The following is a 53,005-nucleotide window of genomic DNA, read 5'->3' as shown; positions in this document are numbered from 1 at the left end:
TCGTCGTCAAGTACTTCGGTGTCGGACGCGGCGTCGTGCGCTCGGGCGCGGGAGATCAGATCGTCGTCGTCATCGACGAAGTCATAGCGTGCGGTGCCGACCGGCGGCAGGGCGGGCTCCGGGGTGGTGACCGCGTCGTCGGCGGTCTGCACGCGCGCAGGGCCGGGCTGTTTGGCGAACTGCACGGTCTCGAAGTCGTCATCGGACGGTGCACCCGTTCCGGCGGCAGGCCCCGCGGTCGTCGCGGCCGGTCGCGTCGGCGCCGGACCGGACCGAGGAGTCGCGGGCGGACCAGCGGCGACCGAACGGGTCTCGACGTCGCCGGGATCGAGGTCGTCGAGATCGTCCACCCGGGAGTAAGGGGCCGGCGACCGCCGGGCGTGCCGGTTGTAGAAGTCGTCGCGGTCGGTCACCGCGGGTGGCGTCGGCGAGCCGGCGTCGGGACGCGAACTGCCCGCCCCGGGTCCCGTGCCGGGTGCGCCGGTCGCGCCGCCCGGGACCGGGATCTGTCCGGTCGGTTCGTCGTAGGGGCTCGTCGCCGGTGTGTCGCGCTCGCTGGTGCCCGACGTGTCGCGTTCGCTCACACGCCCGACTCTAGAGGCTCGCGGACTGCGGTCACCGGACCCCGACGGGGTGAGTCGGGGCACCACGCTCGGGGCACTGTCACCCGGAGCACCATTACTGTGGACGCCATGTGGAAGGGGCGCCCGACGGGCACGCGCGACGATGCCCGGACGAGTTCAGCCGCGACGGCGGACCGCCGGGTGTGGGCCCGGTGGCGAGTGCTGGTGACGGTGCTGACGGCGGTCGTGGTGCTGGTCGGCGGCTGCGCGGACTTCAGCGCCCAGGACAATCAACGCGAGGCGGGTGCGTTCAGCCCCAACAACCGGCCGAGCGGCCAGCCCGAGCCGACGCCACCGCCGGAGACCCCGCGCGAGACGCAACCGCCACCGACCGGCCCGTGCGTCGACCCCGACCCCGCGGTGATCGCGACGTGCCTCGCGTCCACCGGCGGTGTGATGCCCGGCGACGAGCAGGGCGAGGTCACCGTCGTCGCCGAACGCACGACCGGCAAGATCATCACGACCAAACGCTACGGGCCTGCCCGAACGCTGGGAGAGACGCCGGTCGATGCGTCCGGTGACGGCGGTCTGATCGATTTCGCTTACTCCCCCACCTATTCTCAAGACCGGTTGATCTACGCCTACATCACGACCCCGTCGGACAACCGCATCGTCCGCCTGGCACCGGGAGACGTGCCCAAGCCGATCCTGACCGGCATCCCCAAGGGCGCCACCGGGAACATGGGCGCGATGTACTTCCGGTCCCCGACCGAACTCGTCGTCGCCACCGGCAACGCCGGGAATCCCGCGGCCGCGGACGATCCGTCGTCCCTCGCCGGCAAGGTACTGCTGGTGACCTCGTTCACCTCTGGCGACGGCCCTCGCCCGGCGATCCTCGCATCCGGCTTCGGGTCGTCGGTGGCGTTGTGTCCCAACGCTTCCACCGGGACGGTCTACGTCGCCGACCAGACGGCCACCGAGGATCGCGTGCAGGTGCTCGAAGAAGGCGGACCCAAGGTGCTGTGGACCTGGCCGGACCGGCCGCAGATCGCGGGTTGCGGGGTCGCCGGCGGCAGCATCTTCGTCTCGACGACGCGCACCCAACGGATCGAGGCCATCAACGAGCCCACTCGCGAGGAGCCGACGATCACCGCTCCGGCCGTCGTGCTCGACCGGCGGTACGGTGCCCTCGGCCGGATGGCCGCGCTCCCCAACGGGCTGCTGCAGGTGGCGACCGTCAACAAGGAGGTGGGTTCAGCGAAGCCCACCGACGATCGCGTGTTCCGCTTCCTGCCCTCCGGCGGTGGCAACGACCGGACGTGACCGGGACGCCTCGCGCCGTCGTGCACAACGAAAGAACCTCCGCTCCCTGAGGAGGCCGGAGCTTGCGGATGGCGCGGCCAACCCCCGCTCCCTGAGGAGCGCCCGGAGCTTGCGGAGGGCGCGTCACGAAGGGTCCTGGCGAGGTGCGTCGCGAACCCTTCGTGGCTCGTCGCTAACGCTCCTCGCACCTCAGGGAGCAAAGGGAGGGCATCGCTTGCACCCCTCAGACCAACGGATTGGTCGTTCTTTCGGATCAGGGGGCAGAGGGGATCGCCCCTCGCTCCTCAGGGAGCAGAGGGGCGGAGCCGCCTCAGGAACAGGCCGCGATGACGAGTTCTTTGACGCGGGCCGGGTCTGCTTGTCCGCGAGTCGCTTTCATGACGTCTCCGACGATCTTGCCGGCGGCCTGGACCTTCCCGCCGCGGATCTTGTCGGCGATGTCGGGGTTGGCGGCGAGCGCGTCGTCGACGGCCTTCTGGAGCGCGGAATCGTCCCGAACCACCTCGAGGCCGCGGTCGGCGACGATCTGAGCGGGCTCACCCTCACCGTCGAGGACGGCGGTCGCGACCTGCTGCGCCAGCTTGGTCGTGAGTCTGCCCTCGTCGACCAGCCCGATGATCTCGGCGACCTGCGCCGGCGTGATGGACAGGTCGGCGAGTTCGACTCCGCGAGAATTGGCCTGTTGCGCAAGGAAGGACACCCACCAGCCGCGCGCCGCCTCGGGTGCTGCTCCGGCGTCGACGGTGGCGATGATGAGATCGACCGCGCCGACGTTGACGAGGTCACGCATGACCTCGTCGGAGACTCCCCAGTCCTCCTGGATGCGGGCGCGACGTAGCCACGGCAGCTCGGGCAGGTTCGCCCGCAACTCCTCGATCCACGCCGAATCCGGCTGCACCGGAGGCAGATCCGGCTCCGGGAAGTAGCGGTAGTCCTCGGCGGTCTCCTTGCGGCGCCCGGCCGACGTGGTGCCGTCGGTCTCGTGGAAGTGCCGCGTCTCCTGGACGATCTCGCCGCCGGCCTCCAGGATGGCGGCCTGACGGCGCATCTCGTAGCGAACCGCCACCTCGACGCTCTTGAGCGAGTTGACGTTCTTGGTCTCGGTGCGCGTACCGAATTCGGTGGCGTCCTTCGTCTTCAGCGACAGGTTCACATCGCAGCGCATCGACCCCTGGTCCATGCGCACGTCCGACACGTCCAGCGACTTGAGCAGATCACGCAGTGCCGACACGTACGCCCGGGCCACCTCGGGCGCGCGTTCCCCCGCGCCCTCGATGGGCCGCGTCACGATCTCGACGAGCGGCACGCCCGCGCGGTTGTAGTCGAGCAGCGAATGACTCGCGCCGTGGATTCGACCCGTCGAGCCGCCGATGTGCAGCGACTTGCCGGTGTCCTCCTCCATGTGGGCGCGCTCGATCTCGACCCGCCAGGTGGTGCCGTCGCCGAGCACGACGTCGAGGAAACCGTCGTAGGCGATCGGCTCGTCGTACTGCGAGATCTGGTAGTTCTTCGGCTGATCCGGGTAGAAGTAGTTCTTCCGCGCGAAGACGCTCGACGGCCGGATGGAGCAGTTCAGCGCGAGGCCGATGCGGATCGCGGACTCGATGGCCTTGGCGTTGGCGACCGGGAGCGAACCCGGCAGTCCGATACACACCGGGCACACCTGGGTGTTCGGGTCGGCGCCGAACTCGGTGGGGCACCCGCAGAACATCTTGGTCGCGGTGCCCAGCTCGACGTGCACCTCGAGACCCATCACCGGATCGAATGCGGCAAGCACCTCGTCGTAGTCCAACAGGTCGACGGCTGCGGAAGTCATAGCGGCCAGTTTATGCGGCGATATCCCAGGGGCACGTTCAGGGTGATCACCGATGCCGGGAGCCGGACCCGCTCGTAGCGTGGATGTCACCGGCGAACGACGCCGGACCACAATCCACACAGGAGGACGAGATGACCACCCCGCAACCCGCCTACAGCGGCCCCCGCCTGATGCGTTCGCGCAGCAACTCGTGGCTGGGCGGTGTCTGCGGTGGTATCGCGCAACGTTGGGGCTGGGATCCGACGCTCATCCGCGTGCTGTTCATCCTGTCGATGCTGCTGCCCGGACCCCAGGTCCTGATCTACCTGGCGCTCTGGATCATCATCCCGCGCGAGCCGGCCGCGACGGTCACCCCGGTGGCCTGACGGCCCGGAGTCGCTCAGCCGAAGATGACCCGGATCTCCTTGTACTGATCCAACGGCACCGTCTTCAGTTCACCGAGTGCCTCGTCGAAGGTGATCCGGGCGATGTCGGTGCCGTGAAGCGCGACCATCTGCCCCCAGCCCTTCTCGGCGACGAGGTCGGCGGTCGCCATCCCCATGCGGGTCGCGAGCACCCGGTCGTAGGCCGACGGCACGCCGCCGCGCTGGATGTGGCCGAGGATGGTGGCCCGGGTCTCGATCCCGGTCCGCTCCTCGATGAGCGGGGCGAGCACCTCGGCCACACCACCGAGTCGGGGGCGGTTGAAACCGTCGAGGCCTTTGGTGGAGTACGCCTCCTTCATCTCCGGGAGCTTGAACCCCTCGGCGACGACGACCATCGGCGAACGCCCGCGCGACTTGACGCTGGTGACCCAGGCACAGATCTGGTCGAGACTCTCGGGGTTCTCCGGGATCAGGATGACGTGGGCGCCGCCGGCGATCCCGGAGTGCAGGGCGATCCAGCCGGCATGGCGACCCATGACCTCGAGGACCATGCACCGTTTGTGCGAGTTGCCGGTGGTGCGGAGGCGGTCGATGGCCTCGGTCGCGATCTCCACCGCGGTGTTGAACCCGAAGGTGTAGTCGGTGGCGGCGATGTCGTTGTCGATGGTCTTGGGAACCCCGACGATGTTGATGCCGTCGTCGAACAGCCGCTTCGACGCCGCCGCCGTGCCCTCGCCGCCGATCGCGATCACGCCGTCGATCTCGAGGTTCTTCAGCACCTTCTTGATGTTCTCGGGACCGCCGTCGGGTTCGGAGTAGGGACCGAATCGGCTCGTGCCGAGAATGGTGCCGCCCTGGTTCGACAGGCCGCGGACCGTCGACCGGCTCAATTCGACGATGTCGCCGTAGACCAGTCCGGCCCAGCCGTCCCGGAAGCCGACGAACTCGTGGCCGTACACGGTCTCACCCTTGAGCACTGCGCCGCGGATGACCGCGTTCAGTCCGGGGCAGTCTCCCCCGGACGTCAGAATGCCGAACCTCTTGGCCACTGGTGAGACCACCCTCCCTGTCGTCATCGGTCAACCTGCCCGAGCAACCCCAATCTAGTGCCCCGGCGAGCCCGGCGCTGGTCGCGAAATCACTTGATGCCGTTCTCGTAGGCGAACACGACGGCCTGCGCCCGATCCCGGAGCCGGAGTTTGTTCAGGAGACTGCTCACATGGGTCTTCACCGTCTGCTCGGTCACGAACAGGTCCGCGCCGATCTCGGCGTTGGACTTGCCGTCGGCCACAAGGTCGAGCACCTCGCGCTCCCGCGGGGTGAGCGTGTCGAGCTTCTGATCCCGCGCCGGCCGCCGGCGCCTGGCGGTGACCTCGGTGATCAGCCGCCGCGTGATCGACGGTGCCAGCAACGCCTCACCCGCGGCCACGACGCGGACCGCTCTCACCAGCTCATCGGCGGGCGCATCCTTCAGCAAGAATCCCGATGCCCCTATGCGCAGCGCCTCGTACACGTAGTCGTCGATGTCGAAGGTCGTCAGCATCAACACGCGCGTGGGCGGTTCGGCAGACGACGCGAGGATCTGCTCCGCGGCCCACAGTCCGTCCTTGCGCGGCATCCGCACATCCATCAGCACGACGTCGGGACGCACCCGACGACACACCTCGACGGCCTCGACCCCGTCGGCGGCATCGCCGAGGACCGAGAGGTCGGGTTGCGCGGCAAGCAGCGCCGAAAAGCCCTGACGCACCATGGCCTGGTCATCTGCGATGACTACGGTGATCGGCACGCCGTCACGCTACCGTCGTCGCGACGACGGTTCACCGGAACCCGTGGAGGTCACGATCGGCTCGGGCACGACGACGTCCCGGCGCGGCGTCGCCGGGATGCGAGCGCGTACCGCGAACCCGCCGGTCGATGTGGGGGTGGCGACCAGCGAACCACCCACCGCCTGAGCGCGATCGATCATCCCGGGGATACCCACTCCGCTCCCGCCGATCTGCAACGGTTCAGCGGTCGCGGCCGTGTTGACCACGGCGACGTCGACGAGGTCATCGTCCCCGCGCCTCACCTCGACGTCCACGCGCCCGCCGGGGGCGTGCCGGGTGGCATTGGCCAGCGACTCCTGCACGATCCGATAGATCACCAGCGCGGCCGATTCACCGACGTCGTCGGCGTCGATGGCCAGGTTCAGCACGACCTCGGCACCCGCGCGGCGTGTCTCGGTGACCAGCGAATCGAGTTCGGCCAAACCGGGATTGGGTGCCGCCGAAGCATCCGCACCCTCGACGCGCAGGACCCCGAGCAACTGCCGGACCTCGTCGAGGGACGTACGTGCCGCCTCCGCAATGGCGTCGAATTCCGCTGCGGCAGAAGGGCTCACATCCGGCAGGCGATATCTGGCGGTCTGTGACATCACCACCACCATCGACATCCGGTGCGCGACCACATCGTGCAGGTCCCGGGCGATGCGCGCCCGCTCCTGGAGTACGGCCGCCTCGGCTTCGGCGGCCTCGGTCTGCTCGGTGCGCACCGCCAACTGCCGGCGCGAAGCCATCAGTCCGCGCAGCAACGCGACCACGACCGCGAGCACCGAGATCCCGAAGACCCACCCGACGCGCGCGGTCGGTTGCACGGCGAAGGCGATGACGATCGACGTCGAGACCCAGACCACCGGAATCCATCGCAGCGGGCACTTGAGGAAGGCCATGAACGTGAGGACCAGCAGTTCGATCAGGTGGGTGACCTGGATCGTCAGCTCCCACCCGCCCCGGGTCGGGACGACGATGCCGATGAGTTGGGCGGAGACCACCGAGATCGCCCACCCCAGCAACGGGGCCGACCACGCGAGGGCGATCGGCAGGGCCGCGAAGGCAGCGACCACGGGTAGCACGAACACCGGCATCGAGTGGGTGATCGGCAGCGTCGGCCAGGCGACCGAGTACATGACCAGCGCCACGAACAGGAAGAACCAGTTGAGGCGCGACGAGAAGTAGTGGCGCACCGCGGGGTCCTGGGCCACCGGGGCGGTCGAGGCCCATTCGAGTGAGGACGCCCCCACCGCGCGGAGCTTCTTGCGGTATCCGAACATGCCCTCACCCTAGGCTCGCCGACCGCTCGAAGACCTCATACTTCCGAGGGAGACGACCCGCTACCGTCGTAGCGTTTCGGCGCCGACGAACCGGCCTGGGGACGACCGCGGCCGGTCCCGCGGAGCGATGTGCCGGCCGAATCCGGACTCATAGCGTCGATGCTCATGACCGGATCAGAGAACATCCGAAAGCTTCCGTCGGACAACGTCTTACACCAGCACCGCGATCTCTCCGCAACCACTCGCCGACGACGGTCGCGGTGGTGGGCGGCGATGCTCACCCTGGCCGTACTCGTCACCGGCCAGTGGGTCTCGACCGCACACGCCGTCGCAGGCCCGCTCCTCGCAGCACCGAGCCCGGCGGTGACGGCGCCGGCGGCCGATGCGACCAATCCCTACGCGGCCGTGGTCGTCGCCCTCGTGGGACCGCACCCGGCCACCGCACTGGCGTCCCTTCCGCCGTCCTTCGTCGTGGCGCAGGGGTACTCCCCGCGGATCGTCGACGGATACCCGATCGACCCGGATGGGGACTGCTCGTCGCCGGTTCCGTTGCCACCGCACTTCACCCCGCTGTGCCGCACCCACGATCTCGGCTACGACCTGTTGCGGGCGGCGCAGCGAAACGGCAAACCGCTCGGCGCCTGGGCCCGGATCGCGCTGGACCGCATGCTGATCGACCGGATGTACGCCTCCTGCCGGACAGCTGCCTGCACGACTGCCACGCATGGCGCTCGGATCGGGTTGGCGTGGAACACGTGGCGGCAGTACGGCGGTCCCCCGGCCCGGGGCGAGTCGTTGTCGGCCTTGGTCCGCACGACCGTCGAGCGCGCCCTGGTCGATCCCGACGAGCGCGAGGTGCGGCGATGACGAAGTACCGAGACGCCCGTTGGCTGCGTGACGGCCCGTTCCGATCGTGGCCGCATCCCGCGATCAGTGTCGCGGTGACCCTCGGTTACCTCATGGCGGTCTATCCGGGCACGCTGCCCCGGGACGCGACGACGACCGCGATCGTGACATCGGCATTCGGCGCCCTGGGTGCGATCATCGGGATGATCGTCGCCCGGCGCAGCCGGCGACAGCCGGACGACCAGGCACGGCGCGTCGTGTTCTGCTCTTGCCTGGTGATCCTCGGATGCGCGGTCGGCGTGGCGGTCTGGTGGCAGAACCTCATCCGTGCGGCGGTCGACGTCGCCCCCGTCGGGCTCGGGTGGGGCGCGGCGGCCACGATCCCGCCGGCCGTCATCGTCCTGGCGATCGTCGCCGTCCCGCGCAGCTGCGCTCTGCTCGCGGCCGGCGCAGTCGCCCTCACTGCGGGACTGCTGGCACCCGCCGACGCCGGCGCCGACGAACAGCCGGTGCCACCGTCGTCGACGACGGTGGCGACGCATTCGGACGTCCTGGCCCGCGGGGAGCTGAGCACCGATGGATTCGACCGCGCCGCTGCACAATTCGTGCGGACGTGGGCGCGTTCGGGCGGACTGTCGACGCGGGCGGTTGTCGTTGCCGTGCCGACCGGATCGGGATGGGTCGACCCGGCAGCGGTCGACGGTTTCGAGAGCCGGTTCGCCGGCGACGTCCGGGTTCTCGCACTCCCCTACGACGACGTGCCGTCGTGGCAGGCCTTCGTGTCCGACCGCTCCCGATCGGCGGACTCCGCGATCGCGGTGGTGTCGGCACTGGCGGCCGTCCTCGACGGTGCTCCCGACCGCGAACGTCCGCGGGTGATCCTCTACGGGCAGAGTCTCGGTGCCGTGGGCGCCGACGCCGCCCGGGTATGGCTGGAGAACGAGCGCCCCGCGCTGATCGACGAGACCGTGCTGGTCGCGCCGCCGGCGGGCACCGTCGCTCCGGATTCCCGCACCTCGCGAACGGTTCTCGCCAATTCCAGCGACCCCGTCGTGCGCTGGTCACCCGCCGGACTGTGGAGGCCGCACCGCGCGACCGAGGACACCCACATCCGCGGTCCGCGGGTCCCGTCGGCGCCGTGGCTACCCGTGGTCAGTTTCGTGCAGACGAGCATCGACCTTCTCGGCGCACTCGACGGTGCGGCCGGGGTCGGCCACCGGTATGGGTCGGAACAGTCCGGACCGCCGCAGCCGATGCGGAACTGACGGCCCGCGGCGGCGTGCACCGAAGACGGCACGCCGCCCGGGTCGTCAGACGATCGGCCCCCGAGCCGCTTCGTACGACGCTCCCACGCGGTACAGCCGGTCGTCGGCCAGGGCGGGCGCCATGATCTGGAGCCCGACGGGCATGCCGTCGTCGACCGACAGCCCCGACGGCACCGACATCGACCCGATGCCGGCGAGGTTCACCGGCAGCGTGCACAGGTCGAACAGGTACATCGCGAGCGGGTCGTCGACCTTCTCCCCGATCGGGAACGCGGTGGTCGGCGTGGTCGGCGAGATGAGCACGTCGACCTTCTCGAAGGCGGTGGCGAAGTCACGCGCGATCAGGGTGCGCACCTTCTGCGCCTGACCGTAGTAGGCGTCGTAGTAGCCCGAGGACAACGCGTAGGTCCCGATCATGATGCGGCGCTTGACCTCTGGACCGAATCCCTGCTCCCGGGACAGAGCCATGACCTCATCGGCCGAATGCGAGCCGTCGTCGCCGACCCGCAGTCCGTAGCGCATCGCGTCGAACCGCGCGAGGTTCGACGACACCTCCGACGGGAGGATGAGGTAATAGGCGCCCAGCGCGTAGGTGAAGTGCGGGCAGCTGACCTCGACCACCTCGGCGCCGCGCTCCTCGAGGAGCTTGACGGCCTGGTGGAAGGAGTCGAGCACGCCGGACTGGTAACCCTCGCCCTGCAGTTCGGTGACGACACCGATCCGGACGCCGGCGAGGTCCCGCTCGGCCCCTTCGCGGGCCGCCGAGACGACGTCGGGCACCGGCACATCGATCGAGGTCGAGTCCCGCGGGTCGTGCCCGGCGATGATCTCGTGCAGCATCGCGGTGTCGAGGACGGTACGGCCACACGGGCCGCCCTGGTCGAGCGACGAGGCGCACGCCACGAGCCCGTAGCGCGAGACCGTGCCGTACGTGGGCTTGACGCCGACCGTCGCGGTGACCGCGGCCGGCTGCCGGATCGAGCCCCCGGTGTCGGTACCGATCGCCAGCGGGGCCTGGTACGAGGCCAGCGCGGCGGCGCTGCCACCCCCCGAACCACCCGGGATCTTGCTGGGATCCCACGGGTTCCGGGTGAGCTGGTAGGCGGAGTTCTCGGTCGAGCTGCCCATCGCGAACTCGTCCATGTTGGTCTTGCCCAGGATCGGGATGCCCGCGGCGCGCAGGCGTGCGGTGACCGTGGCGTCGTAGGGCGGAACCCAACCCTCGAGGATCTTGGAGCCGCACGTGGTGGGTGCGTCGGTGGTGGTGAAGACGTCCTTGAGGGCGATCGGTACACCCGCGAGGGCCGACGGGGCGTCCCCGGCGGCGATCGCGTCGTCGGCGGCCTTCGCGGCGACCAGCGCTTCGGCGCCACTGACGTGGAGGAACGCGCCGAGTTGGTCGTCGATCTCGGCGATGCGGTCGAGGTGGGCCTGGGTGACCTCCACCGAGCTGACCTCGCGGGCACCGATCCGGGTGGCGAGTTCGGCGGCGGACAATCCGGTCAGATCACCGTCGGGACGCGGCGCGGCGGCGCTGGAATCGGGACTCACTGCTCTTCTCCCAGGATCTGCGGAACCGCGAAACGGTCCTGCTCGACGGCCGGTGCACCGGACAGCGCGGCTTCGGTCGTCAGACCCGGGACGACGACATCGGGGCGCAGCACATTCGCCAGTTCGGCCGGGTGGGCCGTGCCGGGCACGTCGTCGGCGGCCACTTCCGACACCGACGCGACGTGGGTCAGGATCGAGTCCAGCTGCTCGGCGTAGACATCGAGTTCGTCCTCGCTCAACGCCAGGCGCGACAGACGCGCCAGATGCGCGACTTCGTTGCGCGATATGGACTTCGGTTCGCCAGCCACCGCAGCGTCCTTCCTTCCATCACTGTTCGTTCGGGTCTCGTCGTCCCCGCCGTGTCGTCGACCGATGTCGTGTCGGCGTCTGGGCGACGTCTCCAGACTATGGGAACCCGCGACGACCGCTTCCCCCAGCCACCGGTTGGCAGCCGTGCACTGCGCGCCGCCCGCGCGTGGGTGCGAGAATGTCGCACGTGTCCTACCTGTTGCGGGTCTATCTCGAAGACCGGCCGGGCAGCCTCGGCGTGCTCGCCGTGCAGCTCGGCTCGGTCGGCGCAGACATCCTGTCCCTCGAGGTCGTCGAGCGCGGCAACGGTTACGCCGTGGACGACCTCGTCGTCGAGGTGGCGCCCGGGGCGCTGCCCGACAGCCTGATCACCGCGGCCGAGAAGGTCAACGGCGTCCGTGTCGACTCGATCCGCCCCTACTCGGGCGTGCTGGACACCCATCGTGAACTCGAGTTGGTCGATCAGGTGGCCACTGCCGGACGTGACCGGTTGCAGATCCTGGTGGACAACGCGCCCCGCGTCCTGCGCGTCTCCTGGGCGATGGTGGTCACACCGGCCAGCGGCGGCGTGCTGCAGCTCTTCGGCTCGTCCGGCGCCCCGGAGACCCCGCTGACCAGGGCGGACTGGCTACCGCTCGAGAGAGCCGTCGAGCTGGACGCCGACGGCGACTGGGTGCCCGGTGCCTGGCAGGACATGGACACCCGTCTCGCGGCGGCTCCCCTGGGATCGGAGTCGAGGGCGATCCTGCTCGGACGCATCGGCGGACCGGACTTCCGGCCGTCGGAGGTCGCCCGACTCGGTTATCTCGCCGGGATCGTCAGTACCGTGCTGCGCGCCGAGAGTTAGCCACAGCCGGTCGATCCGGAGGCATCATGGTCTGATGACGTCCATCACGTTGATACAGGGCGACATCACGACACAGTCGGTCGACGCGATCGTGAATGCCGCGAACTCCACACTGCTGGGCGGCGGCGGTGTCGACGGCGCGATCCACCGGCGGGGCGGCCCGGCGATCCTCGCCGAGTGCAAGGAGCTGCGGGCGGGCACCTACGAACGTGGACTACCTGTCGGCGAGGCCGTGGCCACCACGGCGGGAGACCTCGACGCACGTTGGGTCATCCACACGGTCGGACCGGTGCACTCCTACGACGAGGACCGCTCATCCCTGCTCGTCTCCTGCTACCGCGAGTCACTGCGCGTCGCAACCGAACTCGGTGCCACCACCATCGCCTTCCCGGCGATCTCGACCGGCGTCTACGGCTGGCCGATGAACGACGGCGCCCGCAAAGCGGTCGACACGGTGCGTGCCACGCTGCCGGAGACCTCGATCGAGGAGGTCCGTTTCGTCCTTTTCGACCAGCGTGCCTTCCGCGCGTTCGAGTCCGCTCTGGGCTGATCGACGGTCACTCGGGGCTGCCGGTCTCCAGCAACTTCTTGAACGCGTCCTCGTCGAGCACCGGCACGCCGAGCTGTTCGGCCTTGTCGGCCTTGGTGCCCGGCGAATCCCCCACCACCACGTAGTCGGTCTTCTTCGACACCGAACCCGACGCCTTGCCGCCGCGTTGCAGGATCGCCTCCTTGGCCCCGTCACGGGAGAAGTCCACCAGCGAACCCGTCACGACGATCGTCTTGCCCTCGAGGGTCCGCGGGATCGACTCGTCGCGCTCGTCTTCCATGGAAACGCCTGCGGCGCGCCACTTCTCGACGATGTCTCGATGCCAGTCGACGGTGAACCAGTCGTGGATCGACTGGGCGAGGGTCATTCCCAACCCCTCTACGCCGGCGAGCTGGTCGATGTCGGCGGCCTCGATGGCCTCGAGGGAACCGAATTCGGTGGCGAGGGCGCGGGCGGCGGTGGGCCCGACATGGCGGATCGACAGCCCGACCAGCACGCGCCACAGCGCCACGTCCTTGGCCTTGTCGAGGTTCGCCAGCAACCGCTTGCCGTTGGCCGAGAGCGCCCCCGCCTTGGTGGTGAACAAATCCGTGCGGATCAGGTCCTCGGCCGTCAGCGAGAAGAGGTCACCCTCGTTGGTGAGCACCCCCGCCGACAGCAGGGCCGACGCGGCCTCGTAGCCGAGCGCCTCGATGTCGAAAGAACCCCGACCGGCCAGGTGGAAGAGCCGCTCGCGCAACTGGGCCGGACAACTCTCCTGGTTCGGACAGCGGAGGTCGGCGTCGCTCTCCTTCTCCGGCCGCAGCGGCGTCTCGCAGGCCGGGCACAGTTCGGGCATCTCGAACTCCACCTCGGTGCCGTCGCGGAGATCGACGACCGGCCCGAGGACTTCGGGGATCACGTCCCCCGCCTTGCGGATGGTGACGGTGTCACCGATCAGCACACCCTTGCGCTTGACCTCCGAACCGTTGTGCAGGGTCGCGCGCGAGACCGTGGACCCGGCGACGAGCACGGGTTCGAGAACTGCGAAGGGTGTGACCCGGCCCGTGCGTCCGACGTTGACCTGGATGTCGGAGAGTTTGGTGGTGGCTTCCTCGGGCGGGTACTTGTAGGCGATCGCCCACCGCGGCGCCCGCGAGGTGGAACCGAGGCGGCGCTGCACCGTGACGTCGTCGACCTTGACCACGATGCCGTCGATCTCGTGCTCGACGTCGTGACGGTGCTCGCCCCAGTAGGCGATCTTGTCGATGATCTCGTCGGCGCCGGACACCTTGGTGGTGTGGGTCGACACCGGCAGACCCCAGGCCCCGAGCGCCAGGTAGGCGTCGTGCAACGACTCCGGTCGCCAGCCCTCCGTGTGCCCGATCCCGTGACAGATCATCCGCAGCTTGCGACGGGCCGTGACCTGCGGATTCTTCTGCCGCAGCGAGCCGGCGGCCGAGTTGCGCGGATTCGCGAACGGCGGCTTGCCCTCCGCCACGAGCGAGGCGTTGAGCGCCTCGAAGTCCTCCACCCGGAAGAAGACCTCGCCACGGACCTCGAGGACCTCGGGAATCGGGTATTCCGCGGACTCGGTCAGGCGCATCGGGATGTCGTCGATGGTGCGCGCGTTCAGTGAGACGTCCTCACCGGTGCGTCCGTCGCCACGGGTGACACCTCGCTCGAGAACCCCGTTCCGGTAGACCAGCGCCAGGGCCACGCCGTCGATCTTGAGCTCGCAGAGGAAGTCGGCCCGGGCGCCGGCGTCGGCGACCACGCGGTCGACCCAGGCGCGCATCTCGTCGTGGTCGAAGACGTTGTCCAGCGACATCATTCGCTCGAGGTGGTCCACCGCGGAGAACGCCGTGGAGAAGCCGCCCCCGACGAGCTTGGTGGGTGAGTCGGCGGCCGCGAGTTCGGGGTGCGCGTCCTCGAGCGCCTGCAGGCGTCTGAGGAGCAGATCGAACTCGCCGTCGGTGATGACCGGCGCGTCCTTCACGTAGTAGCGGAACTGGTGCTCGCGGATCTCCTCGGCGAGCGCGGTCCACTCCTCACGCAGGTCCGCCTCCGGCCCCGACTGCTCGGTGACCGGCTGACCCGACTCCGTTGTATCTGCCACGTTCCGAGGGTATCGGAGTGGTGGGACAGACCCAGCTCGTCAACCGATGCCTCGTTCGCGCGGTACTGCTTCCCTCCCGCTGATCGGATCCGATCAGCGGGACGGAGACGGGGCCGCGGGAGTTTCCGCGCCGACGATCACAACGGACCGAGCTTCGCCACCGACCGTTTCGGTGCGATCTGGCGGTAACTCGTGTCGAGGAGTTCGGCGACCTCGTCCCAGTCGGTCTCGTCGTCGAGGATCAGCCCCACCCAGCCGGCCGGGCCGAGGTAGGCGGGCAGGAAGAACCGCGGATCGTCCAGCAGCGCGGGCCGTTCGGAGTCGTCGGCGAGGACCAGGATCGATTGATCATGGCGCACCTTGCTGCCCTTGACGCCACCGCCGTAGTTGCCGAACATCTTGCCGCAGCGAAAGGTCGGGCGACCGTGCGCGACGACCTCGGTTGCGTCGGGCAGCGCGAGCGCGATCTCCCGTATGCGGCCCAGATAGGGATCCGCGTCGTCGAACATGATCGGGTGCGGCATACCGACGAGAATAGGTCTACGACGTCGGACCCGCAGGGGTTTTCAGAGCGCGGAGGGATCGCTGCCGAGCAGCTGACCGGCCTCCGCGGTGATCGCCAAGGCCGTCTTGGCCCACTTCGCCGACGCGCCGGCCAGACCACAGGTAGGCGTCACGATCACGTTGTCCGACAACACTTTGCGGTCCAGCCCGATGCGGTCGGTCAGCGCGGCGAGTTCGGTCGCCACGTGTTCGGCGGCCAGCGGACGATCGGGCGCGGTCGAAGGCACACGACCTGCGAGCAGGACGCCGCCGCGGTCGACGAGCATCCCGATGCCGTCGAGATCGGTCGCCGACGGTGCGGTGATGTCGATCGAATACGCAACCCCGGGAAGATGTTCGAGGAGGTCCCACCGCGGTGTGCCGCAATCGTGCAAGACCACCGGGACGCCGACGTGGTCGACGAGATCGGTGAGTGCGCGAGCCACCTCGACCGCCGGTATCGCCCGGATGGGGTCGAAGCGGGTCAGTGGCTTCACCGTGCCGTCGATGACCTGGCCGACCATCGGCTCGTCGATCTGGACCACCACGCGCGCACCAAGTCGGCGTTCCACCTCGGCGACGTGCTCGCGCACACCCTCCGCCGTCGACTCGACGATGTCGCGGACGGCTCCGTGGTCTTTCAGGACTCGTTGCCCGTTCGTCAGCTCGACAGATGCCGAGGTGGTGAACGGACCGGCCACCTGCACCTTGAAGATGCGGCCGGTACCGATGAAACCCGCTGTCTCCCAGAGTTCCTCGACGACGTCGAGGTCCTCGGCAAGCAGGTCCGCGGCGCGTCGGGCCAGGCGGGAGTGGCGTTGCGCCAGCCGGTAACCCCATGTCGCGGTGTCCATCGGCAGGTCGACGAGGATCGCCGCCATCCGGCCGATCAGATCCGCACCGATACCTCGCGCGGGCAGTTCGACGAGGTGGGCGAGATCGAGTTCCCCGTTCACCACCGCGGCGGCCGCACGTGCGTCGGTGCCGGGCATCGACCCCACGCCGGTGCCCACTCCGGTGGGCAGTGCCGCTCCGGTCACCGAGATGCGACGACAGTCGGCTGCGATGAGGTGGTGGCGATGCGTCCGCACCCGACGACCTGGTCGCCGCGTCGGGCATCGGGCAGGTACAGCACCGCGGCCTGACCGCGGGCGACGCCGGTGAGCGGCTCCTGCAGCGCGATGTCGATGGCGGGTTCACCGTCGACCGTGGTGGCGGTCGCGCGCACCGGCGCGAGCCCGCCGTGGGCTCGCACCTGCACCATCGCGTCGAAGGATTCGTCCGGAGTGACCCCGGAGGTCCAGACCGCGCGCGTCGCGGTGATGCCCCAGACCTGCAGATCGGCTGCCGTCCCGACAGTCACCGTTCCCGAATCCGGGTCGATCTCGGTGACGTAGCGGGGCTTGCCGTCGGCGGCCGGCGCCTCGATCCCCAGGCCCTTGCGCTGCCCGATGGTGAAACCGTGGACCCCGTCGTGCTCGGCGAGGCGCTCGCCCGACGTCGCGTCCACGATCGCGCCCGGCCGGACGCCGATGCGGGCGCCGAGGAACGCGCGGGTATCGCCGCTCGGGATGAAGCAGATGTCGTGGGAGTCCGGCTTGTCCGCGACGGCCAGGCCGCGCCGGGCCGCCTCGGCCCGGATCTCGGACTTCGGGGTGTCACCGATCGGGAACATCGCCCGCGACAGCTGATCACGCGTCAGCACGGCCAGCACATACGACTGGTCCTTGTCGGCGTCGACCGCTCGTCGTAACTCGCCGTCGGTCAGTTGCGCGTAGTGACCGGTGGCCAGCGCGTCGAAGCCGAGCGCCATCGCCTTGTCGGCGAGGGCCGCGAACTTGATCTTCTCGTTGCACGTCAGACACGGGTTCGGGGTGCGTCCGGCCGCGTAGGCCTCGACGAACTCGTCGATCACATCGTCCTTGAACCGGTCGGCGAAATCCCACACGTAGAACGGGATTCCGAGGACATCGGCGGCGCGGCGGGCGTCGGAGGCGTCCTCGCGCGAGCAGCATCCGCGCGAACCGGTGCGCAGCGCACCCGGAGCCGTCGACAACGCCAGATGAACTCCGACCACCTCGTGACCGGCCTCGACCGCCCGGGCCGCGGCAACCGCCGAGTCGACGCCGCCGCTCATCGCTGCCAATACGCGCATCAGGAGATCCTTCCGCCGGGGACCGAGACCAGTCCGGCCGCCCGCGCCCGGTCGACGACCTCGTCGATGACCGCGGCGACCGCGTCGATGTCGGCCTCGGTGGTGGTGTGGCCGAGGGAGAACCGCAGCGACGACCGCGCGTCGGCCATGTCCAGGCCCATCGCCAGGAGGACATGGCTGGCCTGGGCGACCCCGGCAGTGCAGGCCGATCCGGTGGAACACTCGACGCCCTTGGCGTCGAGAAGCATGAGCAGCGAGTCACCCTCACAACCGGCGAACGACACGTGCACGTTCCCCGGGAGGCGACGATCGCCGTCGGCACCGTTCCGCACCGTTCCGTCGACGCCGAGGAGAATGTCGGTCAGCCGGGTCTGCAGGGCGCGGACGTGCGCGGTGTTCTCGTCGAGGTGCTCGACGCACCACGACAGTGCCGCGGCCATGCCGGCCGCACCGGCGACGTCCTGGGTTCCCGAGCGCACGTCGCGTTCGTGGCCGCCGCCGTGCAGCAGCGGCACACACCCGACATCGCGACCCAGCAGCAGGGCGCCGACACCCTGCGGCCCGCCGAACTTGTGGGCGGTCAGGCTGAGCGCCGAGAGGCCGCTCGCGGCGAAGTCCACCGGCAGATGGCCGACGGCCTGGATCGCGTCGGAATGCACCGGGACGCCGAATTCGGACCCGACCGCGGCGAGCTCGGCGATCGGTTGGATCGTGCCGACCTCGTTGTTGGCCCACATCAGCGAGATGAGAGCGGTCTCGGCGGCGTGCTCCTCGAGCTCCGCGCGCAGGTCGGCGGGCGAGACGACACCGTCGGCGTCGACCGGGAGCAGGACGAGCTCGGCTCCGGCCTGCTCGGCCAGCCACTGCGCGGGGTCGAGGACGGCGTGATGTTCGATCGCCGAGGTGATGATCCGGCGACGGCGGGGATCGGCGTTCCGCTGTGCCCAGTAGATCCCCTTGACCGCCAGGTTGTCGGCCTCGGTGCCGCCGCCGGTGAAGACGACCTCGGAGGGCCGGGCACCGACCGCCGCGGCGATGGCCTCGCGCGCCTCCTCGAGCCGACGACGTGCGGTGCGACCGGATCCGTGCAGCGACGAGGCGTTACCCGGCTGCGCGAAGACGGCCGTCATCGCCTCGACGGCTTCGGGCAGCATCTGCGTCGAAGCGGCGTGGTCGAGGTAGACAGGCGCCTTCACGGGCGGTCGGCTTGGCACGGGCATCGCTAGCAAGGATAAACGCGCGTAGGTCGCCAACAAATTCCGCGATCGGACGCGGAACGACAGCCCGCCTCAGACCCGCTCGAGGTAGAAGTACAAGTGACGGCCGTCGATGACTCCGCCTTTGCCGTTCATGATCCCCATCACCGTGGTGTCGTCGACGCGCTTGAAGTGGTCGATGACCGGCTGACCGTCGTAGACCATCGATGCGGTGATCTCGCCGCGGAACTCGATCGCCCACAGGCTGGCCTCGCCCTTGCCGAGTGTGGTGTTGGAGTAGAGGTTGCCGTTCTCGTCGCGGCACACCAGCGGTTGGACGTCGCTGCGTGAGGTGAACGTCTTGCCGAACCAGTTGGCCTTGGCGAGCGCGCCGTTGATCGCGTGCCCGGTGGTGAACTCGCCGCCCTTCCATGCGCCGAGCATCTCCTCGGGCCGCAGCGGCGACAGTCCCGCCCACACGGTGTCGAGGTCGGCGTCGTCAACTCGGCCGTCGACGTCCCGGAGTTCGAAGAACTTGGCGCGCGCGGCTTCTCGGGTCTGAGTGGACGTCATCGTCGGCCTCCTGGGGGTACGCGGTTGATCGTCCGCAGAGCTGCGGACGGCTACCGGAAAACCTATATCAGAGAACGGGTGATGTCACTTTCCGCGGCCGGGAGCCGCCCCGCCACGACGCGCTCACACCGACGCGCCAGCTCGCGACGATCTGCGCCGGGTTCCTCGGGCGGGTGGATGACCATCGTGACGACGAGACCACGCGCCCGCAGGACCCGCCGCAGCGTGTCGGCGGGGGTGTCGGCGCCGATGAAACTCGGTGCCGTCGCGGTGGTCCCGTCGCTGCCGACGAAACGCAACCTCACCGGCACGACCGGCACGTCCGCATCGATCGCGGCCTGGAAGAACGCGGGTCGGAATGCACCGGCCGAGCGGCCGCAGTACGTGGTGCCCTCGGGGAACACGATCACCGACGAGTCGCGGTGCAGCCGCCCGGCCACGTCGCCGACCGTCCCCGGCAGACCGCGGAGGGTGCCGCGGTCGACGGCGATGACGCCGAACCGGCGCGCGAGGGACGACACCACCGGCATCCCGACGACATCGGATTTGGCCACCACGTCAGCAGGGCTGATCAGCGCGAGCGCCAAGACGTCGAGGAACGAGATGTGGTTGGCAACCACGAGTCCGGCGCGGGCCGGGCCACCGCGCCGGTCCTCGACGCGGACGGCGATGCCCAGGGCCGCCAGCAGTGCACCCGACGCGGGTCGACGCAGGGGGCGCGGCGGACGGCGACGCAACCGCGCCACTGCGCCGGCGGTCAGCGCCGCCCAGACGATCCACACCACGACCACGACGAGTCGGCACAGACGCCACGCGACGATCGTCGCGCCGGTGACCGCGTCGAACCGCCCGGCCCGCGGTGCACCGATGCAACCGTCGCCACAGGTGCTGATCGGGAACCACGGGTGCGCGAGCGCGCCGGCCGGGCGGGCAGGCGGACACGCGGCGTGTCCGCGTCGGGGACGCTCGGAGCGAGGGGCGACCGGACCGACCAGCAGGGCGGTCATCGTGCCGCGCCCCCGGGCTCCGGCGTGGCGTCCGCGCGGGCCGAACCGAGCCGTCGGGCACTCGATCGCAGCCGGTCGAGGTATCGCTTGTTGGCACCTTCGCGGTCGAGCAGGGTCAGGAAATCCGCGACGTCGAAGACGTCGTCGACCGCCGGCTCGCCACAGATGCGGGCGCCGAGGCGGAGGTATCCACGCATCAGAGCCGGCATCGCGACCGTGTCGGACGGCACGATGTCGTCGAGCAGGCGTCCGCCGATGCGCGCCGGTGCCAGCGGGTGGGCACGTCGCTCGGGGTCCCGGTGGTCGTCCCGCAGACGATCGCGCAGGGCGCGCAGCGACGACCCCGGCAGCCATTCACCCGGCGTGTGCAGGGGCACCGACACACAGCCCATCAGGTATCGCAGGTCGGCGTCGTCCATGTACTGCAGCAGCGCCGCCCACATCAGCGCGGTGACCGACCCGTCGCGGTACTCGGAGTGGACACACGCCCGACCCAATTCGACGGTGGCGGAGACGATGTCGTTCATCTCGCGGAGGTCGAACTCGGTGGCCGAGTACCAGCCGCCGGCGGCGATCGCCCGCGCCGGGGAGAGCAGGCGCGCACACCCGACGACCCCGTCGTCGGCGTGGCGGACGATGAGGTGCTCGCAGAAGGCGTCGAACCGGTCGGCGTCCCGTCCGGTGACCGCGTCACCGATGCAGTTGGAGAAGCCGGGTTCGTCGGCGAAGACGCGATACCGCAGTTCCTGGGCGGCGACGATGTCGGCGGGATCGTCGGACACGAGGACCCGGATGGGCCCCGCGGTGAGCAGGGTCGTCGGCACGGCCCGCGAGAACCGAGCGCGCGCGACATGGCTGGTGCGGACTGGCGACTGCATGGCGTTCATGACTCGAATGGAAACGAGACCGGGCATCGGCAGGACCACCGCAGCGTGTCGTGTCGGTGCGGGTTCGATGAACTCGGGCCGCCACCGGATGAACAGGCCTCGCCACGGCCACCTGCGGGTGAACGACCCCCGAACGCACGGTGACCCCCGACGGGGAGTCGGGGGTCACCGGGTCCTGCAGTTGATCAGCTCATGATCACTTGCGCTTCTTGACCTCTTCGGTCAGCTGCGGCGCAACGTTGAACAGATCGCCGACGACGCCGTAGTCGGCGATCTCGAAGATCGGGGCCTCTTCGTCCTTGTTGACGGCCACGATCGTCTTCGAGGTCTGCATGCCGGCGCGGTGCTGGATGGCGCCCGAGATGCCCAGGGCGACGTACAGCTGCGGCGACACGGTCTTACCGGTCTGACCGACCTGGAACTGACCGGGGTAGTAACCGGAGTCGACGGCCGCGCGCGAAGCGCCCACGGCGGCACCGAGCACGTCGGCGAGTTCTTCGACGACGGAGAACTTCTCGGCGCTGCCGACACCGCGACCACCCGAGACGACGATCGACGCCTCGGTCAGTTCGGGACGATCGCCGCCGACGTTCGGCTCGACCTTGGTGATCTTGACCGCGCCCTCTTCCTGAGCCGGGACCTCGACGTCGACACGCTCGCCGGCGCCGGCCTGCGGAGCGGCCTCGACGCCACCGGGGCGGATCGAGAAGACCGGGACCTCGCCCTTGGCCTGGGCGTCGACGGTGTAGGCGCCACCGAAGATGGAGTGGATGCCCACGCCGCCTTCCTTGACGTCGACGATGTCGGCGAGGACGCCCGAGCCGAGGCGCACGGCCAAGCGGCCGGCGATCTCCTTGCCGTCGGCGGTGGCCGCGACGAGGATGCCGGCCGGCGAGGCGGTCTCGGCGATCGAGGCCAGCACGTCGACCTGCGGGGTGATGAGGTAGCTACCCGCATCGTCGGACTCGGCGACGTAGATCTTCTCCGCGCCGGCCTCCTTGAGTCCGTCGAGGATGCCGTCGGCCGAGCCGGGCTTGCCGACGACGACCGCCGACGGGGTGCCGAGTGCGCGGGCGGCGGTGATGAGCTCGCTGGTGACCTTCTTCAGGGCGCCTTCGGCGTCCTGTTCCACGAGAACGAGTACTTCTGCCATGGTGGTTTTCTCCTGAATGTCTGGGGGTTCGCCGGTGGTCTGCGTGGAGAAGGTCAGATGATCTTCTGGCCGACCAGGTACTCGGCGACCTTGGTGCCGCCGTCGCCTTCGTCGGTGACGCGCTCGCCCGCGGTCTTCGGCGGCTTCGGGGTGTTCGCCGTCACGACCGAGCCGGCGTTCTCCAGGCCCACATCGCTTGCCTCGACGTCGATCTCGGCGAGGGTCAGGACGGTGACCTCCTTCTTCTTGGCGGCCATGATGCCCTTGAAGGAGGGGAAGCGCGGTTCGTTGATCTTCTCGTTCACGCTGACGATGGCCGGCAGGCTGGCCTCGACGTGGAAGATGCCGTCGTCGGTCTCTCGCTCGCCCTTGAGGGTCTCGCCCTCCAGGGTCAGCTTGCGCAGGTGGGTCAGGTGCGGGAGCTCGAGGTACTCGGCGATCATGGCCGGGATGGCGCCGACGCGACCGTCGGTGGCCTCGTTGCCGGCGATGACCAGCTCGACACCCTCGACCGTGCCGAGCGCCCGGGCCAGCACGTAGGCGGTCTGGACCGCGTCCGAGCCGTGCATGAGGTCGTCCTTGATGTGGATCGCCTTGTCGGCGCCCATGGACAGGGCCTTGCGGATGGCGTCGGTGGCGCGCTCGGGACCCGCCGTCAGGATGGTGACCTCACCGCCGTCGGCCTCCTTGATCTTCAGCGCTTCCTCGACGGCGCGTTCGTTGATCTCGTCCAGGACGGCGTCGGCGGCCTCACGGTCCAGGGTGTAGTCGTCGTCGGACAACTTGCGCTCGGACCATGTGTCGGGAACCTGCTTGATCAGTACGACAATGTTTGTCATGGGTCTACGTCGACCTCCTGCATCGGGTTCGGCAACTTACCGGCGGGTAAGGCCATGGGTCCCCACCACTTTAGCGTCTTCTATGTTTCCACTAAACATCGACTAGCTCACACAATGCACGCTACCGTTCGCTCGCTCGGTACGACGGCCCCGGCGGTCCCCGGGGCATGCCCTACTCTCTGTCAGATGACTGAAGCAGACCTCGGATCGTCGCGCGGGACGGCAACCACTGGTCTCGAGGCGCTCGACACCGACCAGCAACTGGCGCTGACCGGCGAGCGAACGGTCCCGGGGATTCCCGCCGAGAACTACTGGTTCCGGCGCCACGAGATCGCCTACCGCCACATCGCCGACCGGTGCGCGGGCCACGACGTCCTCGAAGCCGGCTCCGGCGAGGGGTACGGCGCCGCGATGATCGCCGACGCCGGGGCGTCGTCGGTGGTCTGCGTCGACTACGACGCCGCCGCGGTCGAACACACCCGACGCCGCTATCCCCAGCTCGTCGTCCACCAGGGCAACCTCGTCGACCTCCCCCTCGCCGACGCCTCGGTCGACATCGTGGTCAACTTCCAGGTCATAGAACACATCTGGGATCAGCCGCGATTCGTCGCCGAATGCCACCGCGTGCTGCGTCCGGGCGGGGTCCTGCTCATGTCGACGCCCAACCGCATCACCTTCTCCCCCGGTCGCGACACACCGCTCAACCCGTTCCACACCCGTGAGCTCGACGTGGCCGAACTCACCGAACTGCTTCTCGACGGCGGCTTCGTGATCGACGCGATGTGGGGAGTCGTCCACGGACCGCGCCTTCGCGCCCTGGACACCAGATGGGGCGGTTCGCTCATCGACGCCCAGATCGAGCGTGCGCTCGCCGGCGAGCCCTGGCCGGACGAGCTGGCCGCGGATGTCGCCGGCGTGGTCGCCGCGGACTTCGATGTCGTCGATTCCGGCGTGTACGACATCGACGACTCGCTCGACCTGTTCGCCGTCGCGTTGCGGGGCTGAGGGTGACCACCCGCACCGAACCCGTCCCGGGCCAGTTCACGCTGGTCCTGCACTCGCATCTGCCGTGGCTTACCAATCACGGCCGTTGGCCGGTCGGCGAGGAGTGGCTGTATCAGTCGTGGGCCGCGTCGTACCTGCCGCTGTTCGACACGCTCGAGCGGCTGGCCGCCGACGGTTTCACCGACCAGCTCTCCCTCGGGATCACGCCGGTGCTGGCCGCGCAGCTCGACGATCCGCACTGTGCGTCGTCGATGTACGAGTGGCTCGCCGACTGGCAGCTCCGGGCCACGCAGGCAGCGATGTCCCGCGACGCCGACCGAGCCGCGGCGGGCCGCCGTGAGTACCTCGACGCCCAGCGCGCGCTGGACACCTTTGCGTCCCGATGGCGTCACGGCGCGTCGCCACTGATCCGCGGACTGGCCTCGAGCGGCGTCGTCGAGATCCTGGGCGGCCCCCTGGCCCACCCGTTCGCACCGCTGCTCGACCCGCGACTGCGCCGGTTCTCGCTGACCGAGGGGCTCGCGGACGCCCATGCGCGGTGGGGTTTCGATCCGACCGGGATCTGGGCACCCGAGTGCGCCTTCGCGCCAGGGATGGAAATGGAGTACGACCGCGCGGGCGTGCGCCACTTCATGGTCGACGGGCCCGCCTTGCACGGCGACACCGCGCTGGGACGCCCCGTCGGCGACAGCGCCGTCGTCGCCTACGGACGTGACCTGACGGTGAGCTATCGCGTCTGGTCGCCGAAGTCGGGCTATCCGGGTCATGGCGCCTATCGGGATTTTCACACCTATGACCACGAGACCGGGCTCAAGCGGTTCCGGGTCACCGGCCGGACCGTGTCCGGGCAGGACAAGAAGCCCTACGACCCGGCGCGCGTCGACGCGGTTCTGGGCCGGCACGTCGAGGACTTCGTCGCGCATGTGCGGCAGCGTCTGGTCGACGAGTCCGCGCGGATCGGCCGGCCCGCGCTGGTGGTCGCCGCGTTCGACACCGAATTGTTCGGGCACTGGTGGCATGAGGGCCCGGTCTGGCTGGATCGGGTGCTGCGACGTCTGCCCGAGGTCGGGGTCACCGTCGGGACACTCGCGGGCGCAACGCAGGCCGGGCTCGTCGGCGCGCCCATCGACCTCCCCAGGTCGTCGTGGGGGTCGGGTAAGGACTGGCGGGTGTGGAACGGCCCGGCCGTGCAGCACCTGGTCGACCTGAACGCCGAGGTCACCGAGACGGCGCTCGACGCGGTCGCCAAGCTGCGGCAACGGGGGAATGCACGCAGCCGGGTCGCCGATCAGATCGTGCGCGAGGCGCTGCTGACAGTGTCCTCGGACTGGCCGTTCATGGTGTCGAAGGACACCGCGGCGCAGTACGCTGTGTCGCGAGCTCACACGCATGCGCATGCCACCCGCGAGATCAGCGACGCGGCGATGCGGGGCCGCGACGACGCAGCCGAGACGCTCGCCGCCGCCTGGGCGCGTGCCGACAATCTCTTTCCCGCACTCGATGCGCGCCGGCTGCACACGGCTCTGACCGCCGACCGGGTCGGTGTCGAGGGGGGAATCCGATGAAGGTGTTGTTCGTGTCGTGGGAGTACCCGCCGGTGGTGGTGGGCGGACTCGGCCGGCATGTCCATCACCTCGCCACCGAGATGGCCGCCGCCGGGCACGACGTGGTCGTGCTGACCCGGCGTCCGTCGGGGACCGATGCGGTGACTCATCCGACGACGGACACCGTCGTCGAGGGTGTTCGGGTTCTGGCCGTCGCCGAGGACCCGCCGGAGTTCGAGTTCGGGCAGGACATGATGGCCTGGACGCTGGCGATGGGGCATGCATTCGTGCGGGCGGGACTTCGGATTCTGCACGGCGCCGGAAGCGGAGCGAGCGGGCCGGATCCGCACGGCGCCGGGAGCGGAGCGATCGGGTCGCGATGGGTGCCGGAGGTCGTGCACGCGCATGATTGGCTGGTCGCCCACCCGGCCATCGCGCTGGCCGAGTTCTTCGATGTGCCATTGGTTTCCACGATCCACGCGACGGAGGCCGGGCGGCACAGCGGCTGGGTGAGCGGTCGGACGAACCGGCAGGTGCATTCGGTCGAGTGGTGGCTGGTGTCCGAATCCGATGCTCTCATCACGTGTTCGGCGTCGATGCGCGACGAGGTGAACCGACTGTTCGGCTACGACGCCACCGACATCACGGTGATCCACAACGGCATCGACATCCGTACGTGGCCGTTCGCCGAACGTGCTCGGACGAGCGGTCCGGCCGAGCTGCTGTTCGCGGGTCGGCTCGAATACGAGAAGGGCGTGCAGGATCTGCTCGCGGCTCTCCCCCGGATCCGGCGCAGCCATCCGGGTACGACGCTGACGATCGCCGGTGACGGCACTCAGCGGGACTGGCTGATGGAGCAGGCGCGCAAGCATCGGGTCGGCAAGGCGGTGCGGTTCGTCGGCCCGGTCGACCACACCGAGTTGGTTACGCTGATGCACCGCTGCGACGCCATCGTGCTGCCGAGTCGCTACGAGCCGTTCGGGATCGTGGCGCTGGAGGCGGCGGCGACCGGCGTGCCCTTGATCGTGTCCACGGCCGGGGGTCTGGGTGAGGCGGTTCGCGAGCCGGACACCGGGCTGACGTTCGAGCCCGCGGATGTCGCCGGTCTGGCCGCGGCGGTCCGGGCCACGCTGTCCGATCCGGGCGCGGCCGCGCAGCGAGCACTGCGGGCTCGGGCGCGGCTCACCGCGGAGTTCTCCTGGGCCGAGGTCGCCGAGCGCACCGCGAGCGTGCACCTCGCCGCGAAGCGTCGGGTCCGGCACGCGATCGGACGGCCCGACATCCCGGAACGCCCGCTGCCGGAACGGGACCCGGGCCAGGCATAGCCCCCTGCTCCCTGAGGAGCCCGGAGCCTGCGGAGGGCCTCCACCCCCTGCTCCCTGAGGAGCCCGGAGCCTGCGGAGGGCGTCACGAAGGGTCCCGCTCGGCCGCGGCCTTCTTCCGTTCGATGTCGGCGAGGGCGCGTTCGAGTTCGGCGCGTTCGGCGGCGTTCGAGGCCCAGTCGTCCATCCGGTTCTTGACCACCCGGGCGGGGGCGCCGACCGCGATGGCGTAGTCGGGGATGACGCCCTTGACCACCGCGTGCGAGCCCAGCACGCATCCTCGCCCGACGATGGTGTTGCGCAGCACCGACACCTTGGCCGCGACCCACGTGTCCGGCCCGATGCGCACCGGGCCCTTCACGATGCCCTGGTCTTTGATCGGCAGCGTGATGTCGTCCATCTTGTGGTCGAAGTCGCAGATGTAGCACCAGTCGGCGATGAGGGTGGAACCGCCGATCTCGAGGTCGAGGTAGGAGTTCACCACGTTGTTGCAGCCGAAGACGGTCTTGTCGCCGATGCGGAGGCTGCCCTCGTGGCAGCGGATGGAGTTGCCGTCGCCGATGTGGACCCAGCGACCGATCTCCATGCGCGCGAGTTCCGGCGTCGCGTGGATCTCGACGTTGCGCCCGAGGAACACCATGCCCCGCAGCACGATGTGCGGATTGGCCAGGCGAAACCGCGCCAGGCGGTAGTAGCGCACGAGGTACCACGGTGTGTACGCCCGGTTGCGTCTGATCCATCGCAGCGAGTCCAGCGTGAGAAAACGCGCCTGGTCGGGGTCGCGGCGTCGGCCCGCGCGCCGGCGGGACCGGTACGACGCATTCCACATGGTGGTCATGACCAGAAACCCTAATCGACGCGATTTTCGCGCACGATAGGCTCACTGCTGGCGCGGAGGGTGCCGTTCGATGGCATGCCCGGCGCCTGGACACGACGCAGAACAGGGCACGACGACGAGGAGCAGGATGGCTTTGGCACGACCGCAGGTGTCTCGACGCCGCCGATCCGCGCTGACCCGCCCGCTCGTCGCGCTGACGGCCGTGTGCTCGATGGCGCTCGCCGCCTGCTCGGACGGCCACATCGACGTCCGCTCCGTGCCGAGCGTCGGCTGGCCCAGCTACGGGGGCGTCCCGGGCAACGCCAACTTCGCGTATGCCGATGTGCCGGAGGACCTCACGCTGAGCTGGACACGGCCGACCGGCGGCCCGGTCACCGCGCCGGTGACGATCTCCGGCAAGGGGAACGTGGGCGTGACGTCGAATGCGGCGCAGGGATGCAACGTGCTCGTGCTCGACAGCCGCTCCGGACGCAAGAACTTCTGCAAGGACATGCGGGCCGGTGTCGAGATCAACGCGATGCTCGTCGATCAGTACGACCAGCCCTATCTCGGCGAGGAGACGACCTTCCTCGCCTTCAATGCCGGCGGCGCCATCCGCTGGCGGGCCGGCGTGATCGGGGTACCGCTGTCGGCGAAGTTCGCGGCCCCGAACGAGGTGCTGGTCGCCACCACACAGGGTCAGATCCTGCTGATCGACACCCAGCGCAACGAACTCCTCGCGCCTGAGGTGAGACTGCGCGACGACGCCGATCCCGCGCAACCGCTCCGCGGCTTCGGCGATTGCGTGAGCAACGGGCCGCAGTGCGCGATCCCCGCCCCCGCTGCCGTCGACACCGAACGAGAACGCTTCTTCCTCAACTTCTTTCCCCAGGGCGCAGCGACGTCGCAGATCCGCGCGATGAAGTACGGCGCCGTTGCCGGGAACCGCGAAGTCCGGACCGCGTGGCAGGCCGACGTCCCCAGCGGCGTCATCGGGACCCCGACGCTCTCGGCCGACGGCGCGACCGTCTATGCGTTCTCGCGCGACGGCAAGATCGTCGCCCTGAACGCCGAGGACGGATCGACGCGGTGGACCTACGACATCGGCGGCCACGGATTCGCGACGATGACCGTCTCCCCGGACGGTCTGATCATCCCGACCGGTTCGCTGGGCGCCCCGCTGACTCTGCTGCGTGATCGGGGCGATGGTGCCGAACAGGTCTGGCAGCGCACCGATCTGGCGACGGTGAGCCTGTCCGCCTTGACCCAGCAGCAGACCGCGTGGACGGTCGCCCGCGATCCCGGCAAGGACTCCCTGTCGCTGGTCGAGGTGTCCACGACCGACGGCGCGACGAAACGGACTCTGCCGCTGCCGGATTCACGCGGTTTCGCGACCGGCGTCTCGGTGTCCTACTCCGGACAGATCGCGACCGCGACCAATCTCGGCGAGGTGTACTTCTTCGACAGCAAGGCCGATCTCGACTAGGTGTTCGTAGAGTGCGGGATTCGTACTGGAAACCGATACAGATCCCGCACTCTGCGTGGTCGGGTTGGTTTCAGAACCGGACACCCGGCTCACAGATGAACGCGACACCCTTGCGCCCGATCCGGGTCAGCACCACCGACAACGGCCGGGAGCCTCTGAGCTTGAGCTTCTTCCGCAATCGGTCGGGGTCGACGTCGAGTCCGCGGACGAGGATCTCGAGGGGGCCGCAGTCGAGCGCCGCGAGCGCCTTCCGGAGTGCCTTCTCGGTCACGCCCGTCTGCTCGATCACCCGGAATCCGCGGGCGCCGTCGGGGACGGAATCACCCGTCAGATAGGCGATCTGCGGATCGAGTTGCCAGAGCCCGGACCGGTGGGCATAGTGCTTGACCAGCCCGGCGCGCACGATCGCCCCGTCCGGGTCGACGATCCACTCCCCCGCCTCACCGGCCGGCACGTCGTCGTCCTCGCGGTCGGTGACCTCGACCTCGGCGACCGTTCCGTCGGCGCGGGTGCGCAGCACGGTGGCCCGCCGGCCGGGCTCCACACCCGGGCCCGTCCACAGGCACGCCTCGCGCACGCCGCCGTCGAGTGAGGTGACCTGGACCTCGCCGTCGAAGCCATAGCGGTTTCGCAGCATCTGATGGTCCAGTCCGGGAGCGCATTTCACGATGAGCCCGCGACCGGGATAGGTCGTCAGCAGCTCGAAGAGCGGTGGGGTCAGCTGATCGAGCCGGAAGATGCGGCCCGCATCCGATCGCCGCGCGGGATCGGCGAGGAGCACGTCCGCGGTCGAGGTCGGGGTGAGCGCGTCCGCGACCAGCAGCGTCGCCTCCGGCACGTTGGAACGCGCCATCGCGAGCCGGACCCGGTCGATGTCGCTGCCGATGACACCCGAGATGCCGTTGGCGCGCACCAGCTCTCGCAACTCCGCCCCGATCGAACAGGTCAGGTCGTGCACCACCGATTCCGGGAACCGCGCCGCGATCTCTTCCGCACGGTGCGCGGCGACCACCGACGCGGTCGCCTGCTGCAGGGCGTCATCGGTGAGCAGGAGGCCCTCGGCATCGCGCAGCTTCGAGCGGGCGCGCCTACGACACTGCACCGTCTCGATCAGTGCGGCGTCGTGGGGCGCGTATCGGCTGCGTACCTCGGTGATGTCAGCCAGCATCGTCGACGGGGTGAGCTCGAGGCCGGACACCGTGTCGAGCGCCTTCTCGCCGTGCCGCGACCGCAGGAACGCGACGTCGTCGAGATCGAAGGAGTAGCCCATGGCCTGACGACGGAACCGCCTACTGCGGCTTCGTCCCCGTCACCACGACGTTGTAGAAGAACTTCGGGGGTACGACCTTGCGGAGCACGTTCTCGTCGAGCCAGGTCAGCCGCTTCCATCCGCCGAAGGCGAATCGCGCCCAGCCCCACCCCAGCTTCTCCGGCGGCACCGCGGCCTCGAAGGTGCGGACCGGCCAGCCGAGCATCGCGGCGGCCAGTTCCTCGGTGGCCGTGTCCACCTTCTGCGCACCGGCCGCGCGCGCGATACCGGCGAGCTCGTCGGGATCGAAGGTGTGGATGTCGACCACGGCCTCGAGCGCGGCCGCGCGGGAGGACTCGTCGAGCTCCTCCTGCGGGCGCCGCCATCCCTGCAGCGGACCGAACTTGGTGACGTTCGTCGTGGCGAACCACGTCGCGCGACTCATCCAGCGTGCGTAGAAGTCGCCGATCGTCGACGGTTCCCCCGCGAAGATGAACCGACCGCCCGGCTTGAGTACGCGCAGCACCTCGCGAAGCGCCTGCTCGACATCCGGGATGTGGTGCAGCACAGCGTGTCCGACGACGAGGTCGAAGGTGTTGTCGTCGTACGGGATCTTTTCCGCGTCGGCGACCCGGCCGTCGACATCGAGACCGAGGTTCTCCGCGTTGCGCAGGGCGACCTTGACCATGCCCGGCGAGAGGTCGGTGACCGACCCCTTCGACGCAACACCCGACTGCATCAGGTTCAGCAGGAAGAAGCCGGTGCCACAACCGAGTTCCATCGCGCGGCCGTACGGCAGGGGCTCGTCGGTGGACACGGCGTCGAAACGGCCACGCGCGTAGTCGATGCAGCGTTCGTCGAAGCTGATCGACCACTTCTCGTCGTAGGTCTCGGCCTCCCAGTCGTGGTAGAGCACCTGGGCGAGTTTGGTGTCGGTGAGGGCCGCCTTGACCTGTTCCTCGGTGGCGTGCGGATTGGGAGCGGGATCGGTGCCCGGTGTGGCGTCGGTGGTCATGATCGCTTCCTGTGTGCGTGGTGATGGGGTGCTGTGGTCGAGGGGTACGCGGCGACGACGGCTCAGCGGCCGACGAATTCCGCCTTCCCCGGCCCGTTCTCGAGGAACGAAGTCAGACCGATGGCGCGGTCCTCGGTCGCGAATAGCGGGGCGAACAACTGCTCTTCGATCTTGAGCCCGGTGTCGAGGTCGACGCCGAGCCCCTGATCGACGGCCTTCTTGATCGCGGCGAGCGCCACCGAGGCGGCGCCGTCGAACTGTCCGGCCCAGGCGAGCGCGGCGTTGTAGACCTCGTCCGGCGCGACGACCTCGTCGACGAGTCCGATCGCCAGCGCCTCCGCGGCGTCGACGAAGCGGCCGGTGAACATCAGGTCCTTGGCCTTCGACGGCCCGATGAGGCGTGCCAGCCGCTGCGTGCCGCCGCCGCCGGGGATGAGACCGAGCAGGACCTCGGGCAGCCCGAGCTTCGCGTTGTCACCCGCGATCCGCCGGTCGGCACCCAGCGCGACTTCGAGGCCACCGCCGAGCGCGTACCCGGTGATGGCCGCGACGGTCGGCTTCGGGATGGCGGCGATCGCGCCGAGATCGCTCTGCAGGCGACCCGCCACCCGGCTCATCTCGGCGTAGCCGACGTCCCGCATCTCCTTGACGTCCGCGCCGGCCGCCAGGATCTTCGGGCCGCCGTAGACGACGACGGCCTTGATGTCGGCGCGGACCGTGGCCTCCTCGGCCGCGGCGGCCAGTTCGGCCTGCACCTGCCGGCTCAACGCGTTCATCGGCGGCCGGTGCAGCAGGATGGTGCCGACCCCCGGATGAGCGTCGGAGCACTCGAGGGTCACGAACTCAGGCATGGTCGAAGGCTACCGGTAGGTAAGTCCGATCGATGCCCCAGCCCGGCGACCCAGGCCGACGACCCGGCACGCACGACGCGGCCCGGAGTCCGCCGCTCGCCGGCATCGGAGCCATACAGTGGCGGTCATGGCGAAAACGTCGGGTTCCGCAGGTGATCCCATCGAACTCGAGGTCGGCGACCGCACCGTCCGGCTGTCGAGTCCCGACCGCGTCTACTTTCCCGAGCGCGGTGAGACCAAGCGCGATCTCGCCGAGTACTACCTGTCCGTCGGCGACGGGATCGTCCGTGCGCTGCGCGACCGTCCGTGCATGCTGCACCGGTTCCCCAAGGGCGTCAGCGGCAACAAGGTCCACCAGAAGCGCGTCCCCGCCGGCGCGCCGGACTGGCTGGAGACCACCGAGATCTACTTCCCGCGGTACGGCCGCACCGCCGACGAACTGTGTGTCACCGAGTTGGCGTCGGTGATCTGGGCGGTGCAGATGTCGACCGTCGAGTTCCACCCCTGGAACTCACGACGCGACGACCCCGAGTCGCCCGACGAGTGGCGTATCGACCTCGACCCGATGCCCGACTGCACGTTCCCCCGGATCCGGCGGGTGGCGCACGTCGTCGAAGAGGTTCTCGACGAACTGGGTATGCGCGGGTTCCCCAAGACCTCGGGCGGTCGCGGGCTGCACATCTACGTCCGCATCGCGCCGGAGTGGGGCTTCCCACAGGTCCGGCGTGCGGCGCTGGCCTTCGCTCGGGAGGTCGAGCGTCGGGCGCCCGACGACGTGACGACGACCTGGTGGCGCAAGGACCGCGACCCGGCGGCGGTCTTCGTCGACTACAACCAGAACACCCGCGACCACACCATGGCGTCGGCATACTCCGTGCGCGGCAACGAGCGGGCCACCGTGTCGACGCCGATCACCTGGGCCGAGATCGACGACATCGAACCCGACGATTTCACCATCGCCACCGTGCCGGCCCGGTTCGCCGAACTCGGAGACCTGCACGCGGAGATCGACGACGTCGCGCACCGACTCGACACCCTCATCGACTGGGCCGACCGCGACGACATCGGCACCGACGAGGACGCCGAGATCATCGATATGGATCGGTGATGTCGCGTAACGACCGCAATGCCTTCTCCAGGGCGGCGAACTGAGCGTCGCCGAGATGCTCGCGCCACTCCTCCTGCTGCGCCTCGACCTCTCGCGCGGCGACCTCGCACAGATGAACGCCGCGCTCACTCAGCGTCACCAGCCGGGCGCGACGGTCGGACGGGTCCGGCACCCGGGTCAGGTAGCCAGCCGCCTCGAGTTGGTCGACGATGCCACCCGCGGTCTGCTTGGTGACACCCGCCTGCTCGGCGAGATCGGTCAGCCGCATGGGTTCGGGTGCCAGCCGCTGTAGCACCCGGGACTGCGCCGGAGTGATGTCGTCGGCCCCTTCCTCGGCGATCCGTGCCAACACCCGGCGCTCGGTCGCGCGGTGGGCGATGAACATCAGGACGGCGATCTGCGGGTCGGACACGACGTTGACTTTAGTACGAAACCCTGACTAATATCAGTCAGGGAACCTGACTATCTGTGCGGCGGGAGCGACCGATGGACACCGACCTCATCTGGCAGCGCATCGACGAGCAACGACTCGAACTCGCCGCACTGATCGAGACCCTCACGCCCGAGCAACTCGCCACCCCGTCGCTGTGCGACGCGTGGACGGTGCGCGACGTCGCGGTCCACCTCACCCACTCCCACACCTCACCGGCACGAGCGATGATCGCCGCGTGCCGATACGGTTTCCGGTTCAACACGATGATCCGCGAACTCGCGCTGCGCGACGACACCACGGCGGGCGAGGCCGCCTCGAAGTTGCGCGCCATGGTCGGTTCGCGTCGGCATCCGATCGGGACGACTCCCATGGCGCCGCTGCTGGATTCGCTCCTGCACGGGCAGGACATCGCGGTCCCGCTCGGACTCGACCGGCCGATGCCGACCGACGCCGCGACGGCGTGCGCCGACTACCTGTGGTCGACGGGTTTCCCGTTCCACGCACGTCGCCGGAACGAGGGACGACGCTACGTGGCCACCGACTGCGACTTCGCGGCCGGGACAGGCGCGGTCGTCGAGGCGCCGATCCGCGACATCGTCATGCTGTTCGGCGGACGGACGAACGCCGCCGGGGCTCTGGCGCCCTCAACCTGACAGCGCGTCCGGTCAGAGCGTGATCTCGGGCGGCTGCTGATCGCCGAGAGTCCGGAAGTACTCGTCGGAGCCGGGGAAACCGAGGCCGGCCAGCCCGGCGCCGGGTGTCACGTTCGGCAGGATCGGTTCGATGACACGTTCGGCGTCGAGCAGTTCGTCGATGGTCGAGAACTGCGAGACGTAGTTGAGCTGCGACCACGTGGGCGGCATGAGGAAGTGCTGGCCCGCGGCCCAGGAATCGATCGCGACCCGGGCGTTCACCCACCGGGCGACCTCGGCTTCGGTGGTCTCGGCGTCGGCGTGCTGTCCGTCGGGCATCGCCGCCAGGAAGAACCGGGTGTCGTAGCGCCGCTTCTCGTTCACCGGGGTGATCCAATGCGCGAGCGGACGCAACAGATCGGCACGCAGCGTCAGTCCGCGCGCGGTGAGGAACTGCGCGAACGACAACGACTTCTCGACGAGGCGTCGCCGATCCTCGGCCAGTCCCTCCGGGTCGGCGAAGGCGCCGTCGGCATCGGTCGCGAGCAGGACGCCGCATTCTTCGAACGTCTCGCGGACGGCCGCGCACACCAGGGCCTGGGCGATCTCGGCGTCGCTGCCGAATTGCCCGGCCCACCAGGTGGCCTCGGGACCCGTCCACGCCAGGTCGGCGTCGGCGTCCCGGTTGTCGACGCCGCCGCCCGGGAACACCGTCATTCCCCCCGCGAAGGCCATCTGTTTGACGCGGCGTTGGAGAAACACCTCGATGCCGTCGGCAGCGTCGCGGACGAGCACGACGGTCGCGGCATCCCGCAACGGTGCAGACACGATGTCCGGGCCCTGCTGCTGTGTCGACGTCATTCAGTTACCTCCTGCTGCTCGACGGTGGCCACCCGCACGGCGCCGGCGCCGCGCGAAGTACCGGCCGTCGACTTTGTCCAGAACGATCTGCTGGTGGAAGGCGGCGGTGAGGTTCTCACTCGTGAGTACCTCCTCGAGCAGCCCCTGGGCCACCACGCCACCCTCGGACAGGATCATCGCATGTGTGAAACCTTCGGGGATCTCCTCGACGTGGTGGGTGATCAGCACGATGGCCGGGGCGTCGGGGTCGGCGGCCAGACGCGCGAGACGATCGACGAGTTCTTCGCGGCCACCCAGGTCGAGCCCGGCGGCCGGTTCGTCGAGCAAGAGCAGTTCGGGGTCGGTCATCAGCGCGCGCGAGATCACGACACGCTTGCGCTCGCCCTCGGACAGCGTGCCGAAGCGACGGTCCGCGAGGTGCTCGGCGCCCATCGATTCCAGCGATTCGACGGCCTGCGCACGGTCCATGGCGTCGTAGCTCTCGCGCCACCGCCCCAGGACCGCATATCCCGCCGAGATGACGACGTCGCTGACAATCTCCTCCGGCGGCACTCGATCGACCAGCGACGGGCTCGAGACCCCGATCCGGGTCGACAGCTCGCGGATCTCGACCCGGCCGAGCTTCTCGTTGAGCACGAAGGCGGTGCCCGACGTCGGGTGGATCTCCGCCCCGGCCAGTCGGATCAGTGTCGTCTTGCCCGCGCCGTTGGGTCCGATGATCACCCAGCGTTCGTCCAGTTCCACCTGCCACGACAGCGGGCCGACGAGAGTCTTGCCGCCTCGAACGACGGCGACGTCGCGAAAATCGATCAAGAGGTCGGGATCGGATTCGGTCACTCCCCCATCCTGCACCACGAGGGAATGGTCGACCCGTTCGACTCACGGCAGACCGGACGGCGGGAATAGTCCGGGGCGTCGGCCGCATTGAACATCGTCGTGACCCCTTCGAACCTCCCCTTGTCGATCCTGGATCTCGCGCAGATCGGTCGTGACGAGACTGCCGCGCAAAGCCTGTCCGCCAGTGTCGATCTCGCACAGAACGCGGAGAAGTGGGGCTACCGCCGGATCTGGTACGCCGAGCACCACAACATGTCGGCCATCGCGTCGTCGGCACCGGCGGTGCTCATCGCACACATCGCCGCGCACACCTCGACCATCCGTCTCGGCGCCGGCGGCGTGATGCTGCCGAATCATTCCCCGCTGACCATCGCCGAGCAGTTCGGCACCCTCGCCGAACTCCATCCCGGGCGCATCGACCTCGGGCTCGGGCGCGCGCCCGGCAGCGATCAGCAGACCTTCGCGGCCCTGCGCCGCACCCACGCCTCCGCGGAGCGGTTCCCGCACGACGTCCTGGAGCTGCAGGCCTTCCTCGGCGACGAGTCGCGTGTCGAAGGCGTTCGCGCGACCCCGGGCGCGGGCACCCACGTGCCGCTCTACATCCTCGGCTCGTCGCTGTTCGGCGCGCAGCTCGCCGCGGCCCTCGGACTTCCGTACGCCTTCGCCTCCCACTTCGCGCCGCAGGCGCTCACCGAGGCCGTGGCGTTGTACCGCCGCGAGTTCCGGCCGTCGGAGGTCCTCGCCGAGCCCTACGTCATCGCGGGTGTCGGAGCGATCGCCGACGAGGACGCCGACCGTGCGCAGGCGCAGCTGCAGATCGCGAAACGTCAACGCGTGTCGCTGCTCTACGGCCGCGGCCGGACCTTCACCGACGAGGAAGCCGACGCCATCCTCTCGATGCCGCAGGGACGCCAGATCGACGAGATGCTGACGTACTCGGGTGTCGGGACGCCGGGCGAGGTGCGCGACTACCTCTCGTGGTTCGCCGGGCACGCCGACGCCGACGAGCTGATCGTCGCGTCGCTGGCGCCCGATCGTGACGTGTGGCTGGGCACCTTCGGCCACCTCGCGCCGGTGAACTCACCGGTCGCCGCCGGCTAGCCGGGATCCGAGGGCCGACCGTCAGGCCAGCCGGAAGTCCTCGAAGTCGAACCCGGGCACGACGATGCAGCTGACGAGTGACGGCTCGTCCCCGGCGGGCCGGGCACGCTGCCACACGCCCGGCGGCACGAGCGCTTGCGGGTGCTCACCGGATTCGATGTCGGGCCCGACCAGAATCGTGGTGGGGTCACCGGGGGCATCGGCGTCCCCGCCGAGATCGAGTTCGACCGGCGCTCCTCGATGGTGCAGCCACAGTTCGGCGCCGCGTACCGTGTGCCACGCCGACTCGTCGCCCGGCATGAGGACGAAGTAGATCGCCGTGCCGGCGGCACGGTCGCCGGTATAGCCGTCGGCAAGCGACGCCGACGGCACGACGACGTCGCTCCGCCACGTCTCCCGGAACCAGCCGCCTTCCGGATGGGGTTGCAGATCAAGAGCTTTCACCCATTCCGGCGGTACCGCAGCGCTCACGTGTCCTCCTGGGCCCGGATGACCTCGGCGATGACGGTCACCGAACCGGGCGCGATCTCGGTGAACCCGGCGTCTCGAACGGCCACCGCCCTCCCGGCGGCATCGGCGGAGAGCAGTTCTCGCCACCGCCCGGGCGTGGCCTGACGGACCGCGAGCGGGCAGTCGTCCCGACGCCACTCGATCGCGTCGTACGCGGCGAGGAGCTTGGCCGCCAGCATCGACGCGTGACCGACCTGCGCGGCCAATTTGCCGACGGTCATCGGCAGGTCGGGATTGGTCCACAGCACGACGCCCGAGACCGGCGGCTGATCGGGCAGCTCTCCCTCGACCTCGGTCCCACCGATCTGCAGCTTCGCCACACGCCGGTCGAGGTCACCGACGCGGCCGGGCACGAACGCCCGTGCCGACGCCCCGCCCTCGGTCGCGGTCACACCCCAGACCTCCTGCGCGGCAGCCCATTGCGCGCCACGCGCGCGCCGGGCGATCTTCCGGATTCGTGCGTCGCACCAGGCGTCCATCGCCGCCGACCACGGACCGTCGCCCGCACTTCGTTCGTCGAGGCACAGTAACGCCACCGCTCGCGCTGCCGCGGTCAGCAGTTCGGTGCGGTCGGGCGGATCGTTCTTCTCGATCCGGAGCACCATCGCCATCGCCAGGACGTCGGCGGGGTCAGACGGGTCGTCACCGCCTCCGACGTAGGCGACCAGCCGCCGATGATCGGCCACGATCGCTTCCGGATCGACCTGCGGAGAGACCGTGCGCTCGGATCCCATGGAGCGGTGCGAGGTCAGCCCAGGGGTACCCGGCGATAGACGCCGTCGGCGGCGTCGGCCGCCTCGATCTCGTCGCGGGAGACGCCCAGGATGAACAGGACCCCGTCGAGAAACGGGTGATTCAGCGTGGCGTCGGCGACCTCGCGCAGCGCCGGCTTCGCGTTGAAGGCGATTCCCAGCCCGGCGACGCTGAGCATGTCGATGTCGTTGGCGCCGTCGCCCACCGCGATCGTCTGCTCCATCGGCACCCCGACCTGATCGGCGAACGACCGCAGCGCATGCGCCTTGCCCATCCGGTCGACGACCTCGCCGACGACCCGGCCGGTGAGTTTCCCGTCGACGATCTCCAGGGTGTTGGCCCGGACGAAGTCGAGTTCGAGTTCGTGCGCGAGTCCGTCGATGACCTGACGGAAACCGCCGGACACGAGACCGCAGTGGAATCCGAGACGGTGCAGCGTACGGATCGTCGTCCGAGCACCGGGGGTCAGTTCGAGTGACTTGGCGACATCGTCGAGAACACTCGCGTCGAGTCCGGCCAGGGCCTTGACGCGTTCGTGAAGGGACTGCGCGAAATCGAGTTCACCTCGCATCGCCGCCTCGGTCACCGCGGCGACCTCGGCTTCGCGGCCCGCGTGCGCGGCGAGCATCTCGATCACCTCGCCCTGGATGAGGGTCGAGTCGACGTCGAAGACGATCAGGCGCTTGGCGCGCCGAGCGAGTCCGCCGCGCTCCACGGCGATGTCGACCGAATGCTTCGCAGCAACCTCGGCGAGGCCTTTGCGGAGGGCGGCGTCGGCGGCGACACCACCCCGGCCGGCAACGCTGACCATGAGTTCGAGGCCGGTGAGCGGGTAGTCGGCGATTCCGCGGATCGAGTCGATGTTGCCGCCCTGGCTCGCCAGTTTCGCCGCGACGGCGCTGAACGCGGTGGCGGTGACCGGGCTGCCGAGGATCACGACGGCATGCGAGGACGGCGAGCGGCTACCGGGATCGACCCCGATCTCCACCCGGACGTCGAAACCGATGGACGCCATCGCCTGTTCGACGACTTCCTGCAGCGCCTCGGGGTCGCCGGTGGAGGACACCAGCACGCCGAGGGTCAGCTGCCCGCGGATGACCACCTGCTCGACGTCGAGCAGTGCAACGGCCTGACCGGCCAGGGCACCCATGAGAACAGAGGTGACACCTGGCCGGTCGGGACCGGTGACAGTGACCAGGACGGTCGTACCGGAACTGGCTGTCGAGTCCTTGCTCACCGGGTCAGCGCGGGTCGGGATCCGGGGATCCCTCGTGCGTTCCCACGGTGAACGGCTCGCGACGAGCCTCTTCCATCTGACGGTCCTTGCCCGCGGCGTGGCCCGGTCCGACGTGTGCCTCGGCACGCATGCGGTCGATCATGTGCGGGTAGTGCAGCTCGAACGCCGGGCGCTCCGACCGGATGCGGGGCAGCTCGGTGAAGTTGTGGCGCGGCGGCGGGCAGGAGGTGGCCCACTCGAGCGAGTTGCCGAAGCCCCACGGGTCGTCGACGGTCACGACCTCGCCGTAGCGGTAGCTGCGGAAGACGTTCCACAGGAACGGCAGGGTCGACAGGCCGAGGATGAACGCGCCCACGGTCGAGATCATGTTCAGCGTCGTGAAGCCGTCCGACGGGAGGTAGTCGGCGTAGCGACGCGGCATGCCCTCGTTGCCCAGCCAGTGCTGCACCAGGAAGGTCATGTGGAAGCCGATGAACGTCAGCCAGAAGTGGATCTTGCCGAGTCGCTCGTCGAGCATGCGCCCGGTCATCTTCGGGAACCAGAAGTAGATGCCGGCGTAGGTGGCGAACACGATGGTGCCGAAGAGCACGTAGTGGAAGTGCGCGACGACGAAGTAGCTGTCGGACAGGTGGAAGTCCAGCGGCGGGCTCGCGAGCAGCACACCGGTCAGACCACCGAAGAGGAACGTCACGATGAAGCCGACCGAGAACAGCATCGGGGATTCGAACGTGATGTGACCGCGCCACATCGTTCCGATCCAGTTGAAGAACTTCACGCCGGTGGGCACCGCGATCAGGAACGTCATGAAGGCGAAGAACGGGAGCAGCACGGCGCCGGTGACGTACATGTGGTGGGCCCACACCGCGGCCGACAGGGCGGCGATGGCGAGCGTGGCGTAGATCAGACCGGAGTAGCCGAAGATCGGCTTCCGCGAGAAGACCGGGAAGACCTCGGACACGATGCCGAAGAACGGCAGGGCGATGACGTACACCTCGGGATGTCCGAAGAACCAGAACAGGTGCTGCCACAGGATGACGCCGCCGTTGGCCGGGTCGTAGATGTGGGCACCGAACTGGCGGTCGACCTCGAGACCCATCAGCGCCGCGGTCAGCAGCGGGAAGATGAGGAGGATCAGCACGCTGGTCACCAGGATGTTCCAGGTGAAGATCGGCATGCGGAACATCGTCATGCCGGGTGCGCGGAGACAGATCACGGTGGTGACCATGTTGACGCCACCGAGGATGGTGCCGAGACCCGAGACGGCCAGACCCATGATCCACAGGTCGGCGCCGATGCCGGGGCTGTGCACGGCGTCGGTCAGCGGCGTGTACGCGGTCCAGCCGAAGTCGGCGGCGCCACCGGGCGTGATGAAGCCGGCGACGGCGATGGTCGAACCGAAGACGAACAGCCAGAAGCCGAGTGCGTTGAGTCGCGGGAAGGCGACGTCGGGCGAACCGATCTGCAGCGGCAACACGAAGTTGGCGAAGCCGATCACGATCGGCGTCGCGTACATCAGCAGCATCACGGTGCCGTGCATCGTGAAGAGCTGGTTGAACTGCTCGGTGGACAGGAACTGCATGCCCGGCATCGCGAGCTCGCCACGCATCAGCAGGGCCATGAGGCCGCCGATGAGGAAGAACGCGAAGCAGGCGGTGATGTACATCATGCCGATCAACTTGTGATCGGTCGTCGTCAGCAGCTTGTAGATGAACGAACCCTTGGGCTGATAGCGCTCCGGGAACGGACGCACTGGAGCCACTTGCGTGGTGGGTTGGTCTACCGCGGTCACAGATCCTCCTCTTGCCCGAACCCGACGCCGAACCCCTTCGGCCGTCGGTCGGCACATGAACAAACCGAGCGCTGGTTACTGATCCTAAACCCTCACCGGTGCCCGGGCCGAGCGGGTCCTACGATCTGTCGTATTCGATGTCGGAGCCACCGGATCGGCAGTGCTCATCGGCGGTTTCTTCGACGACGCGCCAGGCTCTCGGAGCACCCCTCCGATCACCGGCGTCCGGCGCCCGGGAGTGCGCATCCGAGCCTACGCCGGGTGTCTCGGGACCGGTGCTAGGTTGGGCGGGTGCAACGGAGGGTCACGGTCGCGAACGAGGCCGCCAGAAGTGTCGAGGCAGCCACCGGCGAGACCCGGTGCTCACTCGTCCGACGCATTGGCCTGGCGACCACGATCGGGTTGACCGTGGTCGCGCTGGCCGCCTGTTCGGGCGAGGAGCCGCTGACGACTCCGGACGGCTCCCCCATCTCCACCGTGACGACACGGGTGGCGGAGGTGAACATCGTCTCGGCCGACCGTGATTACGCGAAGACCTGCCTCGCACCCACCGCGCCGGATCCGGATGAGGCCGACGTCGAACGCATCGTCGTGACCGACCCCGCTGTTCTCGACGCGCTGTGCGCCCTCGGGCTCGGCCCCGAGGTCGTCGCGGTGGCTGCCGAGCCCGGTTCCGTGCCCGAGTATCTCGGTCCCCAGCTGACCTCGGTCCCGGCCATCGGACCGATGCCCGACGCCGCGGCGGTCGCCGACGCCGACGCCGGACTCGTCCTCACCACCGCCGACACCGCGGACTCCGCCCGCGCGTTCCCCGGTGTCCGCACCGTCACCGTCCCGACCGACGGCACCTGGCAAGAGCAGTTCCAAGCCGTCGCCGACGCCGTGAACCGCAGCGGGTCGGGTCGGACACGCCTCGCCGAGTACACGACCGAGGCCACCAAGACCGGCCGGCGGATGGACGCCTCGCACACCCAGGTGTCGCTGGTGCGCTTCGGCGACGACTCCGAGACCATCGCCGGGATGAACACCTTCGCCGGCCAGGTGCTCGGGGACATCGGCGTCCAGCGGCCCGGCCCGCAGCGCGTGCCCGACTCCTTCGCCCTCACCGACGACGACCTCCGCGACGCCGACGCCGACCTCATCTATGTGAGCTTCGAGGGCGAGGAGGGCCTCGCCCACGGGGAAGAGGTCCTGCTCAGCGACGAATGGCTCAGCCTGGGCGCACCCGTGTGGAAACGTGTGCTCGCCGTCGACGACGACGTCTGGTACGAGTCCTCGGGACTCGCCGCCGCCTGGCTGGTCCTCAACGACGTCAAGGGCTCACTCGACGGCAACTCCTGACGGTATCCGATCGGCAGGTGTCGCACATCGTTGCCCCAGGCGCAACGATGCACTACATCTGCCGGGTGCCGTTTCGGTCACTTCCGATCACCGACGTCCAAACCCTCGCCGGGGCGACGTCGACACATCAGGATCGGCGCATGAGTGTCACCGACGAATACCTCGCGAACAACGCCGAATACGCCAAGACCTTCACCGGGCCGTTGCCCCTGCCGCCGGCCAAGCACGTCGCGGTGGTGGCCTGTATGGACGCCCGGCTCGACGTCTACCGCATCCTCGGATTGAACGAGGGCGAGGCCCACGTGATCCGCAACGCCGGCGGGGTGGTGACCGACGACGAGATCCGCTCCCTGGCCATCAGTCAGCGACTGCTCGGCACCACCGAGATCATCCTCATCCACCACACCGACTGCGGCATGCTGACGTTCACCGACGACGACTTCAAGCGCCAGATCCAGGACGAGATCGGGCAGAAGCCCGCGTGGTCGGCGGAGGCGTTCGCCGATCTCGACGAGGACGTCCGCCAATCGATCACCCGGATCCAGAACAGCCCGTTCGTCACGAAGACCACGTCGTTGCGCGGGTTCGTCTTCGACGTCGCGACCGGACTCCTGCGCGAGGTGTCCTGACCCAGGTGTCCTGACCCGGGTAACTCAACCCTCCTACGAGTCGCCGCCCTCGGAGCGCTGGACCGCTTCGGGGGCGTTCTCGCGGGTGGCCATCCCACCCTCGCGTCCGTGGTCCTGCGGGCCGGGCGGATCCTTCTCGACTTCGGTGTCCGGACCCTTGCCGGTATCCCTGTCCCCCGAGGTCGCGGAGCTCTCGGACTGTCCCATCGGTACCTCCTACGATCTTCCGGCCGGTCTGCCGGGCGACGATCGTCGATACCCGGCTCCCCGAGCGGGCAAACCACTGTCGGTGGTCTCGCGCACCGTCCGCCGTCGACGACTGGTGTCGGAGCCCGTCGCTAAACTGGCCGACGATCCTCCATGCCACATGATGCGCCGTCCAGCGGGCAGCCTGCCACCGACTCTGCCCCGAAGCCCAGCCCCGCCGAGCCCCTGCACGCCCTGTGGCGACCGGGCGTCGGCCTGGCGGTGTGGGTCGACGGGGACCCGTCCGATCTCGCCGCGCCCCTTCGCGACCTACTCGACGGCCGTCGCTTCCGCAGCGAGATCCCCGTCGTCGACGCCGACGGCCACCGACGTTTCGTCCGCGCCGCGACGTTGGGCATGACGTCGGCGATCACGCTCCTCGACGCGTCGCGATCCATCGCGGTGACCGGCGATGTCCGCTGGTATCGATATCTCCTCGACGGTGTGCGGGCCTTCGTGCGGTCGGGCACCGTGGCGCCGTCGGTCCAGCAGGTGGCCGGCGAGTGGATGGTGCGCTGGGTCGTCGTCGCGACGCCGACGTGGCGCAGCTGGCATGCCGTCGTCGTGGGAAGCGCGCCGGATGCGCTGCTGCACAACGGGTCCGCACCCGCCCTGGACGACTTCCTCGCCGAACTCGTCGACCACGAATGCCGTTCCGCCATCGCGCGTTCCGCCGTCCGCCTCGGCGAACCACGGCCCGCGTCACCCATCGTGCGGGCACTGCTCCCCGACGCCGATCCCCGCCCGCCCAGCTCCCCCGAACGGCTCGCCGCCGCCGCGGGTGGCTGGTCGCGGTGGAACGCCGGCGCTCCGCGCGACGATCGCTCGCTCATCTTCCGGCTGCACGAACCCGAGTACGACGACCTCGCCGACGTTCCGTGGGCCGACGCATGGGACGACGACACGGTCGACCCGCCGAGCCGCGCCGAGGTGGCCGAGACCTCGCGGTGGCGACTGCAGGTCTGTCGTCGGAGCATCGACGGACAGGTCGAACCCGTCGCGCCGCACCGCCTCGACGCCCACGAACTCGACGAACTGACGACCGAGTTGGCCACGGCAGTCCGCGAATTCCCCGAACTGGGCCGCGCCGACCCCGATCGGGGTTCCCTCGACTTCCTGCTGCCGACCGCGATCGCGGAAGAACTGTTCGCCACGGGCGCGGCGGCGCTCGGCGCCGTCGGCATCCCGGTTCTGTTGCCGAGGACGATCGCCGAGGTCCGTCCGAGTCTGACCTTGCGCGCGCTCGCCCCGCCCGGCGGCGGCGCACCGGCGGCGATGGTCGGCCTGCGGGAGATCCGGGAGTTCGAGTGGCGTCTAGCCCTCGGCGACACCCCCGACGCGATCACGCTCACCGATGCCGACCTCGACGAATTGTCCGGCCAGAAAGGCGATCTGGTCCGCGTGCGCGGGGTGTGGATGCGCGCCGAGGGCGCCGCGCTGACCCGGGCAGCCACGTTCGTCGCCACCCAGCGCGCGCTGGCCGCGGCCGAACCGCCGAGCGACTTCGGCGAGCTGTTCAATCTCGTCACAGGCGAGTCGGACCGTCTACCCGTACCGGTGTCACGAGTCGAAGGCCTCTCCTGGCTCGACGACGTCGCCGACACCGGCGTCCTTCGACCTGCATCCGTCGCGCCACCGACGGGGTTGACCGCCACCCTGCGTCCCTACCAGCAGCGCGGCCTGGACTGGCTCGCCCATCTGTCGACTCTCGGTGTGGGCGGCGTGCTGGCCGACGACATGGGCCTGGGCAAGACCCTGCAGGTCATCGCTCTGGAATGCCACGAGCGCAGCGATCCGTCCGCGTCGCCTGCCGATGATCGTCGGAAGCCGACGCTCGTCGTCTGCCCGATGTCCCTGGTCGGCAACTGGGCGCGGGAGTTCGCCCGGTTCGCGCCCGCGCTCCGTGTGGCGATCCACCACGGGCCGTCCCGCGAGTCCGGGGCGGCGTTCGCGGGCATCCGCGAGTCCGTCGACATCGTGGTCACCACCTTCGCGATCGCGGCGCGCGACCACGAGTTGCTGTCCTCGCGACCCTGGCATCGGATCGTGGTCGACGAGGCCCAGCACCTCAAGAACGTGAACACCATTGCGGCCAAGGCGGTTCGGACGGTCCCCGCCGACCATCGCCTCGCTCTCACCGGCACCCCGGTCGAGAACCGCCTGGAGGATCTCCGCGCCGTCATCGACCTGGTCAACCCTGGACTACTCGGCTCCGCGTCGGTGTTCCGTGCACGCTACGCCGAACCGATCGAACGGGATCGTGACCCGGCCGCCCTCCGACGGTTGTCCGCGATCACCCGGCCGTTCATCCTGCGCCGCGAGAAGACTGATCCGGCGATCGCCGCCGACCTCCCGGAGAAGGCGGACTTCGCCGTCCGGGCCAACCTCACCGTCGAGCAGGCGGCGCTGTACCGCGCGGTGATCGACGAACTGATGGCGGCACTGCGCGACAAGCAGCAGCGCACACTACGACGCCGCAACGTGCTGGCCGCACTGACCCGCCTCAAGCAGGTGTGCAATCACCCCGCGCACTATCTGGCCGACGGCACCGACCTCGTCCGCGACGGCGAACACCGCTCCGGCAAGGTCGAACTGCTGGCCGACATCGTCTCCACCGTCGCCGAGGAGGGCGACCGCGCATTGGTCTTCACCCAGTTCGCCGCCTTCGGCGACATGCTGTCGTCGTGGTTGTCCGCGGAGTTCGGCAGCGAGATCCCGCTTCTGCACGGCGGTCTGGGTCGCACCGAGCGCGACCGCCTGGTCGCCGACTTCCAGTCCGACGACGGGCCGCCGGTCCTGCTGGCGACGCTGAAAGCCGGCGGCACCGGGCTCAACCTGACCGCGGCCAACAACGTCATCCACGTCGATCGGTGGTGGAACCCGGCCGTCGAGGACCAGGCCACCGACCGCGCCTACCGGATCGGCCAGGACCAGAAGGTGTCGGTGCATCGGTTCGTCTGTGTCGGCACCATCGAGGAGCGCATCGACGACATGATCGCCAAGAAACGTGAGCTGTCCCGGCTGACGGTCGCGGCCGGCGAGAACTGGGTGTCCGACCTCGCCGACGACGAACTCTTCGAACTCATCCGGCTGCGCGACGAGGCGGTCAGCGAATGACGGTGCGCAAGAAGGGCACGCAGCGACGCGGTGAGCGTGGCACGATCGCGGTCCGCGGCTATGGCCTCACCTCATGGTCACGCGCCTTCGTCGATGTCGTCGAGGGACGCGGCGCCGACGGCGAATCGGTCGCGGACAGCCGGCGTATCACCAAGGCGCGCAGGTATTTCCGCGATCGGCATCTGCGCGGCCTGCGGATCGGCGCCGGCCGGGTGACCGCCTCGGTGGAGGGCACCCAGCTCGAGCCGTTCGACGTCATCCTGACCACCCGCACCGTCGACACACCGACACTTGCGAACCTTCTCCGCGAGCGCAACGCTGTCGATGAACTCATGCTGCTCACCCGCGGCGAACAGCCGCCGGCGCTGGGTGAGCTGCTGGTGCCTACGGAGTCCGCCGACGTCGAGACCGACTGCACGTGCCCCGACGAGGCGCCGCGGTGCATCCATGCTCTCGTCACCTGCTACGAGGTGGCAGCCGAGATCGACCGCACCCCGTTGACCCTGCTGACCGTGATGGGCACCGACCTGCGAGCACTGCTGGCCGAGATCGATTCTCGCCCACCGGTATCACGGACCGCGGACGACGCCCAGTCCGCGGAGTCGTTGCAAGTCGACGACTACTACGGCACCGCCTCGACGTTGCCTCCGCTGCCGTCGCCGTCGCGGATGAACCCGCTGACCGCGCTCGACGGCGGCGAACTACGGGCGGCGTTGCGCGCCACCGGTGTCGCGCCCGCCGACATCGCCGAGGCGATCGACGAGCTCGGCGATCTCTACGACCGCCTCACCGCCGGCGATTCGTAGCGAGACTAGAAGTCCCAGTCCTCGTCCTCGGTGTTGACGGCCTTGCCGATGACGTAGGAACTGCCCGACCCGGAGAAGAAGTCGTGGTTCTCGTCGGCGTTGGGCGACAGCGCCGACAGGATCGCCGGGTTCACGTCGGTCTCGTCGCGCGGGAACATCGCCTCGTAGCCCAGATTCATCAGGGCCTTGTTCGCGTTGTAGCGCAGGAACTTCTTGACGTCCTCGCTCAGCCCGACCTCGTCGTACAGAGCCTCGGTGTAGTCACTCTCGTTGTCGTAGAGCTCGAACAGCAACTCGAAGGTGTAGTCCTTGAGCTCCTGACGACGCTCCGGGGTCTCGACCTCGAGTCCGCGCTGATACTTGTAGCCGATGTAGTACCCGTGCACCGCTTCGTCGCGGATGATGAGGCGGATCAGGTCGGCGGTGTTGGTGAGCTTCGCGCGGCTCGACCAGTACATCGGCAGGTAGAAGCCGGAGTAGAACAGGAACGACTCGAGCAGCGTCGAGGCGACCTTGCGCTTCAGCGGGTCGTCGCCACGGTAGTAGTCCATGACGATCTGCGCCTTGCGCTGCAGCTGCTCGTTCTCCTCCGACCAGCGGAACGCCTCGTCGATCTCCTTGGTGGAGCACAGTGTCGAGAAGATCGAGCTGTAGCTCTTGGCGTGCACCGACTCCATGAAGGCGATGTTGGTGAGCACCGCCTCCTCGTGCGGAGTGGTGGCGTCCGGGATCAGCGACACCGCGCCGACCGTGCCCTGGATGGTGTCGAGCAGGGTGAGACCGGTGAACACCCGCATGGTGAGCTGCTTCTCGTATTCGGTGAGCGTGCCCCACGACGGGATGTCGTTGGACACCGGCACCTTCTCGGGCAACCAGAAGTTGCCGGTGAGGCGATCCCACACCTCGGCATCCTTCTCGTCGGGCACGCGGTTCCAGTTGATCGCCGAGACCCGGCTGACCAGCTTAAGCTTCTCAGACATGGCAGATGTCGCTTTCTTCACTCATCGGGTTTGGCTACATCGTCGATGCAGTACTGACACGTGCTCTTGAACACGCCTTTGTTCGTGTGGTGCCTGGTGTGGGCATTCCGTTTGCTCGAGGGCTTTGGACGCCCCCTCTGAGCGTCGGACATCTTGCGGCGTGTCTCCTCGCTCGCGCGCCGCCCGAAGTTCGGATTTCCCTCGCCTTTTCGTTGCTCCGACAGTCGAGCGCGAGCTTCCTCCGACATGACGCGCCCGTAGCTGGGGTGAGCAGGTCCGAACTTCCCGAAGTTCGGATTTGCTTCTCCGGTGATAGAGCCTCTGCGCTGGACCGACCACTTCTCACGCTGTTCGTCGGAGTGCTTGAGACCATAGAACGGATTGTCATCCGCAAACCGGCTCAGCCCCTTCCGTCCAGTGGAACGAACCCGAGCCGCTTCTCGCATCTCCCCGGTCCAAACCACCCCGGTAGGACCCAATCCGCCCTCTGCCAGGTTCAGCAGCGGTTGGCCGTCGCGCTTGAGGTAGGCGATCCAAGCGATCTCGGCCTCCCCCAACTCGTTGAGTCCTTCGACGAACTGCAACTCGTCCGCCAAAACGTTGTCGCGATCTTGCAATCGGAGCCAGTCATAGAACGGTGTCTTTCTTCCGGCCGCCGCGACTTTGAAGTGTTGCCGCAGCCGCTGCTGCCCAGTTTTTGTGGTGAGCCCGATGTAGCGATAGTCATACGCGGCCCGCAACCGAACCCCGTAGATCACGCCGCCTGTGGCCGGAACCCTGTTCGTATGCAATGGTTCACACTCAACAGGTCACAACATGCAGCTGACGCAATTTTCCACCTCGGTCCCCTCGAGCGCGATCTGGCGCAGGCGGATGTAGTAGAGCGTCTTGATGCCCTTGCGCCATGCGTAGATCTGCGCCTTGTTGACGTCGCGCGTGGTGGCGGTGTCCTTGAAGAAGAGCGTCAGGCTGAGGCCCTGGTCGACATGCTGCGTGGCCGCGGCATAGGTGTCGATGATCTTCTCGTACCCGATCTCGTACGCGTCCTGGTAGTACTCCAGGTTGTCGTTCGTCATGTACGGCGCCGGGTAGTAGACGCGGCCGATCTTGCCTTCCTTGCGGATCTCGATCTTGGCGGCGACCGGGTGGATCGAACTGGTCGAGTGATTGATGTAGCTGATCGAACCGGTCGGCGGGACGGCCTGCAGGTTCTGGTTGTAGATGCCGTCACGCTGGACGGCGGCCTTCAGCTCACGCCAGTCGTCCTGGGTCGGGATGGCGATCCCGGCCTGCCCGAACAGGTCTCGCACCTTCTGGGTCGCCGGCTCCCACACCTTCTCGGTGTACTTGTCGAAGAACTCACCGCTCGCGTACTTCGACTTCTCGAAGCCGGTGAACGCCCGGCCGCGCTCGGCGGCGATCCGGTTCGACGCGCGCAGCGCGTGATAGAGCACCGTGTAGAAGTAGATGTTCGTGAAGTCGATGCCTTCTTCGCTGCCGTAGAAGACCCGCTCACGCGCCAGGTATCCGTGCAGGTTCATCTGCCCCAGGCCGATGGCGTGAGACTGGTTGTTGCCGTGCTCGATTGAGGGCACCGACGTGATCGTGGTCTGGTCGCTCACCGCGGTGAGGCCGCGGATCGCGGTCTCGATGGTCTGGCCGATGTCGGGCGAATCCATCGTCTTGGCGATGTTCAGCGAACCCAGGTTGCACGAGATGTCCTTGCCCACTTCGGCATACGACAGATCGTCGTTGAAGGTCGACGGCGTCGACACCTGCAGGATCTCCGAGCACAGGTTGGAGTGGGTGATCTTGCCGTCGATCGGGTTGGCCCGGTTCACCGTGTCCTCGAACATGATGTACGGGTATCCCGACTCGAACTGCAGCTCGGCGAGGGTCTGGAAGAACTCGCGCGCCTTGATCTTGGTCTTGCGGATGCGACGGTCCTCGACCATCTCGTGGTACTTGTCCGTCACGTTGACGTCCGCGAACGGTACGCCGTAGACACGTTCGACGTCGTACGGACTGAACAGGTACATGTCGTCGTTGGCCTTGGCCAGCTCGAACGTGATGTCCGGGATGACCACACCGAGCGACAGGGTCTTGATACGGATCTTCTCGTCCGCGTTCTCGCGCTTGGTGTCGAGGAAGCGGTAGATGTCGGGGTGGTGTGCGTGCAGGTACACCGCGCCCGCGCCCTGCCGGGCACCGAGCTGGTTGGCGTAGGAGAAGGAGTCCTCGAGCAGCTTCATGATCGGGATGACACCCGAACTCTGGTTCTCGATCTTCTTGATCGGCGCACCGTGCTCACGGATGTTGCTGAGCAGCAAGGCAACTCCGCCGCCACGCTTGGAGAGCTGCAAGGCCGAGTTGATCGACCGGCCGATCGACTCCATGTTGTCCTCGATACGCAGCAGGAAGCACGAGACGGGTTCGCCGCGCTGCTTCTTGCCGGAGTTGAGGAAGGTCGGCGTCGCCGGCTGGAACCGGCCGTCGATGATCTCGTCGGTGAGGTTGCGCGCGAGGGCCGTGTCGCCGTCGGCCAGGGTCAGCGCCACCATGCACACGCGATCCTCGAAACGCTCCAGGTACCGCTTGCCGTCGAACGTCTTGAGCGTGTAGCTCGTGTAGTACTTGAACGCCCCGAGGAAGGTCGGGAAACGGAACTTCTTGCTGTAGGCGTGCCCGAAGAGGCTCTTGACGAACTCGCGGTCGTACTTCGCAAGGACCTCGGGCTCGTAGTAGTTCTCCTCGACGAGGTAGTCGAGCTTCTCGTCGAGATCGTGGAAGAAGACCGTGTTCTGGTTGACGTGCTGCAGGAAGTACTGGTTCGCGGCTTCGCGATCCTTGTCGAACTGGATCTTGCCCTCGGCGTCGTACAGGTTGAGCATCGCATTGAGGGCGTGGTAGTCGAGCTCGCCCGGGTCGTGTCCCGAGGGCCCGGGGTGCACACCCGACTTGCTGGCTGAAGTGGTGTCCGAGACGGCGGCGGTGGGCGACACGACAGATGACTCCTGCGGGTAGTGGGCCGGTGAAGGCAGAGTATCGATGGGGTACGACAGGCCTTGGAAGGCGCGAAGCGCCAAATCAGGCGGGCGAGGCGCTGAGCGACACGCTCGCCGCGAACGCCGGACTCTGGGCGAATTCGGCGAGTCCCGCGCGGACGCGGTCGACATCGTCGGAGGTGCCCATCAATTCGAACCGGTAGAGGTAGGGGACGTGGCACTTCCGTGCGATGACATCGCCGGCGTAACAGAACTCCTCGCCGAAGTTCGTGTTACCCGCCGCGATCACCCCCCTGATCGATGACCGATTGTGTTCGTCGTTGAGGAAGCGGATGACCTGCTTGGGAACGTAGCCGCCGGGTTGCCCCGTCGCCTTGCCCCCGCCGTAGGTCGGGCAGACCAGGACATACGGCTCGTCGACACGGAAAACACCGGTCCGATCGAGGACCGGGATGCGCACGGCGCGCATGTCCAGTTTCTCGACGAACCGGTGGGTGTTCTCCGAGACGGAGGAGAAATACACGATCAACGGCGATTCTGCCGCCATGTCTCCTCCAGCCGGTAGTTCTCGTGATCTCGCCGGCCGTGTCCGGCCCGGCACTGTCGGTGTCAACGCCGTGAGCGGCGTGACCATTTCCTCGATGACCTCGCGATGCGATGTGATCCGGCTTCCCCGTCGGATCGCCTCTGCACCGCCGGTCGGGCGGGCGATGTCACCGTGATGGTGACGGCAGATCAGGCAGCGGCGGTGGCGAGTGCCTTGATGCGGTCGGGACGGAAGCCCGACCAGTGCGCGTCGCCGGCGACCACGACGGGTGCCTGCAGGTAGCCGAGCGCCATCACGTAGTCACGCGCCTCGGCATCTTCGCTGATGTCGACGATCTCATAGGACAGACCCTGCTTGTCGAGGGCCTTGTAGGTGGCATTGCACTGGACGCAGGCCGGCTTCGTGTAGACGGTGATAGACATTCGGAGGTACTCCTCGGGTCGTAGGAATCGCCAGTGACGTGCGGTTTCCCAGCGTGAAGATGGTGACCTGGATCACCATCGTGGTGGCTTTCTCCGAGGAGTCGAACTGCTTCTCGTCGTCTGCCTGACTGGTAGCTCAAACACTACACCTAGTGGCTGACATTTCTGGTCACCACAAGGGCTTGTGAATAACATTGATGGAAGACATGCAGGTCGGAGCGGTGCACGATCACAAATCCCCCGCGTGTCCTCCGCGTGTCCGGCGTGTCGTTCACAGGCTGTCCCGAGGCGGTCCACAACATGTCCACCGACCATCCACATCCGCCCCCGGTCGCACTCGCGGCCCGACGCCGGCACCCCCGGACACGACGACGCCGCGCCGGGG

50 protein-coding genes and 1 pseudogene are annotated in these 53,005 nt (G+C 68.5%); 17 read left to right on the top strand and 34 right to left on the bottom strand.

Features of this window, described 5'->3' with window-relative positions:
• Nucleotides 1–584: pseudogene (locus M4D77_RS09700) on the bottom strand (DoxX family protein); the annotation flags it as partial.
• A 108-nt stretch (nt 585–692) separates the two neighbouring features.
• Here M4D77_RS09700 and M4D77_RS09695 point away from each other — a divergent pair.
• Nucleotides 693–1,886, top strand: coding sequence for a PQQ-dependent sugar dehydrogenase (locus M4D77_RS09695; protein ID WP_396266565.1), 1,194 nt, complete (start codon nt 693–695; stop codon nt 1,884–1,886).
• A 310-nt stretch (nt 1,887–2,196) separates the two neighbouring features.
• Here M4D77_RS09695 and gatB read toward each other — a convergent pair whose 3' ends face one another.
• The gene (gatB, locus tag M4D77_RS09690; protein WP_078112932.1) at nt 2,197–3,702 is read right to left on the bottom strand and encodes an Asp-tRNA(Asn)/Glu-tRNA(Gln) amidotransferase subunit GatB; all 1,506 of its coding nucleotides are present in this window, start codon (nt 3,700–3,702) and stop codon (nt 2,197–2,199) included.
• Between the two features lie 131 nt (nt 3,703–3,833).
• Between gatB and M4D77_RS09685 the strand changes: the two genes are divergently transcribed.
• The gene (locus tag M4D77_RS09685) at nt 3,834–4,067 is read left to right on the top strand and encodes a PspC domain-containing protein (RefSeq protein ID WP_058252197.1); all 234 of its coding nucleotides are present in this window, start codon (nt 3,834–3,836) and stop codon (nt 4,065–4,067) included.
• Between the two features lie 14 nt (nt 4,068–4,081).
• On the opposite strand, the gene M4D77_RS09680 is transcribed toward M4D77_RS09685, so the two are convergent.
• From M4D77_RS09680 to M4D77_RS09670, 3 genes are all read right to left on the bottom strand, one after another.
• Complete coding sequence (locus M4D77_RS09680; RefSeq protein ID WP_078112933.1) at nt 4,082–5,116, bottom strand: 6-phosphofructokinase; 1,035 nt, start codon at nt 5,114–5,116, stop codon at nt 4,082–4,084.
• A gap of 89 nt (nt 5,117–5,205) precedes the next feature.
• On the bottom strand, nt 5,206–5,856 hold the full coding sequence (locus M4D77_RS09675; protein ID WP_065632692.1) for a response regulator transcription factor: 651 nt from the start codon (nt 5,854–5,856) through the stop codon (nt 5,206–5,208).
• Nucleotides 5,857–5,865: 9 nt separating this feature from the next.
• Nucleotides 5,866–7,158, bottom strand: coding sequence for a sensor histidine kinase (locus M4D77_RS09670; protein WP_259936113.1), 1,293 nt, complete (start codon nt 7,156–7,158; stop codon nt 5,866–5,868).
• A gap of 159 nt (nt 7,159–7,317) precedes the next feature.
• On the opposite strand from M4D77_RS09670, the gene M4D77_RS09665 reads away from it, so the two are divergent.
• Complete coding sequence (locus tag M4D77_RS09665) at nt 7,318–8,025, top strand: hypothetical protein (protein WP_242697085.1); 708 nt, start codon at nt 7,318–7,320, stop codon at nt 8,023–8,025.
• Nucleotides 8,022–9,269, top strand: coding sequence for an alpha/beta-hydrolase family protein (locus tag M4D77_RS09660; protein WP_259936112.1), 1,248 nt, complete (start codon nt 8,022–8,024; stop codon nt 9,267–9,269). The genes M4D77_RS09665 and M4D77_RS09660 overlap by 4 nt, the downstream gene beginning before the upstream one ends.
• Before the next feature lie 45 nt (nt 9,270–9,314).
• Here the strand turns inward: M4D77_RS09660 and gatA are convergent, their stop codons facing one another.
• Complete coding sequence (gatA, locus tag M4D77_RS09655; RefSeq protein ID WP_137809006.1) at nt 9,315–10,820, bottom strand: Asp-tRNA(Asn)/Glu-tRNA(Gln) amidotransferase subunit GatA; 1,506 nt, start codon at nt 10,818–10,820, stop codon at nt 9,315–9,317.
• The gene (gene gatC / locus M4D77_RS09650; protein WP_058252154.1) at nt 10,817–11,128 is read right to left on the bottom strand and encodes an Asp-tRNA(Asn)/Glu-tRNA(Gln) amidotransferase subunit GatC; all 312 of its coding nucleotides are present in this window, start codon (nt 11,126–11,128) and stop codon (nt 10,817–10,819) included. The genes gatA and gatC overlap by 4 nt, the downstream gene beginning before the upstream one ends.
• A gap of 179 nt (nt 11,129–11,307) precedes the next feature.
• Here gatC and M4D77_RS09645 point away from each other — a divergent pair, with 179 nt between their 5' ends.
• Entirely contained in the window at nt 11,308–11,976 is a 669-nt protein-coding gene (locus M4D77_RS09645; protein ID WP_058252155.1) for a hypothetical protein, read from the top strand.
• Nucleotides 11,977–12,010: 34 nt separating this feature from the next.
• Nucleotides 12,011–12,526 (top strand): O-acetyl-ADP-ribose deacetylase, encoded by a 516-nt coding sequence (locus M4D77_RS09640; RefSeq protein ID WP_068971731.1) that lies wholly within the window; start codon nt 12,011–12,013, stop codon nt 12,524–12,526.
• A gap of 7 nt (nt 12,527–12,533) precedes the next feature.
• Here M4D77_RS09640 and ligA read toward each other — a convergent pair whose 3' ends face one another.
• The 10 genes from ligA to M4D77_RS09590 all read right to left on the bottom strand — a co-directional run bounded on the left by ligA (nt 12,534) and on the right by M4D77_RS09590 (nt 22,977).
• Complete coding sequence (gene ligA, locus M4D77_RS09635) at nt 12,534–14,624, bottom strand: NAD-dependent DNA ligase LigA (RefSeq protein ID WP_259936111.1); 2,091 nt, start codon at nt 14,622–14,624, stop codon at nt 12,534–12,536.
• 137 nt (nt 14,625–14,761) lie between these two features.
• On the bottom strand, nt 14,762–15,148 hold the full coding sequence (locus M4D77_RS09630) for an MmcQ/YjbR family DNA-binding protein (protein WP_058252158.1): 387 nt from the start codon (nt 15,146–15,148) through the stop codon (nt 14,762–14,764).
• 42 nt (nt 15,149–15,190) lie between these two features.
• On the bottom strand, nt 15,191–16,207 hold the full coding sequence (locus M4D77_RS09625) for a vitamin-B12 independent methionine synthase (protein ID WP_259936110.1): 1,017 nt from the start codon (nt 16,205–16,207) through the stop codon (nt 15,191–15,193).
• Nucleotides 16,204–17,322: a tRNA 2-thiouridine(34) synthase MnmA gene (gene mnmA / locus M4D77_RS09620; RefSeq protein ID WP_259936109.1), complete on the bottom strand. Its 1,119-nt coding sequence runs from the start codon at nt 17,320–17,322 to the stop codon at nt 16,204–16,206. Before mnmA ends, M4D77_RS09625 begins: the two co-directional genes overlap by 4 nt.
• Nucleotides 17,322–18,542, bottom strand: a complete 1,221-nt coding sequence (locus M4D77_RS09615) for a cysteine desulfurase family protein (RefSeq protein ID WP_175401208.1) — start codon at nt 18,540–18,542, stop codon at nt 17,322–17,324. The genes mnmA and M4D77_RS09615 overlap by 1 nt, the downstream gene beginning before the upstream one ends.
• A 69-nt stretch (nt 18,543–18,611) precedes the next feature.
• Nucleotides 18,612–19,091, bottom strand: coding sequence for a DUF4334 domain-containing protein (locus M4D77_RS09610; protein WP_159371154.1), 480 nt, complete (start codon nt 19,089–19,091; stop codon nt 18,612–18,614).
• A 62-nt stretch (nt 19,092–19,153) separates the two neighbouring features.
• A complete protein-coding gene (locus tag M4D77_RS09605; protein ID WP_259936108.1) occupies nt 19,154–20,098 on the bottom strand; it encodes a 1-acyl-sn-glycerol-3-phosphate acyltransferase in 945 nt (314 codons plus the stop codon).
• The gene (locus M4D77_RS09600) at nt 20,095–21,081 is read right to left on the bottom strand and encodes a GNAT family N-acetyltransferase (protein WP_259936114.1); all 987 of its coding nucleotides are present in this window, start codon (nt 21,079–21,081) and stop codon (nt 20,095–20,097) included. The genes M4D77_RS09605 and M4D77_RS09600 overlap by 4 nt, the downstream gene beginning before the upstream one ends.
• A gap of 100 nt (nt 21,082–21,181) precedes the next feature.
• Nucleotides 21,182–22,138: an electron transfer flavoprotein subunit alpha/FixB family protein gene (locus tag M4D77_RS09595; protein WP_068970697.1), complete on the bottom strand. Its 957-nt coding sequence runs from the start codon at nt 22,136–22,138 to the stop codon at nt 21,182–21,184.
• Between the two features lie 53 nt (nt 22,139–22,191).
• Nucleotides 22,192–22,977: an electron transfer flavoprotein subunit beta/FixA family protein gene (locus tag M4D77_RS09590; RefSeq protein WP_004019278.1), complete on the bottom strand. Its 786-nt coding sequence runs from the start codon at nt 22,975–22,977 to the stop codon at nt 22,192–22,194.
• A gap of 186 nt (nt 22,978–23,163) precedes the next feature.
• Between M4D77_RS09590 and M4D77_RS09585 the strand changes: the two genes are divergently transcribed.
• From M4D77_RS09585 to M4D77_RS09575, 3 genes are read left to right on the top strand one after another with little or no spacing between them, the layout of a single operon-like run.
• Nucleotides 23,164–23,982 (top strand): bifunctional 2-polyprenyl-6-hydroxyphenol methylase/3-demethylubiquinol 3-O-methyltransferase UbiG, encoded by an 819-nt coding sequence (locus M4D77_RS09585; RefSeq protein WP_259936107.1) that lies wholly within the window; start codon nt 23,164–23,166, stop codon nt 23,980–23,982.
• Nucleotides 23,983–23,984: 2 nt separating this feature from the next.
• Nucleotides 23,985–25,547 (top strand): glycoside hydrolase family 57 protein, encoded by a 1,563-nt coding sequence (locus tag M4D77_RS09580; protein WP_259936106.1) that lies wholly within the window; start codon nt 23,985–23,987, stop codon nt 25,545–25,547.
• The gene (locus M4D77_RS09575) at nt 25,544–26,851 is read left to right on the top strand and encodes a glycosyltransferase family 4 protein (protein ID WP_259936105.1); all 1,308 of its coding nucleotides are present in this window, start codon (nt 25,544–25,546) and stop codon (nt 26,849–26,851) included. The genes M4D77_RS09580 and M4D77_RS09575 overlap by 4 nt, the downstream gene beginning before the upstream one ends.
• Before the next feature lie 82 nt (nt 26,852–26,933).
• Here the strand turns inward: M4D77_RS09575 and M4D77_RS09570 are convergent, their stop codons facing one another.
• Entirely contained in the window at nt 26,934–27,686 is a 753-nt protein-coding gene (locus M4D77_RS09570) for an acyltransferase (RefSeq protein ID WP_065632672.1), read from the bottom strand.
• Between the two features lie 127 nt (nt 27,687–27,813).
• Between M4D77_RS09570 and M4D77_RS09565 the strand changes: the two genes are divergently transcribed.
• Complete coding sequence (locus M4D77_RS09565) at nt 27,814–29,151, top strand: PQQ-binding-like beta-propeller repeat protein (RefSeq protein WP_259936104.1); 1,338 nt, start codon at nt 27,814–27,816, stop codon at nt 29,149–29,151.
• A gap of 70 nt (nt 29,152–29,221) precedes the next feature.
• Here the strand turns inward: M4D77_RS09565 and M4D77_RS09560 are convergent, their stop codons facing one another.
• The 3 genes from M4D77_RS09560 to M4D77_RS09550 form a co-directional block, all read right to left on the bottom strand.
• Nucleotides 29,222–30,421: a THUMP-like domain-containing protein gene (locus tag M4D77_RS09560; protein WP_259936103.1), complete on the bottom strand. Its 1,200-nt coding sequence runs from the start codon at nt 30,419–30,421 to the stop codon at nt 29,222–29,224.
• Nucleotides 30,422–30,440: 19 nt separating this feature from the next.
• A complete protein-coding gene (locus tag M4D77_RS09555; RefSeq protein WP_259936102.1) occupies nt 30,441–31,415 on the bottom strand; it encodes a class I SAM-dependent methyltransferase in 975 nt (324 codons plus the stop codon).
• 62 nt (nt 31,416–31,477) lie between these two features.
• Complete coding sequence (locus tag M4D77_RS09550) at nt 31,478–32,266, bottom strand: enoyl-CoA hydratase/isomerase family protein (RefSeq protein ID WP_058252172.1); 789 nt, start codon at nt 32,264–32,266, stop codon at nt 31,478–31,480.
• A 127-nt stretch (nt 32,267–32,393) separates the two neighbouring features.
• Between M4D77_RS09550 and ligD the strand changes: the two genes are divergently transcribed.
• A complete protein-coding gene (gene ligD, locus M4D77_RS09545) occupies nt 32,394–33,374 on the top strand; it encodes a non-homologous end-joining DNA ligase (RefSeq protein ID WP_137809015.1) in 981 nt (326 codons plus the stop codon).
• Here ligD and M4D77_RS09540 read toward each other — a convergent pair.
• Nucleotides 33,355–33,759, bottom strand: a complete 405-nt coding sequence (locus M4D77_RS09540) for a MarR family winged helix-turn-helix transcriptional regulator (RefSeq protein ID WP_396266566.1) — start codon at nt 33,757–33,759, stop codon at nt 33,355–33,357. The two genes, ligD and M4D77_RS09540, sit on opposite strands and share 20 nt — an antisense overlap.
• Nucleotides 33,760–33,860: 101 nt before the next feature.
• Here M4D77_RS09540 and M4D77_RS09535 point away from each other — a divergent pair, with 101 nt between their 5' ends.
• Nucleotides 33,861–34,460 (top strand): maleylpyruvate isomerase family mycothiol-dependent enzyme, encoded by a 600-nt coding sequence (locus M4D77_RS09535; protein WP_259936100.1) that lies wholly within the window; start codon nt 33,861–33,863, stop codon nt 34,458–34,460.
• A 12-nt stretch (nt 34,461–34,472) separates the two neighbouring features.
• On the opposite strand, the gene M4D77_RS09530 is transcribed toward M4D77_RS09535, so the two are convergent.
• The gene (locus M4D77_RS09530; RefSeq protein ID WP_259936099.1) at nt 34,473–35,300 is read right to left on the bottom strand and encodes an NUDIX domain-containing protein; all 828 of its coding nucleotides are present in this window, start codon (nt 35,298–35,300) and stop codon (nt 34,473–34,475) included.
• Nucleotides 35,301–36,137, bottom strand: a complete 837-nt coding sequence (locus tag M4D77_RS09525) for an ABC transporter ATP-binding protein (protein ID WP_259936098.1) — start codon at nt 36,135–36,137, stop codon at nt 35,301–35,303.
• A gap of 99 nt (nt 36,138–36,236) precedes the next feature.
• Here M4D77_RS09525 and M4D77_RS09520 point away from each other — a divergent pair, with 99 nt between their 5' ends.
• Entirely contained in the window at nt 36,237–37,238 is a 1,002-nt protein-coding gene (locus M4D77_RS09520; RefSeq protein ID WP_058252200.1) for an LLM class flavin-dependent oxidoreductase, read from the top strand.
• Nucleotides 37,239–37,259: 21 nt separating this feature from the next.
• Here the strand turns inward: M4D77_RS09520 and M4D77_RS09515 are convergent, their stop codons facing one another.
• From M4D77_RS09515 to ctaD, 4 genes are read right to left on the bottom strand one after another with little or no spacing between them, the layout of a single operon-like run.
• On the bottom strand, nt 37,260–37,709 hold the full coding sequence (locus tag M4D77_RS09515) for a cupin domain-containing protein (RefSeq protein ID WP_065632665.1): 450 nt from the start codon (nt 37,707–37,709) through the stop codon (nt 37,260–37,262).
• Entirely contained in the window at nt 37,706–38,482 is a 777-nt protein-coding gene (locus M4D77_RS09510) for a peptidyl-tRNA hydrolase (RefSeq protein ID WP_259936097.1), read from the bottom strand. The genes M4D77_RS09515 and M4D77_RS09510 overlap by 4 nt, the downstream gene beginning before the upstream one ends.
• 14 nt (nt 38,483–38,496) lie before the next feature.
• On the bottom strand, nt 38,497–39,738 hold the full coding sequence (serB, locus tag M4D77_RS09505) for a phosphoserine phosphatase SerB (protein WP_068970709.1): 1,242 nt from the start codon (nt 39,736–39,738) through the stop codon (nt 38,497–38,499).
• A 4-nt stretch (nt 39,739–39,742) separates the two neighbouring features.
• On the bottom strand, nt 39,743–41,527 hold the full coding sequence (gene ctaD, locus M4D77_RS09500) for a cytochrome c oxidase subunit I (protein WP_065632663.1): 1,785 nt from the start codon (nt 41,525–41,527) through the stop codon (nt 39,743–39,745).
• 291 nt (nt 41,528–41,818) lie between these two features.
• Between ctaD and M4D77_RS09495 the strand changes: the two genes are divergently transcribed.
• Complete coding sequence (locus M4D77_RS09495) at nt 41,819–42,868, top strand: ABC transporter substrate-binding protein (RefSeq protein ID WP_159371167.1); 1,050 nt, start codon at nt 41,819–41,821, stop codon at nt 42,866–42,868.
• A 140-nt stretch (nt 42,869–43,008) separates the two neighbouring features.
• Complete coding sequence (locus tag M4D77_RS09490) at nt 43,009–43,497, top strand: carbonic anhydrase (RefSeq protein WP_065632744.1); 489 nt, start codon at nt 43,009–43,011, stop codon at nt 43,495–43,497.
• Between the two features lie 33 nt (nt 43,498–43,530).
• On the opposite strand, the gene M4D77_RS09485 is transcribed toward M4D77_RS09490, so the two are convergent.
• Complete coding sequence (locus M4D77_RS09485) at nt 43,531–43,704, bottom strand: hypothetical protein (RefSeq protein WP_091344398.1); 174 nt, start codon at nt 43,702–43,704, stop codon at nt 43,531–43,533.
• A gap of 153 nt (nt 43,705–43,857) precedes the next feature.
• Between M4D77_RS09485 and M4D77_RS09480 the strand changes: the two genes are divergently transcribed.
• Together M4D77_RS09480 and M4D77_RS09475 are read left to right on the top strand one after the other, a co-directional pair.
• On the top strand, nt 43,858–46,860 hold the full coding sequence (locus M4D77_RS09480; RefSeq protein ID WP_238994911.1) for a DEAD/DEAH box helicase: 3,003 nt from the start codon (nt 43,858–43,860) through the stop codon (nt 46,858–46,860).
• Complete coding sequence (locus M4D77_RS09475; protein WP_159371168.1) at nt 46,857–47,666, top strand: hypothetical protein; 810 nt, start codon at nt 46,857–46,859, stop codon at nt 47,664–47,666. The genes M4D77_RS09480 and M4D77_RS09475 overlap by 4 nt, the downstream gene beginning before the upstream one ends.
• 5 nt (nt 47,667–47,671) lie before the next feature.
• Here M4D77_RS09475 and nrdF read toward each other — a convergent pair whose 3' ends face one another.
• The 5 genes from nrdF to M4D77_RS09450 all read right to left on the bottom strand — a co-directional run bounded on the left by nrdF (nt 47,672) and on the right by M4D77_RS09450 (nt 52,620).
• On the bottom strand, nt 47,672–48,646 hold the full coding sequence (nrdF, locus tag M4D77_RS09470; protein ID WP_065632743.1) for a class 1b ribonucleoside-diphosphate reductase subunit beta: 975 nt from the start codon (nt 48,644–48,646) through the stop codon (nt 47,672–47,674).
• A 17-nt stretch (nt 48,647–48,663) separates the two neighbouring features.
• Entirely contained in the window at nt 48,664–49,404 is a 741-nt protein-coding gene (locus M4D77_RS09465; RefSeq protein WP_238994912.1) for an NUMOD3 domain-containing DNA-binding protein, read from the bottom strand.
• Between the two features lie 51 nt (nt 49,405–49,455).
• A complete protein-coding gene (nrdE, locus tag M4D77_RS09460) occupies nt 49,456–51,648 on the bottom strand; it encodes a class 1b ribonucleoside-diphosphate reductase subunit alpha (protein ID WP_226513682.1) in 2,193 nt (730 codons plus the stop codon).
• Nucleotides 51,649–51,733: 85 nt separating this feature from the next.
• Nucleotides 51,734–52,198: a class Ib ribonucleoside-diphosphate reductase assembly flavoprotein NrdI gene (nrdI, locus tag M4D77_RS09455; protein ID WP_055475910.1), complete on the bottom strand. Its 465-nt coding sequence runs from the start codon at nt 52,196–52,198 to the stop codon at nt 51,734–51,736.
• A gap of 188 nt (nt 52,199–52,386) precedes the next feature.
• The gene (locus M4D77_RS09450; RefSeq protein WP_004019249.1) at nt 52,387–52,620 is read right to left on the bottom strand and encodes a redoxin NrdH; all 234 of its coding nucleotides are present in this window, start codon (nt 52,618–52,620) and stop codon (nt 52,387–52,389) included.
• Nucleotides 52,621–53,005: the final 385 nt, after the last annotated feature.

The sequence above is a fragment of the Gordonia sp. p3-SID1431 genome, from assembly GCF_025143765.1.
GTDB lineage: Bacteria > Actinomycetota > Actinomycetes > Mycobacteriales > Mycobacteriaceae > Gordonia > Gordonia hongkongensis.
This window is presented reverse-complemented; position numbering and strand designations above follow the sequence as displayed.

Coding starts and splice junctions, on each gene's coding strand:
- M4D77_RS09695 (WP_396266565.1), top strand. CDS start 693: ATGTGGAAGGGGCGCCCGACGGGCACGCGCGACGATGCCCGGACGAGT.
- gatB (WP_078112932.1), bottom strand. CDS start 3,702: ATGACTTCCGCAGCCGTCGACCTGTTGGACTACGACGAGGTGCTTGCC.
- M4D77_RS09685 (WP_058252197.1), top strand. CDS start 3,834: ATGACCACCCCGCAACCCGCCTACAGCGGCCCCCGCCTGATGCGTTCG.
- M4D77_RS09670 (WP_259936113.1), bottom strand. CDS start 7,158: ATGTTCGGATACCGCAAGAAGCTCCGCGCGGTGGGGGCGTCCTCACTC.
- M4D77_RS09665 (WP_242697085.1), top strand. CDS start 7,318: ATGCTCATGACCGGATCAGAGAACATCCGAAAGCTTCCGTCGGACAAC.
- M4D77_RS09660 (WP_259936112.1), top strand. CDS start 8,022: ATGACGAAGTACCGAGACGCCCGTTGGCTGCGTGACGGCCCGTTCCGA.
- M4D77_RS09645 (WP_058252155.1), top strand. CDS start 11,308: ATGTCGCACGTGTCCTACCTGTTGCGGGTCTATCTCGAAGACCGGCCG.
- M4D77_RS09640 (WP_068971731.1), top strand. CDS start 12,011: ATGACGTCCATCACGTTGATACAGGGCGACATCACGACACAGTCGGTC.
- M4D77_RS09630 (WP_058252158.1), bottom strand. CDS start 15,148: ATGCCGCACCCGATCATGTTCGACGACGCGGATCCCTATCTGGGCCGC.
- mnmA (WP_259936109.1), bottom strand. CDS start 17,322: ATGCGCGTATTGGCAGCGATGAGCGGCGGCGTCGACTCGGCGGTTGCC.
- M4D77_RS09615 (WP_175401208.1), bottom strand. CDS start 18,542: ATGCCCGTGCCAAGCCGACCGCCCGTGAAGGCGCCTGTCTACCTCGAC.
- M4D77_RS09610 (WP_159371154.1), bottom strand. CDS start 19,091: ATGACGTCCACTCAGACCCGAGAAGCCGCGCGCGCCAAGTTCTTCGAA.
- M4D77_RS09605 (WP_259936108.1), bottom strand. CDS start 20,098: ATGACCGCCCTGCTGGTCGGTCCGGTCGCCCCTCGCTCCGAGCGTCCC.
- M4D77_RS09595 (WP_068970697.1), bottom strand. CDS start 22,138: ATGGCAGAAGTACTCGTTCTCGTGGAACAGGACGCCGAAGGCGCCCTG.
- M4D77_RS09590 (WP_004019278.1), bottom strand. CDS start 22,977: ATGACAAACATTGTCGTACTGATCAAGCAGGTTCCCGACACATGGTCC.
- M4D77_RS09585 (WP_259936107.1), top strand. CDS start 23,164: ATGACTGAAGCAGACCTCGGATCGTCGCGCGGGACGGCAACCACTGGT.
- M4D77_RS09575 (WP_259936105.1), top strand. CDS start 25,544: ATGAAGGTGTTGTTCGTGTCGTGGGAGTACCCGCCGGTGGTGGTGGGC.
- M4D77_RS09570 (WP_065632672.1), bottom strand. CDS start 27,686: ATGACCACCATGTGGAATGCGTCGTACCGGTCCCGCCGGCGCGCGGGC.
- M4D77_RS09565 (WP_259936104.1), top strand. CDS start 27,814: ATGGCTTTGGCACGACCGCAGGTGTCTCGACGCCGCCGATCCGCGCTG.
- M4D77_RS09560 (WP_259936103.1), bottom strand. CDS start 30,421: ATGGGCTACTCCTTCGATCTCGACGACGTCGCGTTCCTGCGGTCGCGG.
- M4D77_RS09555 (WP_259936102.1), bottom strand. CDS start 31,415: ATGACCACCGACGCCACACCGGGCACCGATCCCGCTCCCAATCCGCAC.
- M4D77_RS09550 (WP_058252172.1), bottom strand. CDS start 32,266: ATGCCTGAGTTCGTGACCCTCGAGTGCTCCGACGCTCATCCGGGGGTC.
- ligD (WP_137809015.1), top strand. CDS start 32,394: ATGGCGAAAACGTCGGGTTCCGCAGGTGATCCCATCGAACTCGAGGTC.
- M4D77_RS09540 (WP_396266566.1), bottom strand. CDS start 33,759: ATGTTCATCGCCCACCGCGCGACCGAGCGCCGGGTGTTGGCACGGATC.
- M4D77_RS09535 (WP_259936100.1), top strand. CDS start 33,861: ATGGACACCGACCTCATCTGGCAGCGCATCGACGAGCAACGACTCGAA.
- M4D77_RS09530 (WP_259936099.1), bottom strand. CDS start 35,300: ATGACGTCGACACAGCAGCAGGGCCCGGACATCGTGTCTGCACCGTTG.
- M4D77_RS09510 (WP_259936097.1), bottom strand. CDS start 38,482: ATGGGATCCGAGCGCACGGTCTCTCCGCAGGTCGATCCGGAAGCGATC.
- M4D77_RS09490 (WP_065632744.1), top strand. CDS start 43,009: ATGAGTGTCACCGACGAATACCTCGCGAACAACGCCGAATACGCCAAG.
- M4D77_RS09485 (WP_091344398.1), bottom strand. CDS start 43,704: ATGGGACAGTCCGAGAGCTCCGCGACCTCGGGGGACAGGGATACCGGC.
- M4D77_RS09480 (WP_238994911.1), top strand. CDS start 43,858: ATGCCACATGATGCGCCGTCCAGCGGGCAGCCTGCCACCGACTCTGCC.
- M4D77_RS09475 (WP_159371168.1), top strand. CDS start 46,857: ATGACGGTGCGCAAGAAGGGCACGCAGCGACGCGGTGAGCGTGGCACG.
- nrdF (WP_065632743.1), bottom strand. CDS start 48,646: ATGTCTGAGAAGCTTAAGCTGGTCAGCCGGGTCTCGGCGATCAACTGG.
- nrdI (WP_055475910.1), bottom strand. CDS start 52,198: ATGGCGGCAGAATCGCCGTTGATCGTGTATTTCTCCTCCGTCTCGGAG.
- M4D77_RS09450 (WP_004019249.1), bottom strand. CDS start 52,620: ATGTCTATCACCGTCTACACGAAGCCGGCCTGCGTCCAGTGCAATGCC.